Origin of the sequence: Campylobacter showae, assembly GCF_963515975.1 — a bacterium.
GTDB lineage: Bacteria > Campylobacterota > Campylobacteria > Campylobacterales > Campylobacteraceae > Campylobacter_A > Campylobacter_A showae_F.
In genome coordinates, this window is record NZ_CAUPZM010000006.1 from 1 (window position 1) to 55,738 (window position 55,738).

Genomic DNA, 55,738 nt, shown 5'->3' on the forward strand with positions numbered 1-55,738 from the left:
CGGACTTGGCAAGATATACGGCGTGAAAATTTCTAGCTCGCAAACGACCTGCCAGATGGCAAAGATCACTAGGATCAAAATACTCTTTTTAAAAACCTCCCTCACAGCCCATCTCCGTTGTGACAGCCGTTTTCGCAGTATAAAAGCTCGATGATCTGGTAGTTTTTAAGCTCGCTAAATTTATATGAAAGGGCGTTTTCTATCTTCTCTTTACTGCTAAGGCTTAGTGTTTTTACGCCCAAATTCGTAAAAAAGCCAGGCGGTATCGGACTTTGCTCGATACTACGCATCTTTAAATTTATAGCGTTTTGCTCCCTAAAGCTTTTCCACGTCAAAAATGTGGTTCTCGCTAAATTTAGCCTCCTGCCAAGCTCGGCCAACTCCTCACAGGGCGTCGTCACGTAAAGCCACTCGTCCTCTTTTAGCTTTGAGCTAAGCTCGATGGCGCTTTCTATTAAAATAGGGTTTAAATTTGATACAAGGCTGGCGTGCTCTTTGAAATTTGCCCTGATGAAATTTGCAGCCCTAGGACAGCGACTATCAAAGATGAGCTCGCTTTGTGTAAGGCTATTTTTGTATGCGTTTTTGACGCTATTAACGTGATCTTTTTCGCACTGGGCTACGCTAAAACCTTTGTCTTGCAAAATTTCTTTAAGCGCCGCAAAGTCGTAGATGTTTTTTACAACAGGATTTAACCAAACCAGTTTTTTCATAAGAGCTCCCGTCAAATTTAAAGACAAAATGTAATAATTGAAATCAGAATTGTATCATTTGAAAGCAAAAAGACGGCTTTGGAAGCCAAATTTATAAGAAAACGGCTAGACTTTTACGTCCGGCTTTTGCTTTTTCTGCGATTTACCACGAGTCTTAGTATGCTTTTTTAAGCCTCATTAGCTCTTTTAACACGCTTTCTCGCGTGTTTTCTTTAAATTTAAGCCCAAAGCTTGCCGATAAATCAGTCAAATTTGACTAATCTTGCGTCGTTAAATTTAAATTCAAAAAGCACTCGCGAGACAAGCCGCTTTTAAATTTTACGACGGGAGCTACCGCGCGGGTAATGACCGAGCTAAATTTAAAAGCAGCGAAATATAAACCAAAAAGACGAGCCGTAAATCCTCAAATCTAAACGGCTTGCCTTAAGCCTAACGCCCTCTCTGCAAACCCCTCTCCCACGATAAACTCCGTCGTATAAACCAGCGCGCGGCCTTCCTGCGCGTCCTTGATTCGGATGATCAGGCGTTTGTTGTTTTTATCGGCTGCGGCGCGGTGTTCGCCGATGGCGGCGCGGTAAATTTGCGTGATGAGATCCTTGCCCGTTTCGTCCAAATTTAGCTCTAACACGAGATCCTCAAGCTCTCTTTTGACTCTGCTTTCGCTAGATGCCGAGCCGTTTTGGTAGCTACCGCCGCTACTTTCTTTACGCTGCTTAAAGCTTCTGCTTTGGAAATTCATATCGCGCGCGTCCTCTAGGCTCACGACGTCGATTAGATTTATGCGAGCGCCCTGATCGTCGCGGCTGTAGCGCACCTTAAATGCTAACGGAGCGTCCTTTTGTTCGCCCGTTAGGCTCTCGATGAGCCCCTTTTCGGAATCAAACGCCGCAACCTTAAACGTACTAAAAAGATCCATAATGCTTAGCATCATAAACTCTTTGCCGCTCTTTTTGCTCGTGATGCTGGCGACCTCTCTGATCTTGCCGACGACTAGGATCTCGCTCGTTTTATCTATCTTGCCGAAGTCCTTGCTAGGCGTGTGTTTTATCTGCTCGATTTGCTCTTTGTATTTTTCGAGCGGATGCGAAAAGTCCATGCCCATAGCCTCGTCAAGAGTCAAAATTTTATCCAAATTTATGCGCATAAACTGCCCGTCTTTGGAGTAGCGCACCTTAAAAACGTGCGGCAGATCGCGCTCGTCGGGGCTCATACTCTCAACTGCGCCAAGCTGCCTGTCAAACACCGCGATCTCGACAGTGCCGTACAGATCGAGCATCTCTATAGTGCCCATTTTTTTGCCGTTTTTCTTGCTGATCCTGGTGGTGAGGTCCTCGATCTTGCCCACGAGCAGCATCTCGCCGTTTTCGGGTAGCTCGTCAAATTTATCGCTCAAGGTGTATCTTATTTTTGAAATTTGCTCGCGGTACTCGTCTAGCGGGTGACCCGAGAGGTAGATACCCACGCTTTCCAGCTCAAATTTGAGCTTGGTTTTTAGCTCTAGCTCGGAGTCGTCGCGCACGAGACTAGTTTTAACCGTCGCCATACTCTCGTCGTCGCCAAAGAGGCTCTCGGCCGCGTTTTTCTTGATAGTCGCGGCGTTTTTGCACGCCTCTACGATGTTATCGAGGTTATTTAGCATCATCTTGCGCGTTAGGCCGAAGCTATCAAACGAGCCCGATTTTATCAGGCTTTCAAAGACTTTTTTATTTACCTTAAAGTTATCCACGCGCGAGACGAAATCATCGATATCTTTAAACTCGCCCTTAGCCTGCTCCTCTAAGATATTTTCTATAGCCGCGCCTCCGACGCCCTTTATAGCGCCCAGACCGTAGATGATGGCGTCTTTGCCGCCTTCGCTAACGACTGAAAATTCTTTGGCCGATTTATTGACCGATGGCGGCAGGATAGCGATATCTAGGCGCTTACACTCGTCGATGTAGCGCGAAATCTTATCGGCGTTGGTCTCCTCGCTGGTGATGAGAGCCGCCATAAATTCGGCCGGATAATAAGTCTTCAAATACGCCGTTTGAAAGGTCACGTAAGTGTAGGCCGCGGCGTGGGATTTGTTAAATCCATACGAAGCAAAGTGTAAAATAAGCTCAAACAGCTCGCCTGATTTTTTACCGTCTAGCCCCTGCGCCTGGGCTCCTTCGATAAATTTACCCTTTAGCCTATCCATCTCCTCTTTTATCTTTTTACCCATAGCGCGGCGCACGAGATCGGCGCCTCCTAGCGAAAAGCCGCCGATGGTCTGCACGATTTGCATAACCTGCTCTTGATATACGATGACGCCGTATGTGGGCTCTAGGATCGGCTCAAGCTCGGGGAATATATACGTGATAGGCTCTAGGCCGTGCTTGCGCTTGATGAAATCAGGGATAAGATCCATCGGACCCGGGCGGTAAAGCGAGATCATCGCGATGATATCCTCGAAGCAGTCCGGGCGCATATCGGCTCCGACTTTTTGCATGCCTTCGCTCTCTATCTGAAACAGCCCCAGCGTCTGACCGCTGCTGATCGTCTCGTAAGTTTTAGGGTCGTTTTTATTGACCTGCTCCCAGATGATCTCTTTGCCGAATCTCTTTTTTACGAGCTTGACTGCATTATCGATCACGGTTAGCGTCTTTAATCCCAGGAAGTCGAATTTGATTAAGTCCACGTCCTCTAGATACTTTAGGCTATACTGCGTGACGAAGTGATCCTCCTCGGCGTTTGGCTGGCGGAAAAGCGGGGTTTTGTTCCACAGCTCCTCGTTTGAGATGACCACGCCTGCGGCATGCATGCCGGCGTTTCGGTTTAGGCCCTCTAGATCAAGGGCGAATTTCCAAATTCTATTTGCATTTGAGTTGGTCGCTATCAGCTCCCCGATCTTTGGCTCTTTTTCAAAGGCTTGTTCCAGCGTGATGCCTAGCTCGTCGGGTATGAGCTTAGCCATCGCGTCGGCCTCGGCGTACGGCATATCGCATACGCGCGCGACGTCTCGGATGACGCCCTTTGCCAGCAGCTTACCGAAGGTAATAACTTGCGCGACGTTAAATTTACCGTACTTTTCGATGACGTAGTCGATGATCTCGCCGCGGCGGTTTTGACAAAAGTCCACGTCGATATCGGGCATGCTCACGCGCTCGGGGTTCAAAAAACGCTCGAAAAGCAGGTTGTAGGGCAGCGGATCAAGGTCGGTGATCTTTAGGCAATATGCAACCAAGCTTCCCGCCGCAGAGCCGCGTCCCGGGCCTACCGGCACGCCGCGCTTTTTGGCTTCGTTGATAAAGTCCCAAACGATCATCATATAGCCGGGGAAGTTCATCTTATTTATGATATCTATCTCGCGCTGCAAACGGGTACGGTACTCCTCGTGGCGCTCTAATGGGACGAATTTAAGCCTATCCTCTAGTCCCTGCCTGCACTCGTGCTCAAATAGCACGCTGTCGTTTGGTATGCTGTAGCGTTTATCAGGCTCCGGCAAGCTCAAATTTCGCTCGGCGGCGTACTCGAGCGTAAATTTAAAATTTGGCGGCGTAGCGTCGCCTAGTTTTATCGTGAGGTCGCATTTATCTACGATTTCTTGCGTGTTTGCGACGGCTTCGGGGATATCGGCGAAAAGCTCGCTCATCTGCGCGGGCGTCTTGACGTAAAACTCGTGCACGCTGTGGCGCAGGCGGTTTGGATCGTCAAGCAGTTTGTTCATCGCGATACACATAAAAACCTCGTGAGCTCCCGCGCGTTGCTTAAACGTATAGTGCGTGTCGTTGGTTGCGATTACTTTGATATTTAGCTCTTTTGCTAGGCGCAGGATTTCGTCGTCGATCCTGCGCTGATCGCCGATACCGTGGCGCATGATCTCAAGGTAAAAATCATCGCCAAAGACATCTTTATACCACAGTGCGGCTTCTTTCGCAGCTTCGTATCCGCCCGCGCCGAAACGCAAATTTCGCTCGCTTTGGTTGAGGTTCCAGTTCACCTCGCCTTGCAGGCACGCCGATGAACAGATGATGCCCTCGCTGTGCTCTTTTAGCATCTTTTTGTTGATACGCGGATAATAATAAAACCCCTCGATATAGCTCATGGAGCTAAGATACATCAGGTTTTTGTAGCCGATTTCGTTTTTGGCGATGAGGCAGAGGTGAAAGCGCTGTTTGGTGCTTTTATCCCCTAGCTCCTCGCCGTTGTGGATGTAGGCTTCGATGCCGATTAGCGGCTTTATGCCTTCATTTTTCATCGTTTTATAAAAGTCTATCGCGCCGAACATATTGCCGTGGTCGGTGATGGCCGCGGCTTTGACGCCTTGACTTTTTAGCGTTTTGGCTAGCTCTTTGATACGGTTGGCTCCGTCTAGCAGCGAGTACTCCGTGTGCAGGTGCAGGTGCGTAAAATCTGTAAAATCGCTCATTTTTCGTCCTTTTTAATGCTTTTGATTTTACAGAAACTTTGCTTTTAGGCGGATAAATTCGGCCCGGCTAAAATTTAAGCAAGCGCTGAAAATAGGCTATTTGGGCGGATTTTTGGCAAAATTTGAGCCGGAAATTTTTATAAAATGTCGGCTAGGCTTTGCCGTCAAATTTTAACCCGAATTTGACGCTCGGATTTTTGGGCCGGCGGCGTAAAATTTGCAGTCGGCGACGCGTATTTGATCTAAATTTACGACTCAAAATTCGGCTTAAATTTGAGCGGCAAATTTGACGCAATCTCGCAACCGGACGCAAAATTTTGCTAAAATTCGGGTAAATTTAGCAGTCAACGGGAGTAAAATTTGAATACAGCAAACGAACAAGACTCAAATTTAAACGGCGACTTTCAAAACTCAAATTTGGCAAATTCGGACTCGGACAAATTTGCGAGGGATTACGATAAGGAGCCGATAATTCTCAAAAACTACGAGAGGTTTTTTGTTGCAAATTTACTTCCGTTTTGTATTTTCGCAACGGTCGTTATAATGCTCGGACTTGATTATTTCTGGCCTGAATTTGACAAAACGCCTCGTCAGATTTTAGTAAATAACATTATTTTGGGATACTTTATCGTGCAAGGGCTGCTATATATCATCATCTCGTATTACGTTTGCGTGATAAAAAATAGATTTGAGGTGAAATTTACCTCAAATTTTATTTGCTTTTACAAAAATGATAAAATCGAAAGAAAATTAGCGTCCTGCGATCTAAATTTATTTAAGAGTTTTTGGCTAATGCCCTCTTCGCGCATTATAGAGATTATTTTTATACTCATGTGTATTTTGATTTTGTGCATAGGCCTTTGGTATTTTATTGTTATTCCTATTGCGCTTAATATTTTATTTAAGCTATTTTTTCATATCGTTTTTTCTGGCAGATTAAAGGGGTTTTCAATATTTTCAGCAATTGTGATTAACGGCTTGCCCCAAAGCGATCAACAGCTTCAATATTCTGGTTACTTGACTGGGCTAGTAGCAAACAAAAACTATCTTTTATACATAATCGATAAGAAAGCTTATATAGAAGTAAAGGAGTATTTTGAACAAAAAAGCAATATCGAAATAGATGAAATCAAAAAATATTATTTCTAGTGGACCATTTTTAAGCCAGATGCTTCATATCGTCAAATTTATCGTTTCAAATTTTATCGGCTAAATTTCTCTTTAAACATCTCAAGTAAATTTGACAAAGTGTCACATTTTGACGCGTCAAGGCCGAGCTTAAGGGCGGCAAATTTATAGTGGATTTTGGCACCGTCCGTTACGCTCACCGCAGGTGCGCGCGAGCTTTTGGATAGCTTTTTGCCGCCCTGCACTAGCAAGCCGTGATGGATGAAATTTGCGTTTTCAAAACCGTAGCCCAAAATTTGCGCCGCGTATTTTTGCGCCGCCGAGCACGCGAGCAGATCCTCGCCTCGCACGAGCAAATTTACGCCCAGCATCTCGTCGTCCACGAGGCTAGCGAGATTATACGCTGGCGTGTCGTCCTTTTTCCAAACGACGAAATCGCCCAAAATTTGCGCCAAATTTACGCTTTGAGTTTGCGCGAATTTTTCCGTTTCAAACGCCGATTCGTCTATCAAATTTAAGCCGTCCGAATTTGCCGAATTTAAAATGCGTTCTTCTAAATTTTCTACCGCGTTTAGGTTAAATTTCTTATCGCCCGGTTTGCCTCCGCCAAAGCCGCGCAAGTTTGTCAAATTTTTTAAACCGTTTGCCGCGCCGTCTTGCGCTTTTTGCTCATTACTCCAAAGCCCGCCCGCCATGCTCGCCTCCGCGCCAAAGCCGCACCCCAAAGCGTCAAAATTTATCAAATTTTGACGGACGTTAATTTGCGCTCGGTCGATAGTACGTAGCCGCATAGCCGTTTCGTCTTTTTTAAATTTAAGATTTTTCTCCGCGCAAACCCGCGCGTAAATGCCGTTTTTAAACGAGCTTTTCATAGAGTGCGAGCACTCGCAAGCGTAGCAAACGCCTTTTTGCTCAAGCGTTTTTAAAGCGTTTTGGTAAGCGCCGAGCCGAAATTTTGAGCTAAATTTACTCTCAAATTCCCCCACTCCGCCGGGCCCGCCGTCAAAATCAATGCCCAGCATATCAAGCACGCGAAAGATGTTTTCCACGTATTGCCTGCGGTAGCGCGGCAAGTCGTAGTCGTCGATCCTTAAGTATAAAATCCCGTCAAACGCGCGAGTAAAAAGATAGGTCAGCAAGAAGTTATAAACGTTGCCCGCGTGTAAAAAGCCGCTTGGCGTCGGAGCGATACGAGATGTGATTTTTTGGTTCATTTGGAGCGAAATTTTGACTAAAAAGCTTAAATTTAAAAATTAGTTAGAAGCCGCCAGATTTGACGGCCAAGATTATTCTTTAGGTTTAGATTCGTTTACTCTTAGAGCTCTGCCGCCTACTTCCTTATTATTTAGCGCTTCGATCGCTTTTAGCGCATCTGCGTCGTTTTCTATCTCGACGAATCCAAATCCCTTTGAGCGATTCGTGTCGCGATCTTTGACGATTTTCGCGCGTTTTACTTCGCCAAACGGCGCAAATGTATCCTTAAGCTCTGCCTCAGTCATGCGATATGACAAGTTACCGACGTAAATATTCACAGTAACGTTTCCTTAAATCAAATTCCCGATAAATCGGTTAAGAGATGATACCTGAATTTAAATAAAAAAGCTAGATAAAAATTGATATTTTTATAATTTTTTGTAAATTTAAACCTCAAGAAACGCTTTTAAAAATTTATTTTTTATTCGGAAATTTTGTGCTAGGTAAAATTTGCCGTAAATTTAAGGCGTTTTGGTCGTGAAACGTAGGCCGATCGGCGCAAATAAATTTTAATTGAGCTAAGAAGCGCGATTTTATCGGAGTTTTATACAACTTCACAACCGCAAATTTAACGTTTGCACGCTTTGTTTCAATTTAAGCCGCGCCTTCGCCAAAAGCAAAGCGCGCGGCATTCGTTAAATTTGAACCATCAAATCGTTATTTGACAAATAAAAGTCCGCTTTTCACTTCGTTATAAACTTGCTCGCCGCTTAAAACCTTAACCAGATCCAAAGCAAACTCCATCGCGGTGGCAGGGCCTTTTGAGGTTATGATATTTCCGCTTTGCACGACGTTTTTATCGCTCACGTACGTTCCGCCCTCGACGCTAGCCTCGCAGCTAGGATAGCAGGTATACTCGCCCCTCATGATCTCCGCCACACCAAGAGCTATCGGCGCGGCGCAAATGGCGGCGACGAATTTGCCTTTTTTATCAAACTTTTTGATCGTCTCTCTCATTTTTAGGTTACCCGAGAGATTCGTGACGCCTGTATATCCGCCAGGCAAAACTAGCATATCGTAGTCGCCCTCCTCAAGGTCGTAAAGCGTCATATCGCAGACGAATTTCACTCCGTGAGCACCCGTGATAGGTAGCTTGTCAAGGCCTACTATATGGGCCTCCACGCCGCCTCGTCTAAGCACGTCCACGATGCTAACGCCCTCTATCTCCTCAAACCCGTCGGCAAAAATCACGGCAACTTTTTTCATAATTTTCTCCTTAAATTTTCCATAATTATACTGCTATTTGTTAAATTTACGCTATAATCGGCGTACTTTAAATTCGAAAGGAAGGAAAATGGAAGTAAAGATTACGTATTGCAATTCTTGAAACTATAGACCGGTAGCTTCTCGTGTAGAAGATGAATTTTTAAGTCAAATCCCAGGCGCTAATATTAGCAAAATCGTCGGTAGCGGCGGAAACTTCATAGTTGAAGTAAACGGAAAAGTAGTATTTTCCAAAAAAGATCTGATCGGCACGGAAGTAAATGCCCTGCCAAATCACGAAGAGATCGTTGCTTTGGTCGATAGCGTTAAAAAATCAGCCTAAAGTCTAAGCCGAGGCTTAGGCCTTGGCTTTTATTTATTCAAATTTTATCTCGTCTTTTTCATATTTTTTCAGCAAGCCATTTATACGCCTCTCAAAAATTTTCCATCTAGCTTCGCTTCCATGTTTTTCAAACAAACTTAACGCTTGACGGGTCAAAATTTCTTCTTCATGCTTTATGAGTAGATATTCAAAAAGTTGATCAATCACCGCTAGGCCGTTTCGCTCCAGCATCAAATCAATCAAATTTCGTTTGGTTTTTATCTCGTCAAAAAAACTAAATACCGCTCTTAAATCGATTATTAAATTTTTGCAAAGCGCTGCCGTGTCGGTATTTTCGTTGATTTCATAGTAAGGTGTTTTAGAGTCTATGATAGATGAAATCCTATCTCTAAAATGGCATTCGTATTCTTTGGGTTTTTAGACGGTTTCTTTGCCGGTTGCGGCGTCTATAAACGCGCCGTAAATGCCGCAGTTTACGTAAAATCTAGTTTCAAATGCGGTATTGCCGCTACTTTTTTGAAAATTTACGACATAGATAAATTCGGGAGTATTTTTGTAGAAATTTAGCCCGTTTTTGGTAAAGCCGTTATCTTTAAACAGCGGCTTTACTTGGGCTATGAGCTCGTCAAATTTTGCTTTCATCAAATTTGACGACTGCGATTATTTATTTGCGCGCTCGATGTATTCGCCGCGGACGGTATCTACGCGGATAACCTCGCCCTCAAGCACGTGGAAAGGTATCTGTACGACCGCGCCGCTCTCAAGCGTAGCAGGCTTTTTACCGCCCTGGGTGTCGCCTTTGAAATTTGGCGGAGTCTCGACGATCTTTAGCTCGACGACTTGCGGCACTTCTACGCCAATAGCCTTGCCGTTGTGAAACAAAATCTCAACCATCATGCCGTCTATCATCCATTTTTTAACATCGCCTACGTCCTCGTCGCTGATTGCCACTTGCTCGTAGGTCGCAGTGTCCATAAACTGGCAGAACTCGCCGTCGTCGTAAAGATACTGCATCTCTTTTTCTTCCAAATTCGGCTGATCGCATTTGTCGCCTGCATGGAACGTTTTTTCAAGCACTTTGCCGTCGATGAAAGATTTGATTTTCGCACGAACGAAAGCTGCGCCCTTGCCCGGTTTTACGTGCTGATACTCGACGACTTTATACGGAACGCCGTCTAGCTCGATCTTTAGTCCTTTTTTTAGGTCGCCCATAGAATAGGTTGCCATTTTCTCTCCTTGTAGTTTTAAAGGGTGATTATATCAAAAAAGCTTTTAGTTTAGTTTAAGAAGCGGCGAGGAGGCAAATTTGACCGCGCCCGCCGAAGTAAAACTCAAATTTAAGGCTTAAATTTGAACTCGCCTTTTTCCTTGCTTCGCTCGGACTGCGAGTGGATTTCTCTCTTCATCTGTTCGCTTACGCTAGGATCGTCTTTTTGTATCTTTTGAAATTTCTTTTTTTCGGTCAAAATTTTCTCGAAATTTTTCGTAGTTTGCTTTTGCACCTCGCTCTCGCAACCCGCAAGCAAAAGCAAAATCGGAATAAAAAGTAAAAATTTCATATTTAAGCCCTCCTTAAATTTAAGCCCGCATTAGGGCTTAAATTTAGACAACTGCGTATTTTGCCCATACGCAAACGTCAAGATCGTTTAGCTTAGCCAGCGTCTCTTTGGTTATCTTTTCATCGACCAACACGACCGCTAGCGCCATACCGTGATCGTCGCGTCCTAGGCGGAAATCGGCGATATTGATCTTTTCTTCGGCGAGGATAGACGAAATTTTAGCGATAACGCCCGGAACGTCGTTGTTTTTAAAGATAATCATCTTGCCTTTAGGCTTAAAGTCGGTCTTAAAGCCGTTTATCGTCACTATGCGTTGCTGATTTTCGCCAAATACCGTTCCGCCGATCGTCACGACGTCGTTTTCGGTCGTGATACGAACGGTGATTTTATTTTTGAAAATACTATTGCCGCCGACGCTGCTCTCCGTCGTTATACCCTTTTCGTCGCACAAAAATTTAGCGTTTACGTAGTTTATCGTATCGCCCAAGCTCTCTTTTAAAGCACCCACGATCGCAAAGGTAAGCATAGAGTTGGCGTACTCGCTGATAGGGCCGTGCGTCTCGATACGGATAGCTTTGATAGCTTTTTTGTTGATCTGCGCGGCAAGGAAAGCCATCTTGCTCGTAAGCTCGATATAAGGCTCCACAAAAGGCGGTAGGTCTTCTGTTTTTATCGGTAAATTTAGCGCACTAGGATAGCTGATGCCGCGAGCCGCCGAGATAGCCTGCTCGGCTGCGGCGATAGCGATATTGGCTTGAGACTCCAGCGTATTTGCGCCAAGATGCGGCGTGACGCTGACGTTATTTAGCTCAAGCAGCGGATGATCCGTCGCCGGCTCCTTCTCAAACACGTCGATACCGGCAAACGCTATCTTGCCGCTTTTTAGGCCGTTATACAGCGCCTCTTCGTTGTAAAGGCCGCCGCGAGCACAGTTTATTAGGCGCACGCCGTCCTTCATCTTTGCGATCTCCGCCTCGCCGATCATATTTACGGTTTCTTTATTTTTCGGAGTGTGTATGGTGATGAAATCGCATGCAAGGATATCGTCGAAATTTCGCGTATAAACGCCGCCCATATCGGTTACTTTCGACGGATCTATATACGGATCGTAAGCAACGATTTGCATACCGAAAGCCGCAGCCCTAGTAGCCACGCGAGAGCCGATGTTGCCAAAGCCGATGACGCCTAGAGTCTTGTTAAAAAGCTCGACGCCGTACCATTTCTCGCGTTTCCAAATTCGGTCGATTTTTAGATCGTTGTGAGCGTACGGAAACGAGCGGGCGGCGGCTAGCATGTGAGCCATCGTTAGCTCCACTGCGGCGATCGTGTTTGCCGTAGGGACGTTCATCGCGATGATGCCGCGTTTTGAGCAACCGTCTATATCCACGTTATCGACACCCACGCCCGCACGAACGAGAGCTTTTAAATTTTTAGCCGCATTTAAAAACGCCTCGCCGACCTCGGTCGAGCTTCGCGTGATGGCCACGTCAGCCTCGCCTAAGATCTCCAAAAGCTTGTCTTTAGGCATACTTACCGCATCGATTACTTTTATATCCTCTTCGCGATTTAAAATTTCAAAGCCGACTTTATGTATTGCGTCGCACACTATTATCGTTTTCATAGCTTGATCTCCTTAAAGGTTGAGCGTATATCATACGCTTTAAGTTCGTTTATAACGCGGTTTAAAACGCCGTTATCTTGCGTGTTGATGTAAATTAAATTTTGCGAATTTTCTTTTACTACGCTAAAATCTACGGGTATGTTTTTTAATGTTTGAGTAAGGCAAAACATCGAATAGATATCGTTTTTATCGACTATTAGCTGATAGGCTGTTTTTATGACGGCTTTTGACTCGTCTTTAAATTCTACAAATATCTCGTTGCTTGCCAAAGCATATTTTCTAGGGGCTAAATTTGCCATCTCGCCGACCCAAGAAGCTGGGCCGCTAGACAAATTTTGCTCCTCGTTATTTTGCGATATCTTTAGCTCCGCAGGCGCGGGCGCTTTTAAATTTACATCCGCATACTTATACAGCAAAGCGCCGCATATACAGACGAAAATCAGTATAAAAGCCATCGCGCCCCAGAGCAGATATCGCTTCATTTATTTACGATAGCTGCTCTTTGATAATGTCGCCCAAAGTAACTTTATCGTCGCTATTTATCTCGTTTAACACCTCGCGCTCTTTTTGTCTCGCAAGGCGTCTTACGCTTAGGCGAATTCTATTTTTCTTCTCATCGATAAAGGCTATCGCAGCTTCGATATTATCGTTTATGTTTAGACTTTCAGCACTTACGCTACCGAGGTCTTCTTTGCGGATGAGCGCATCAACGTTATCGCCAAGCTCTACAAATACGCCGAATTCTTTAATGTCGCGAATTTTACCCGTCACGATGTCGCCTACGTTAAATTTCTTTGCATAAGCTTGTACCGGGCTTTGTTTTAGATCTTTTTGGCTAAGCGAAATTTTTTGCTCGTTAGAGTCTATTTTGATGATTTTAACCTCAATCTCATCGCCTACTTTAAATAAATCTTTGCACTTGTCGTTTCTATCCCAAGAAGCATCTTCGTTGTGAAGCAAACCTTCTACTCCACCGATTCTAACAAATGCCCCAAAGTTCGTCACGCTAGTAACTACGCCTTTAGTAACGTCGCCTTCTTTAAATTTAGCCTTAAATTCGTCAAACGGTTTTTTGAGCAGATTTTTTAGGCTCACTCTTAGGCGGCGATCTTTCGCGTCTATCTCGATAACCTCGACGTCAAGCTCCTCGCCCTCGCTGATGTGATCTTTTGGATTTTTGATATTTTTATCCCATGAAATTTCAGAAATGTGCAAAAAGCCCTCTATATCATTGCCAAGATCGACAAATGCGCCGTAAGGCTCTATGTTGCTGACCGTTACTTTTATAGTGTCGCCCACTTCTAGACCGTCTTTTATCTCATCCCAAGGATCGGGAGTTGCAGCCTTGATAGATAGAGACAGGTGCTTCTTCTCATTATCGTATTTGATAACTTTTACTAAAACCTTATCGCCCTCTTTGTAGATAGAGCCAGGATTTACCGGTCCTTTATAGCTTATCTCGCTGTAGTGTACGAGTCCGTCTACTCCGCCCACATCTACAAACATGCCGTAGGTAGTGATTTTCTTAACTATACCCTCTATTACGTCCGTATTTTCAGCGACTGCGGATATCGCTTCTCTTTTTTTCTTTCTATCTTCGTCGAGTAGTTTTTTTCTCGACACGATGATGCTTTGCTCGTCTTTGTCTATCTTTATGACTTTTACTTTAAAAGACTTTCCGATTACAGCATTATCTTCTCTGAAGCCGCTTTGTGAGCGAGGCAAGAAAAACTCGATACCGTCATTATTTTGAGCAACAAAACCGCCTTTGTTTTTACCGATTATTTTTACGTCGAATACGTCTTGATTTTCTTCGTTATATGAGTCTATGTAAGCTTTTACTTTTTCTTTTCTAAGCACTTTTTTGTGAGAAACGATAGGCTTGCCGCCTCTTGAACCGGTTATTACGACTTTTATCGTGTCGCCAGCTTTAAATTTAAGCTCTCCGTTTTCGTCTTGGATCTCGGAAATATTTAAAATTCCCTCTGATTTTTTACCGACGTTTACAAAAACCTCGTCGCCTTTAATATCGACGATTATTCCGTCGCTATCTTCTTCCGTCTTTCTAAAAGACTCCTCTAACATCGCGGCAAAATCGTCGTCTTCGATACCGTCGTTTGCCTTACTAAGCTGAACTTTTTTGTTCACCGCAGCCATCTTGTTCCTTTTGTATATATTTTGCTTTTAACACAATTAGACTTAATTTTACTTAATATTAACTTATTTGTAGATTAACTTGCGAAATTTCAGGGTCAAATTTAAAATTTTGTTTAAAAAAGTAATGCTTGTTTATTAAATTTGAAAGCTCTCTAGTTTATCAACAACTTTTTGGATAATCCAATCGGGCGTAGACGCTCCGGCGCTCACTCCACAGAGTTTTTTCCCCTCAAACCACGCGCGCTCTAGCTCTAGTTCGTTTTCCACGAGATAGCTATCCTCGCAGGCGGTTTTTGAGATGAGATAGAGCTGTTTTGTATTTGAGCTGTTTTTGCCGCCGATTACGACCATTACGTCGGCTCTAACGGCTAAGTTTTTAACCGCTTCTTGGTTTTCAAAAGTAGCATTACAAATCGTGTTAAAAACGCGCACTTCTTTTACGCGTAGCATCAAATAATTTACGATTTGCATAAATTTTTCAACCTTGCGCGTCGTTTGGCTGATGACGGCTACCTTTTGCGCTAGTTTTACGCCCTCTAGCTCGCTTTCTTCTAGTACGACGAATACCTTACCGACGGCATATGATTTCACGCCCTTTATCTCAGGATGTTTTTCATCGCCGAAAATCACGATGTCGTAGCCCTCTTTGCTCATTTTCTCGCAAATTTGCTGAGGTTTGGTGACAAAAGGGCACGTCGCGTCGATCACCTTTATATCGCTTTTTTTTAGCTCGGCCAGGTCGCCCTTTGTGATACCGTGCGTACGTATGATCGCCTTTTTTTCGCCGTCGATTTCATTTATGCCTTCAAGCGTTTTAACGTTAAAATTTTTATTTAGGCGGTTTATCTCGTCGTTATTATGTATGATAGGACCGATAGTTACGGCATCTTTGGCGTTTTCGGCAATTTTTATAGCGCGCTTTACGCCAAAACAAAAGCCGTAACTGCTAGCAAGCTCAATCCTCAACGCTAGCTCCCAGTTGTCTTAAAATCCCGCTAAAATTCGGAAACGAAGTCGCGATAAATTCGCTCTTTTCTATAACCATTCCGCATTTTAACCCAAGTACCGCAAAGCTCATCGCGATACGGTGATCGCCGTTGCTATCGATGATGGCACAGTTTGCCTCGCCGCCTTTTACGCTAAAGCCGTCTTCAAATTCTTCGACTTCAAGCCCGCATTTTCGCAGCCCTTGCACCATGATAGCGATGCGGTCGCTCTCTTTTACGCGAAGTTCTTTTGCGTTTCTCACGCTACTAGTGCCCTGTGCATTTGCAAATGCGATGGCAAGTGCTGGCACCTCGTCGATTAGCCACGAGATATTTTCGCTCACGTCCACGGCCTTTAGCGGCGCATGCTTTATCTCGATCTCGCCGATACTTTCGTATGTGCCGGAAGTCTCTTTAAACGTTACTTGCGCGCCCATTTTGGCTAAAATTTTAAAAGCCTCCACACGCGTTTTATTTAGCAGCATATTTTTTAGCACGATGTGAGAATTTGGGATTATCGCTGCGGCTACGGCAAAGAAAAACGCCGAGCTAGGGTCGTTTGGGACGCAAATTTCAAGCGGTTTTAGCGGCGCATTCATCGGTTCAACCTTGACGCCATGCGGTAAAATTTGCAGGCTCGCTCCCATGCCTTTTAGCATGCGCTCGGTGTGATCGCGGCTAAGCTCGGGTTCGCTAAGCTCGCAGCCGTTTGACTTTAGTCCAGCCAAAATCAGCGCCGACTTTACCTGCGCGGAAGCGATTTTGCTATCAAATTTAAAATGCTCCAGCTTCTTGCCGCGGATCGCCAAAGGCGCGTGATCTCCGCCGTTTGCGCCGTCTATCTTTGCCCCGACGCTGATCAGCGGTTTAGCCACGCGCGCCATTGGACGACGATTTAAAAACTCGTCTCCGCTTAGCACGAAAAAACCCTCGCTAGCAGCCAAAAAGCCCATAAAAAGCCTCATAGCCGTGCCCGAGTTTCCGCACTCTAAAACAACGCTAGGCTCTTTTAAATTTGCGCTCGGAGTTATGATTAGCTCGCCCTCTTTTTCCTCGATACGAGCGCCTAAATTTTTTACGATTTCTAGCGTATTTAGCGTATCCTCGGCCTTTAGATAGTTTTTCACGCGGCTTGGTTTATCGCTCAAAAGCGAAAATATCGCGCATCTATGCGAGATAGATTTATCGGCCGCTATGTTCTCCAGGCTCGCGCTTATCGGCGTTCTTAATGCGTAAACTTTCATCTTAGTCCGATATTTAAATTTTGCTTTAAAGCGTCCAAAATTTTATCCATTATCGCCGCTACTTCCTCGTCCTCAAGCGTTTTTTGTATATCTTGGAAGTTAAATTTGACACTCAGACTCACGTCGTCTCCGAGCTTATCGTCCGAATATATATCAACCGGAGAAAATTCTTTTAGACACTCGATTTTTAGCGCGTTTATACACTCTTTTATCGCTTCAAATTTCATGGTTTTAGGCACGATCAGGCTTAGGTCTCTACTGATAGCCGGGAATTTCGAGTAAGCCTTGACGACCGCACCTTCAAATTTAAGCTTTTCAAACTCTATCTCGCAAAGATAGGTTCGCGGTAGATCGCGCGCGGCCTCAACTCGCACGTCTACGCGGCCGATATATCCCACGCAAACGCCGTTTTGATAGATTTTCGCTTGTTCAAATTCGCTTAGATATTTTACGTCGTCGCAGGCTTTTAGCTCAAATTCGCCGATCGCGTTTCTAACCGCCGTAGCAAAGCCCAAAAAGTCGATATCGGCAGGCTTTGCACCGTTTAGCAGGCTAGGCTCTCTCGTTAGTCCGCTAGCTACGAAGCCAAATCTCTCGCTTTGCTCGCCGCTCTGGCTAAATACGCTACCGAATTCAAAAATTTTGACCGATTTTCGCTGATTTTTGACGTTTCGCTCGGCCGATTTTAGCAAGTGGTTTGCAAGCGTCGGCCTTAGCGTGTTTAGTTCGCTATTTATCGGGTTGGCTATCTCGGCCTTACAAGGCGCAAAACCGAGTGCGGCTAGCTCGCCGGCATCGTCAAATACATAATGCACGCTCTCGAAAAACCCGGCTGCGGCGGCTTTTTTACGCAAATTTAGCGCGTTTTTGTAGTCGGTAAAAGTATCGTTTATGCGGTTTGCTTCGCTGAAATTTAGCGGCTTTGAGGCGATATTATCGATACCGACCATTCGCACGATCTCCTCGCATACGTCCTGCGCATTTACGATATCGTGGCGAAATAACGGCACTTTCACGTTCGCACCCTCTTTTTCGGCGTTAAAAGTTAGGCTAAATCCAAGCTTTTTAAGTATCCTCACGACGTCGTTTTGTGCGACTTCTTGACCGATCATTTTTTGCATTTCGCTCATCGTAAAGCTCACGACCTTTGGTTCGCGCGTCATCACGCTTTGCTGAGAGCCCGCATAAAGCGCAACCGATTTTAGCGCGGCTAGCTGTTTAAATAAAAAATCGGCTCCAGAACCTACGTTTGGCTCGCTACCTCTTAGCGAGCGGTAAGCTTGCGCTTGGCGCGGCATTTGCTTATCCTCGTAAACGGTTGTCGCGATGACTTGAGGATCGGTGTAGCTAGCCTCTACTATGATTAGTTTGCTGTTTTCGTCAAGTCTAGCCGCATCCGTCTGATACACGCCGCCAACGCCCAAAAGCTCGCCGCCGGCTAAAATTTCAGTCGCCAAATTTGCGCCCTTTTGCAGATCAAAAACAGCGCGCTCGTCGTCCTTTTTGAGCTTGGCGTAGTCATACGCGCTAAACAGCACGCCGGTTGAATGCGTAGCGTAGTCTAGCAGACGCTCGATGCGGTTTTGTTTATCACATTCGATCAGCGCCAAACGGATCTTCATCAGCAAATTTTCATCAAAATACTCTTTTATCTCAAAAGCGCGGTACTGAAAGCTACTTTGTAAATTTTCCTCGGCGTGGATAGCCAAGATGCGCCCGATACCGAGCAAATTTTCGCCCTCTTCGTATCTGGCGGCATCTTTTAGCGGCAGATCAAGCGCCGCCGACAGATCCCTCGCTACGCCGTAGACGCTTAGGCAGTCGCCGCGATTTGGCGTTAGCTCGATCTCGATGATGTCGTCGTTTAGTAGCGGATATTCGCAAATTTCTTTACCCAGTTTTAGTTCGCCGATACTTTCATCTAGCGGCATTATGCCGTCGTTTGTTTTTACGAGGCCTAGTTCAACGGATGAGCAGATCATGCCGTTTGACTCCACGCCGCGTAGTTTTGCCCTCTTTATCTCTAGGCCGCTTGGCATAACGGCGCCTGATAGCGCCACCGGCACGAACTGTCCGGCCTCAACGTTTTTCGCGCCGCAGACGATTTGTAGCGTCTCGCCGCCTACGTCCACTTGGCAAACGCTTAGTTTCTCGGCGTTTTCGTGTTTTATCTTGCTTTTTACGTAGCCTACGACGATGTTTTTAGGCACCCTGATCTCTTTAAAGCTATCGACCTCAAGCCCGATCGAATTTAACGTCTTTAGTAGAGTTTCGCTGGTCACGTTTGAGATATCTAGCCATTCGTTTAGCCAATTTCTTGAAATTATCATTTAAACTGCTCCAATAATCTTAAATCTCCCTCGAAAAGCGAGCGCAAATCAGGAATTTGATGAAGCAGCATCGCAAATCTCTCGACTCCGAGTCCAAATGCGTATCCGCTCACGTTTTTGTAGCCGACGGCCTTAAAGACGTTTGGATCGACCACGCCGCATCCTAGCACCTCGAGCCAACCCGTTTGCTTGCATACGCGGCATCCGTCGCCGTGGCAGAAAATACAGCTAATATCGACCTCTGCGCTAGGCTCCGTAAATGGGAAAAAGCTAGGGCGAAAGCGTACTTTAACGTCGCCAAACATGTATTTTAAGAAATTTTCAAGCATTGATTTTAAATTTGCAAAGCTCACCGCGCCGCCCTCCTCGACCACGAGGCCTTCTACCTGATGAAACATCGGCGTGTGCGTTAGATCCATATCGCGGCGAAACACCGTTCCCGGCGCTATCATGCGAATCGGCGGCTTTTTGCTCATCATCGTGCGCACCTGAACGGGGCTAGTATGCGTGCGAAGGAGTCTAAAATCCTTAAAATAAAACGTATCCTGCATATCGCGCGCAGGGTGATATTTAGGTAAATTTAGCGCCTCGAAGTTATGAAAATCATCCTCTATGAGCGGCCCAGTCTCGAGCGAGAAATTTTGCATCATAAAGTACTCGATGATCTTATCCATCGTAGCCATCACTGGGTGCAATGCGCCCGCACCGCTTGGCTCGTTAAATAGCGTAATATCGATGGCTTCGGCCTTCATTTTGGCTTTTATCTCGCCGCTTTCAAGCTCGGTTTTTTTAGCCGCTAAAAGCGCTTCAAATTCGTCTCTTAGCTTGTTTAAATTTGCCGCAAATTCCTTCTTGGCCGCTTCGTCCATATCCTTAAGCTTAGCAAACTCCGACGTGATCGCGCCCTTTTTGCCTAGTAGCGCGACGCGAATCTTGTCTAAATCCGCCAAATTTCCGCATTTTGCGATACTTTCTCTATACTCTTGCAAGTTTTTACCTTTACTGAATTTTAGGATAGATTGTAGTCAAAATTTGATAAAATCTGCCTAAAAGGCGGGAAATTTTAACTTTTACTTGTTATAATTAAGCCAAATTTTAACCAGGAGAAAATCATGACGATATTCGAAAAAATCGTAGCGGGCGAGATACCTTGCAACAAAGTACTAGAAAACGACAAATTCCTAGCCTTTAACGACATAAATCCAAAGGCTCCGATTCATATTTTGATTATCCCGAAAAAACACTTTGAAAATTTCCAGGAGATGGACGGGGTGCTGATGGGCGAGATGACGAAATTTATCCAAGAGGTCGCGGTGCTGATGGGCGTGGATAAGAGCGGATACCGCCTAGTGACGAACTGCGGCGAAAACGGCGGCCAAGAGGTCATGCACCTGCACTTTCACCTACTAGCCGGAGCAAAGCTGGGCTGGGTTGATACCGCAACCGATCCGCAAAGCACGTTTTAAATTTCAAATTTACGCCCAAATTTGAGTGTAAATTTTACTTAGCGAGCCGACTGCAAGCTCGGCAAGCTCGCTAAATCTCTAAAAAGACCGCCGCTTTTGCTAAGTCGAGCGGTCAAATTTGACTCCTTAAATTTACCCTTTCAGCCACCCGTTTAAAATTTCAATCTGCGCCGCGACGCTCTCATTTGCCGTACCTCCTTGCGACTTGCGCGCCTCTTTAGAAGCGTTTAGATCAAGAAATTTAACCGCGTCACCGCCCAAGCTTTCATCCACGCTTGCAAGCTGCTGCGCATTTAGCTCGCTTAAATCCAAGCCCAAATTTTCCGCATACGCCACGGCTTTGCCCGTGATGAAGTGCGCCCGGCGAAACGGCACGTTTTTCTCCCGCACGAGATAGTCCGCCAGATCGGTCGCCGTGAGATGCCCGCGGCGCGTCATCGCGAGCATATTTTGCTCGTTAAATTTAGCCGTTTTTAGCATCTGTTTTAAGATTTCAAGGCTCGCAAGCGCGGTGGCGACGCTATCAAAAACCCCCTCCTTATCCTCCTGCATGTCCTTGTTGTAAGCTAGCGGCAAGCCCTTCATCACCGTTAGTAGCGCGACGAGATTGCCGTTTACGCGCCCCGTTTTGCCGCGGATTAGCTCAGCGACGTCTGGATTTTTCTTTTGAGGCATGATGGAGCTGCCAGTGCTATAAGCATCGCTAATGCTTACAAAGCCAAATTCCTGCGAGCTCCAGAGTATGAGCTCCTCGCAAAGCCTAGAAGCGTGCGTCATGAAAACGCTAATGTTAAATAAAATCTCCAGCGCATAGTCGCGGTCGCTCACGCTATCCATCGCGTTTGGCGTCACTCCTGCAAAGCCTAGCTGCTGCGCGACCGACTCGCGGTTTATAGGGTGCGGCGTGCCCGCAAGAGCGGCGGAGCCCAGCGGACAGAGGTTATTTCGCTCGCGCGAGCTGGCAAAGCGCTCGTAGTCGCGACGAAACATAAACGCATAAGCTAGCAGATGGTACGCAAGGCTCACTGGCTGAGCGTGTTGAAGGTGCGTGTAGCCGGGCATCAGCGTGTCCGTGTGCCTGCTTGCGATATCTCGCAACGCAGCGACTAATTCGCGGATCTTTTCGGCAACCTGAGCGCCGCTTTTAAGCACGTAGAGGCGAAAATCGAGCGCGACCTGATCGTTTCTGCTGCGCGCCGTGTGTAGCCTGCCTCCAAGATCGCTTCCGATGAGCTCGCTTAGGCGCTTTTCGACCGCCATATGGATGTCCTCGTCGGCGGTTTTAAACTCAAATTTACCGCTTTTTATCTCCTCAAACACGGCATCAAGCCCCGCGACGATCTTTTCGCTCTCCTCAGGCTTTAAAATCCCGCAGGCGCCGAGCATCCGAGCGTGAGCTTTGCTGCCCGCGATATCCTCCTGCCAAAGCGCCCTATCAAAGCCGATCGAGGCGTTAAACTCCTCCAAAAGCGCCGAACTCGCCTCGCTAAAGCGCCCCTCCCACATTTTTTTCACGCTCGCTCCTTCGTTTAAATTTTCGGTGATTTTATAAAATTTAAGTCGCAACACATTAAATTTACTCTATTATAGCAGTTAAATCTTTAAACTGCGAGGTATAGACATGAGTGAAATTTCTTTCTATTTTGAGGAAGGTGATTTCGTGTTAAAAGCCAGTAGAGTTGTTAAAGCCGAAAAGAGCGGCACGCTTGTCTTTCGAAACAAAATGAACTCTGTGTTATTCCCGGTTAATTTCACGGCTAGGGATTATGATATTTTCTTTACGATCTGCTGGTATGCAAAGCAGATGGGCTATGTTGAAAATGCCAAATTTATTGAAATGCCTTACTCTGAAATTTGTAGATTTATGCCGTCCGGCCTGAATAAAACCAGATTTAACGATGAAGTAAAGAATTTTAGAGCCAAAGTTCTAGGGCAAGACGGCGCTGCCATCTATAGGAGTGTCGAAATTACCGAAGATGATGAAATAACTACCGTAGGCGTATTTTTTACGGATATTCGGATTTTTAGAAATAAGCAATCATTAAGTTTTAGATTAAACCCGGTTGCTCTTGAGATTTTATTCAGTACCCTTAAATTTATGAAAATAGATTTAAACGACTTTGTTGCGATTAAGGGCAAATTTGCCAAGACTTTATATCGACTCCTGCATCAATACGAAAACGTAAAAGCCGATAAAGACGGCTTTAAGTGTGTAAATTTTAATAGAGACGACTTTGAAAGATTTATGAGTGCACCGGCTAAATATAACGCTTCCGATTTGGATCGCTTTGTAATTAATCCGTCTATAAACGAATTAAATGAAAGCTATTTCAAAAAACTTCTTTTTGAGAAAAGAATAGCTGACGGCAATAAAAAAGCGGTGGTCGGCTACTCGTTCAAATTTATTTTGAATGAAAAATCAGAAAGAATAGGGGCTTAAAACTGCGCCTCTTGTCGCTTTAGGCGCATAACCCTATTGCTTTGATCCTTATCGTCGCTTACAGGGCTTCTAGGGACTTAAAATTATTTTAAAACAATGCATTCCCGGTACAAATAAATTGCCGGGTTCTGCGCTATCCTCTTATTCTCATAGCGATGTATTCGTCCGTATCTAGGTCGTAGTTGTTCGCTTCGGCTTTAAACTGCATCAGTTCGTCAAAGGTAAAAATATCCTTTAGCTCGTATGTGGCTAAAATTTTAACGTCTGAATACGTCAGGATGCTTACTTCTAGACTCTCTGCGATCTGCCTTATTTTCTCTTTCTTGGAATCACTTACGAATACGATATAATTTTTTATATGCTGCACGTCCTTTGGATCGTTTGGCTGCGGCGCCTCGATAAGCCCCATTTTAAACCGCACAAACTCGCTCATGCTGGTGTTGAACCATTTGGCCTGATCATAAATTGTTATCAGCACATCGTCTTTTATATGCGGTATCGGCGTCGTTAGGGCAAGCTCTATAAATTTGGCCAGCGTATACGTCGGATATTTTTTTCGTATTTTTACGGCCAGTTCCTTTGAGAATTTCGTCCCTATCGCCACTTTGCTCTTTTTTGCCGGCGCTTCTTTTTGTGTGTCCGCCCCAGCTATAAATTCCTCTAGCTTGTCCGTAGAGTTGCTTGCTCTTTTAAAGTCCATTTTCTTCCCTTTTATTTTTTAAAATTCTAATCTCTTAATCTTAATAAAAAATAAAATATTAAAAATTAAGATAGCATTATTTTTAATTTTTCGCAAAACTAAAAATAATAAATTTCCTAAATTTATACTAAAAAAACGATAAAATGCTTATTTTTTACCCTTTTAAAAATATCTCTTCGCATAAGTTTTTGATTTCTTGCTCCGCCTTGTTGCCGTCATTCATCTCGACTACGCCGTAGCCTAGTTGTGTGGCTATTTTGTAGCGCTCGCGCTCAAATATGATCGTGCCCGCTAGCCTTATGTAATCCTCTTGAAGCTCCTCGATAAATGCTTTCAGGCTGTCTATTTTCTTGTATAAAAACGGGTTGGTCGAGGCTCGGTTTATTACAATATAGGCTTGCAGCTTTTCGTTTTGCTCTTTGGCCATTTTTACGATATTGACCATTTTGTCTAGGACGCTTACGTCAAACTGGCTTGGAATGGTCGGGATTATCACGATGTCGCTTAGAGCGATGGCTATTCGCATCTCTCTGCTATCTCGGCCGCCCGTGTCTACGACTATGTCTTTGCCGCGATCTACGTTTTGCAGAAATTCCTTTAAATTTTCGCCGTATTTGTAAGCAAAATCAAATGCCTTTGGATGCCCCTCTTCGTTTCGTATATTTAAAAACGTGGCGATCGACTTTTGCGGGTCGGTATCCAGCAGCAAAAGCGACTCGCCTTTTACCATGCCTTGATTTATGGCTATGTTCGTGGCAAGCGTACTTTTTCCGCTACCGCCTTTTTCGTTGCAGATCGATACTATCATCATCTCTCCTTTGTTTGCGTAAAAATTTAAAATGATTATATCGCCTTAAACTTAATAAATAATAAAATATATATTGTTAAAATAATATCTTATAAAATATAATAAAAAATATAAGATATATTTTAAATAAAATTACATAAAAATAGCAATAAGATTTTATAAATTTCTACTCTTTTCTAGTCGATAGTAAGAAGTGCATTTTTATGATAAAATAAAGCATTGCGTTAAATGCGATGTAGCAGATTGCGGCTAGCGTTATAAAGAACGCGTCCGCGTTTAGGATTGTTTCCACCTTATTGGGTAGTTTTAAGAAATATAAAACTGCATTCGTGCCAAAGCCTAGCAAATTTATGGCTAAAAATACCCACATAAATCGCTTGGCGGGGCTGTTAAATAGTTCTGTTTTCTTTGACTTCTTCATGATTTTAATAAATTTGCTCCCTAAATTTGATTTATTAGCCTAGTTCTCGGTTTAAGGCCGTTGATTCGCTGAATTATTATCCTGGTAAATAGTTCTTGTCCGTTTAGGACGGCCGATTTCGTGTTGCTTTGGGCATAGTCTTGTTTGACTAGCTCGGGGTATTTTTCCTTGATCTCAAAATCGCAGCCTAATATATGAAACTGCGCAGGGTTGTGTCGTAAAAAGAACGTAAGGGGCACGCCGATTATGCCATCATAGTCGATTGGTATGTTTTTATAATTGGTCACTTCTATGATTTTGTAGTTATCGTATTCCGGATATTCGTGCTCATTGCCTTTATATTTCTTCATTAGTCTTACGCCGGTTTGATGCTTTGTGCTTTTTAAATTCGTAAACCACGATACGTTGCTAAATCGCTTTTTGCTGCCGTCCGGGCGAGTAAAAATATTTACTTGGTGATTTCCTAGCCAAATTTGGTTATTTTTGTATAGCTCAAATATCTTTTTATAGGTAATCGAATACGTTCCGCCTACGATTAAAAATTTCTTTTGACCGCTTTGGGCTATATCTATAAGCTCTCTAAAAAGGGAGAAGGGCGGATTGGTTACGACGATGTCGGCCTGCGCGATTATCTCCTTTACTTCGTCGCTGCGAAAGTCGCCCCGACCGCGCAACTGTGTTTCGCTCATGCCGTCACTCGTGATCTCTATTTTCGTGCCTTTCGAGTTTAGCTCGTTGATGTTAAACGTCGTCGTAATCAGCTTTTTTAGCTCCAAAGTTTTAAAATTTAAGGCGAAATACCTATAAAAGTTGCTATTTTTGCCGTCATTGCACGGGCAGATCACGATTTTGTCTTTAAAGTGCGCTTTGTAATCTTGCAGCTCTTCTCTGATCTCGTCAAAGCTAGTATAAAACTCGTCGTCGATCTCGTATTTGGCTTTCATAAAATATACATTGGCTCTCTTTTCTTTATCCGCCATCCAGCCTTGCCCGACCAGCTCGTTTTGGGTTGAAATTTGGCTCATTCTTTCCCTTTTTGTTCCGTTTTGCTTTTTGTATCGAAATACGATTTTAAAAAGCAAATTTCAAAACAATCAGCTTCTGGATCATTTAAATAAGGCTCTAAAAATGAAATGAGTTCTGAACGTACGCTACCAAACTCTTTAATAAATTTTTTCTTATTTTTCGTTGCAAAGCATATAAATTCATCTTTGCCGATAATACACTCATAACGACTTTCTAAGTTTCTCCTGTATTTTTTAAAAATATCAAAAAATACAGGGTTTAACGTATCCTTATATTTTTTACCGAAATAAATCCCGGCTATATCTTGCTCTTTATCGATTGTCGCTTTACGGCAAACACGAAAAAAGATTTCGGTGTTGTCCACAACCATGTTATTTCCTCTTCAATGCCTTTTCTATAAACGCCTTACAAATTTTCAGATCGGTGTCGTAACCTTTGGGTAGCTCCAGCTTTTTGTCTTTTGCTAGATCTTGCGCTAGTTTGATTTGTTTGTCGCTCGGCGGGCGGATGGCTTTATCTTTATTTTTATTTATAAAATCCGAGCAAATTTTCCAGTCTGCTTCTATGCCGTTCGGCAATGCTATTTTTAAATCCGAAGCTATACTTTTCGCAAAATTTAGCTGGGCTTCGCTCGGAGGTTTGGTCTCACCGCTATTTAGCTCTTTAAAGCCCATTTTCTCGTGCAGCGGCTTTATAAAATCGAGATAATTTACTTTGCCGTCGCTTATCTCGTCTAGCACGCCTTCCATTTGCTTTGTAAATTCGCTTTGCGTGATCCACTCGTCATCTGCCTTAACACTTTCGATGAAACTTATCCCTTTACCGGTGGCCACTATGTTTTGATTTTTGCCTTTGGTCTCGATAACTACGAATTCCCGCTTTAAAAGCGTAGGCAGAAACGTAGCATACGTGCTTGGCCTACCGATGCCCTCTTTTTCTAAAAGGGAGATAAAATTGCTTTCCTTGTAGTGCTGCGGAGCTTGCTTTTTAACCTCTTGCAGCTCGAAGCCCAACACCTCGACTTCGTCGCCTTGATTTAAATTTAGCTCTATTTGGGCTACGTCTTTATCTTGTTCGTCTTCATCGTCCGCTTGCTCTTTCAAAGCCCCCTTAAAGCCTTTATAAATGCATTTGCCGGTCTTGGCCTTAAAGCTTAGAGCCTTGACGTCTATGTCGTATGTTTTGTTCTCGTTTACGGCATTTTTGGCTTGGCTTAGGACTGAATTTAGAAAAATGAGCTCATAAAGCGATTTTTCGTCGTCGCTTAGGCTTTCGCGCCCGGCGATCTCATCTATCTCGCCGTAACCATGCACGTGGCTTATACGGATCGCTTCGTGGGCTTCGGCTTGACTTTGGCTGCCGGCTTTATATATTTTTTTCTCGTACCACTCCTCCCCTTTAAATTTAGCTTCTACTTCGTTTATAAACTCGTCCGATATAGTGTTGCTGTCGGTTCTATGATACGTTATAAGACCTTTTTCGAATAGCTTTTGAGCTAGGCTCATGGTTTTATCCGAGCTAAACCCCAGCCTCTTATTCGCCGCTTCTTGCATTTGGCTGGTTCTAAACGGAGCTTGCGGCTTTATTTGGCTTTGTTTCGTATCTATTTGATATACTTTCGCCATGCTACCGCCAAGTTCGGCGATTTTTGCGTTCGCTTCGTCCTTTGAGCTAAAAATATTATCGTTTACGGCCGTAAATTCTACGCCGCTCCTCGTTTTTAGCTTTGCTTTGATTTTGTAGTCGATCTGTTTTGATGCCGAGCTTGCTAAAAACTCTTTTATTTCAAGCTCTCTTTTTACGATCAGGGCGAGTGCCGGCGTTTGAACCCTGCCGACGGATAAATTTTTATCATTGAGCTTGTTGATGTAAGCGGGCGACATGATAAAGCCCACCAGCTTATCGCCTACCGCTCGTGCTTTAAAGCTATCGAATTCCTTTAAATTTGAGCTTGCAAACGGCACGGCTTTATCTAGCCCTTTTTTGATGCCGCTTTCGGTTATTTCGTGAAACTCGGCGCGCTTTACGCTTTTGGCGATATTTTTAATCGTCTCGTAAACCATGTAGCCGATGCCGTATCCCTCTCTGTCCGGGTCGGTAGCTATGATGACGTCCTTACCTTTGCAATCGTTAAAAATTTCGTTCATTCTATGCTTGCTTTGCTCTTTCATCTCAAATATCGGCTCATAGCCGGTATAATCGGCCACTATCTCCTTTGCAAGCTCTTTAAAATGTCCTTTGGTAGCATAAACCTTTGCGCCGGTTATATGTTCTATCTTGTCGCACTTGTTTGGGCTTTCAATGATGATTACGGCATTGCTCATTTTTCGCTCCTTAGTTAAATTTATTGCTCAAACGGCGCATCTTGCGCGTTATCGATATATTCATTGTCTATCTGCGACGCAGAATGGTTTTGCTCGTTTTGCCCGATTTCTTGCCTATCTTTGGTATCGAGCATTATCATCTTATCGACGACTACGCTATGCTTGCTTCTGTTTTGTCCGTTATTGTCCGTCCATCGGTCAAATTTCAACCGCCCTTCGATAAATATCCTTGAACCCTTAGCCAGGTACTGATTGGCTATTTCCGCGCTTTTACCCATAAAAGTTACGTCTATAAAGCACGTCTCTTCCCGCTTCTCGCCGTTTGCCGCATTAAATTTGTGTGTCGAGGCTATTGCGGTATTGCCTATGGCCATACCACTTGCCGTGTATCTGAGCTCTATATCTTTGGTTAAATTTCCTATGATCGTAGTTTGTGCGAACATTTTTACCCCTTTTAAAAGAATTTTCTAAATTTTAGCCTTATGGCACCGCGTATCCGCCGCGAAATACTTTATAAGCATCATATACGCCTTTTCCTAGCATTTTCGTGCCCTTGCCTATATCTTTTCCAAGATTTACGCTTGCACCTATTCCGGCTTTCGTGATTTGTCCTACCGCATTTCCGCCGGTGGCCTTGCCGAAGCTTTGCAACGCTCCGCCGATAAAGCTGCCGCCGGTCGCTTTTCTAGCTAGTCCGCCCAGCAAAGTCTTTCCGGCTATGCCGCCTGCTACCGCGCCTGCCACTACTCCGCCTGCTCCGCTTTCCATCTGTGTTCCTAGTACCGCATTTATCCAATTTGGTATTTTTCTGATTATGAAAAGCGCAGTTATGCAAGTGATCGCACCGGTTATCAAGTATTCAAACTGCTTTATAAATAATTCACCTATGACGTTTTGATATTTCTCAAGCTCTATGATCGGATTCATTGCTAAATTTAGGGCTATAAATGCCAAAGGAGCTATTATGGCGTATGATAGATATAACTTGTACCAGCTCCATAAATACGGCAAAAAGCGCGGCGTAATCAAAAACGGCAGCACCAATGGCAGCGTGCTTAATATCAAAAACGCTACGAATTTACTAAAAAATATAACGATCGTAATGCCGATTAGTAGAATAAAAAATACTAGGTAAAATATCCAAAATGGGATCATTAAAAATGCCGTTACGACGCTTGCCATTATGTAATCCGTCGGGCCATTAAAACTTAATCCCAACATAGACCATTCTTGCGATTTTAAATAGGTCTTGGTTCCATATTCCCACATTAAAGCCCTTAAATTATCCACTCTATTGGCCGATTCCGTCACGATTGTTCCGAAATCTTGACTCTGAAAAATCGAGCTTACAGTCGCGGTTATCATATTTTCAGGTATGGTTAGGATGTATAGGGCGCCGGTATATGCGCCAAATGAGCTAAGAACGGCAAAAATAAAGCAAAGCTTGATTATATATTTTATAGCGTTAAACGTCTCCTCTCGCGTCGGATAGCCGTTTTTTAGCTTATCCAACAGCCAAAATACGACTATTAAGATTACGATCGTCGTCGTGGCGGTCGAATAAACTAAATCGTGAGCTCCTTGATAAAATTTTTCAAATAAACTCATCACGTTTTCTTGCATAACTGCTTGAGTCTTGTTTATCCAATTGCTATCTGTTAAAAGCGTTTTTGCTACTTGCTGCTGTGCCATTTTATGCTCTCGTTATATCTTTTTTATAGGTTTTTATCGATATTAGTGCTTTATTGTTATCTAGCGGCTCTGAGATTTTTATCTTTTTGATTTCTATTTTTTTGCCGTCTTTCATTATCGTCTCTGTCGTGATCTCCTCTTGAAAATACGGGCTTTGCATCTCGATGATAAACTCTTCAGCTCCCTCTTTTATACTTACATCATCCGCGCTTATCGGTTGCTTTTTGGCGGTCATTCCGTCGCCGACTCCTAAAAAATTCAAAAATTCAAATAACATTTTAATTCCTTTAAATTCGGGGCTTTCGCCCCGTCTACCCTAAGCTTGGTTTAGCTTACCTGCCTTGTTCCATGCCCTTATCTTTTTGCCTAGTCAGCTTTTTAGCTTTCTCAGCTTCTTTGGACATATCAAGCCTTTGTGCCGGGTTATAGTAGTCTACGCCTTTGATTTGAGCCATAGTTAGGTTGTCTAGCTGCTTTGCTAAATTTCCGCCTATCCCCAATGTCTTGCTGTAGTCTATTCTGACTTCGTATGCTTGGTTCTTGGCCGCCTCTCGGTAGTTTTGGATGGCAGTTAGATCCCGCTCCTTGATTTTTTCTTCGTTTAGCCCGTCGAATTGACTTACGTGATAGAGCGTTTTCGTCTCCAATCGCGGCTTTATCGGGATTTTTTCCTTGACTACGTACGTGATCGCCTTGCCGGTATTTTCATCGAGTCTAACGTTGCCGTCTTTGTCTTTGACTGCTGCTATAACCTCTTTGCCGTCTTTGTCCAGTTTTGGCCTTAGCTCGTGATCTGCGATATAAAGCATTTTAACGCCATCCACTCTCGCTTGTAGGCCGTTTTTGGTTTTTAAAATTTCGCCGGTTTGCTCGTCGTGTTTGAGCTTTAGCACCCCGCCCATCGCGTTGCCTTGCTCCATCGTTACGAATTGAGCCTTGTCGTAGCCTTTTATGGCCATCTCCGCCCTTAAAAGCATGCTGGTCTCTCTTGAATACGTTTTGCCGGTTAAGGCGTTGTAAGGCATGGTGTTATCCACCTCTTCCTTGCTCATATCCCTTTGCCAATCCGCTTTTGCGGTCTTATGAGCTTCAAAAAGTTTATACTTCATATATTTATCGAAGCTCTCTTTTTTCTCGGCATTACTCATCTGCTCCCAACTCTTTTTCTCTTGTTCCGTTGCCATTTTTTATCCTTACGTCTGTCGTTTACTCATAGCTTTTGGGCTATGAGTCGGTATTGGGCTCGTCTTGATCGGCGACCTCCATGCTTTGGTGGGACTTATTTAAATATTCCCATTCCTTGCTCTCGCCGTCGCTGATTTCAAACTCACCGTCTTCGCTTGTCGCAAATCGCTCGGCAAGATTTTTCTCATACTCTTTGTATGCTTTTTCTTGCTCTTGCTTTTCTGCATAGGTCATTGCTTACTCCTTAGGGTAGATTTTAGAGCTTTGAGCTCTAATTTAAATCTTTGATAAAAATTTAGATTAGAGCTCTTAAAAAATAATAAAACATCTAAAAATAAAATTACATATAATTTAAATTTAGCAAAAATAAAAATATTATATTTTTAAATTTTTTGCTAAATTTATTATAAAAATTTATAAAATTTTACTCCCTATCCACTTTAATTTTTAGAGCTTTTAGCAGCTCGTCTCTTTGTTGTCTTTTATCATCCGCAGGCTTGATCTCGCTTGAGTCGTTTTGTGCCGTATTTACTTCGCCTTTTGCCTCTTTTTCGCCCCCTTTTTTGGCCGTATAGGCGTCTTGCTTGACGGCAGCTTCGCTTTGGTCGTCCTTTGCCTCAACTTCTAGCTTATCCGCCCCTTTCCACTGTGCCATCTTGAACCAATAAGGTACTTTTGCCTTGATGGGCATCTTGTAAAAGCCTTTAACGAGAATTAAAATATCGCTACTATCTTGATTTTTCAAATCTTGGGCAGTTACTAGCTTTTTGGCTTCTTTGCTCTTTGAGATATTGCTTTTAAACAGCTCCATATTACCTTGCGATTTGCTGATTTTGATATTTGTGTAGTCGCCGATTAACTTGCTCGTATCCTCTGCGTCTTTGTCACTATTCATGTTAAAAATTACGTGATATCCGCTGTTATTTTTTACGATATTCATATCGTCTTCACCGTAGTATTTTTTGATCTGCTCGTAGCTTTGCGTAACGAAAACCGGTAAAAGTCCATAGCTTCTGCAAAGTGCGGGGGCTTCTAATAAAAACGGCATCTTGCCGAAGCGCACGAACTCATCCCCGAAAAAGTATATAAATCTCTCGGGATCGCTGCACTCTTCTCCGCTCATTAATTTCTTAAATAATGTTTCTATAAAAATACGAATTAAAGGAGCTAAAATTTCGATATCTTCGGTTTGAACGACTACGTACATTGATATTCTTTTCGCTCTTAAATCCTCGAACGTAAAGCTCATCTTGCTGGTTGCGTTGGCTACTTGTGGATTGCTAAAAACCGTCATAAACGTATCGTATGTCGATTTTATGCTTGCAAATTCATTATCTGCGGCTCTTGCATACGCTCTAGCCTGATTTCTCGTGCTTTCGTCGATACCTTCGTCAAAGCTTGTCTGTTTTAGCCAAATTTTAAAAGTATCTACGTCATAGTCTCTCTCTCTTTCTTTGTCCGGGTCGTCCTCGTCTATCTCTTTCATTGCCTCTTCGCCGAATTTTTCGTCCAAATACTCGAAATAATCGGCTTTTGGAGCTTGTGCAAGTTGGGCTAGCGTAGCGTGTTTGTCTTTTTGCATAAAGTATTCGGCGAAAAATACAAACATCGTTCTTGCCGATTTTATCCAGTGATCGTTTTCACTGCCTTTTTCGCCTACGAAAATGGTAGAAGCTATCTGCTCGGCCAATTTTTTGATATGTATATACTCCATGTCTTTAACGATTGAACGATCGAACGGGTTAAAAAATAGCGTATTATCCCAGCTAAAAGGGGAGAATAGCTGAATTTCGTTGTTAAAATATTTTTGCCTATACCCGGCTGTTTTTTTATATAGTTCGCCTTTGATATCTAGCGTTACGCAAGAAGCCGGTACGCTTAGTAAATTTGGAATGATCATACCCGCCGTTTTACCGCTTCCAGGAGGCGCTACCACTAGCGTTGAGAGCGGCTGCGTAGCCCTTAAAAACTGCGGATTATCGCTATCTATATTGTGACATCCTAGCACCAAGCCGTTTTTATAGTTTATATTCATTTTAGGGAAGTCTTCGGGCGTCGCAAACCTTGCTGAGCCATAATCTTCGCCGTCTCTAAAATACGGCAATAGCCACCACGTAAAGACTACCAAAAACGGGGCGATCAGCGTAAATAATGCAACGTAAGCCTTTAATTTTAGCGTCGGCGCGCCTATATTTATTAAAATTTTATACGCCACTGCGGGTACTTTTATCAAATCCGGATTAAAAATAACCTTGACTACCGCCAAATATAGCACTACGCCCATTATGAGCGAAACGAAGAAAGCCCAAGCCCATCTTTTAGCGGTAAATTCTTTTGAACTATCCATTTTCCTCCCCTTTTGCCTCCTCATTGCTCGGCGTTTTAGTATGTTTGACATCTATTTTTATTTTTAAATCTTCCATTTTTGCGCTTAATTCTTTTATGACTATTGCGAAGCCCCGCATATTTTTTTCTAGGTCGTTTTTGGCTTCTTCTGGGCCGGTAATGTTTGCATTTAGATGATAGGCAATCTGATTTAAATTTACACCCAAGCGACCGAATTCTCGTAAGAATTCGCTTATTATTTCGTTGTTCGTTTCTATCTGTTCTAGCACATCAGCGTATTTTTCTACATGTATCAACTTTCGAACTACTGCCGATTTACTTTCATTGCGTCTTTGAGATATGCGTTTTAGTACCCTTGCGTCGGCTTCGGTAAAGTATATAAAATGTGCGGCTACTTTTCTCATGCTACGATCTTTGCAATGTCCAGTTCTTTTAAATTTAAGATATCCGTCACGACTCTTTGATTTTTAACCCTAGCTATTTGGATAATGTAATCGATCGCCGTAACGATAAGGCTATCTAGCATGCGATCGTCCACGCTTGATAGGCCACCTCCTAAAATAATATTGGTTTTAATGGCCTTTATGGCGTCTTTGGGATTATTTGCGTGCAAGGTACTTAAATTTCCGGCATGCCCGGTATTGTTTACCCTTAAAAACGAAAAGGTATTGCGGATGTCTATCTCGCCTAAAAATAGCCTATCGGGTCGTAAGCGCATCGCATTATCGATCGCTACCTGATAGCTGTAAATTTCGGTGGCGATTTTGGGTACGGCCAGCTGCGTTTTATTTACGTTTTCTACCCTAAGCTCTTGGCTGTCCTCTATGGTGACTACTCGCTCGCCCGGGTCTATTTCTCCCATTAACGAGTTTAAAAAGCTGGTCTTCCCGCTTCCCGTTCCGCCGCTTAAAAGTACGTTTTTCTTATCCCGGATCAGCTCTTTGATTTTTTCATAAGTCCAGCCCTCGTTTATCACGTTTTGACTTAAGGTAAAACTTTCTAATTTAAAGGCCTCTTTGCTGGGTATCCTTATACAAATTGCGATATCGCTATTAAACAGACTTGATTTATGCTGCGCTTGGACTCGGTAACGTAAAAACGGATCGGGCAGTTCGCATGAAAGGTGGCAATGCGTTTCATCGAAGCGCTGATTTCTTCTAGTGGCCAGCTCGATCAAAAAATTATTTAGAAATTTTATATCTAGCTTTGGGTCTTGCACTATTTCCCAGTGGTCGCCGTAGTCTATGTTTATTTCGCACGGCCGATTAAATATTAGTTCGTTTGCCCGCAGGGTCAAATACGGCTTTAAAACGCCTAAAATATTATTTAAAATTATGCTTTCACTCATTTTACTCTTCTTGGCTTGCTTCTGTTGTGCTCGTGCTTACCAAATCGTTTTTTTCTTGCACTAGCTTTTCTAGCTTCTGCCTTTCTTTTGCAGCGTTTGCCTCAGCCTTTTCGGTAATTTTTAGCTGATTTGCTATGCGTTTTAGTAGTCTATCGTTTGCTTTTTTATTTTGTAGCTCAGTCTTAACTTGGCTTTTGATTTGCTCGTATTGCATCGGCTTTCCCTTTAATCGTTAAAATATTGCATCATCACTTCGCCGTTTTTTGGTTTTGCAAACCACATATGATTTGTAGGCACTAAAAATATACGGCTTCCGCTTTTGATTTCTATGGTTGGCTTGATTTGGCTTTGCTGCTGGATTATGTCTTGCACTACGCTGCTTACGTCGCTTCTAGCATTTGAGTAAATTTCGGTGGCGTAAGAGTTGTTTGAATTTCCCATTTTTGAGGCTATACCTAAAAGCAAAGCGTTCGTAATCGTTGAAATTGAGTAGGCTATGCCGTAGCGTTCCCAATATTTATTATTTATCGCTCCTACGACTCCATTCATTCCCATATTATCGGCGGCCATTGCATCTGTTAGCATTATATTAATGCCTTGCGGCGTGATTATCTCGCGCCACCTGATTTCCAGCCTTTCATGCCCGATTTTGGTGTCGTTGGTGTAAAAGCCTATCACTTTACTTCCGCGAGGGATCAGCACCGCTCGCCCCATAGCAGCATATATGTCTTGCTCTATTTGAGCCGTTACTATTCCGCTCAAATCCGAACTTATCGCGCTCGTTAGAATTGCCGGGATCAGCCGCCCGGCTCTAATAGTGCGGTATAGTCTGTGTTCATTCGTGCTGACATCTAGGCTTTTTTGATTTGAGAAGCCATCGGCGCCGTATTTTAATGAGTTTTGATTTACGTTTTTTATCTCGTTGTTGCGATTGGCTAAAATTTGAGCTCTTATTAGCTCGCGCATTTTGTTTTCGTAGGCGGCCTGGTTGTCTCTTCTTATTTCTTGTTTTAGACTCTCTTGCTTGGCTTTTAGCTCTTCTTGTTTATCTCTAGCGCGCTGCGCCATCTGCTCTTGCTCTTTCGTCATATCTTCGGGCGTAGCGGCCGGCACTCCTGGCGCGATCTGCCCGGATTGCTTTTTATTAGCTTCGAGTTCTTCTAATTTCTTTAAAATTTCGCCTAAATTTTGCCCGTCCTCGCTCGGCATTTTCTTTCCGGCTTTATAAATGTAATCGTCGACCGGAAATTTTGAATTTTCAAAAAGATGATTCAGATTCTTTTGGTTTTGTAAATTTCTTATTTGCTCGTCTTGCTGCTCTTGCCCGGCCGCCTCGTTAAAAATTTCCTCCGCCAAAAGGGGAGAGGAAATTATACTAAGCGTCGCAAGGCTTAAAAGCAGCGTTTTCTTCCCCTTTTTCATTCTAAAATCCTCTTGCTTTCTTTGTGGATTCGTTATATTTTTCTTGGTTTTTCGTTATTGTTTTGCTATTCTCTTTTTGTCTTTGTTTTACGGCCTCTTCATCTGTGTTTAAATTTTTTCTTATCTCTTTTCTTAGTTTTTCGGCCTGCGTTTCTTTGCGTTCTACGCATACGTAGCTATCGCCGCTTTTAATCGTAAATTTCGGATTTATAGTCTCTGCGATTATGTAATCGCCTATTACCCTCGTTTCTACCGGGCTATCTTGTTTATCAATGACTGCGTAAATAGTAGGGATTTGCGGCATTTCGTCTTTGGAATACTTAAAATACGTAAATTTCTTATCGCTAAAAATTTCAGCCGATAGCAGCCACTCGTTTTCTTTTTTGGCTTTTTGCGTATATCCGCTGTAAATATCGCTCTTTTTGACTTTCAGCTCGGCTATGCCGTCTTTTATTGTTAAATACTCCTTGCCATCCTCTTCAAGCTTAGCAAGCTTAGCTTTTTGCGTTTCGCCGTCTTTTATACGAACTATGAAGCTTGGGTCGCTTGAATTTTTATAATCCGTCGAAAAAATATAAAAGGTATGGATTTTTCCATCACCCGTAAAAATCGTTAGGCTAGTATCGATGCCGATTAGTTGCGGGATTATTGCGATAGCATTAGGTTGGCTTGGGATTTGCTCTATTTTAAAGCCGGTCTGGTCGCCTAGCACGAAATTATCTATCTCGCTATCAAATATCAGCGTAGTGGCCATTGCGTGGCGCGTGCGAATTTTGATGGTTTTATCGGGCTGATATTTGACTACTTGCGTATTTTCGTATCCACTGTATTTCTTTGAGTGAAATTTTTGCTGCAATGCCTTTAAATCTTGATTGCGGATGGCGTTTTTCATAAGCTCCAGCTCGTCTTTGCCTATCTGCCTATCCGAACCATCGGGCTCACCGCCGAAGTCTATTACGTCTTGTTCGGGAATTTGCCCGCCGTTAGGGTCGTTAAATTTTGCCCCTTGCGGCTGCTGCCTTTGTTTGTATAGTCCGAGCGGATTTATTTTAAAATTCGATTGTATATTGTTGTTTACGTCTTTGTTTTTATCGTTAAATATATCTTCGCCCATAGAGCCGTTTTGCTGCTGCTCGTTTACCAGCTCTTGAGTTTGGCGCATAATGGCGCGGATTTGATTCATCTGTTCTTCGCTTAGTCCCTCTTGAGGCTCGGCCGCGCTTAAATTTAAAGCAAGTGCCGAGACGATCGAAAGTTTTATTAAATTTCTCATTTTGAGCCCTTTTCGTCCAAAATTTGCGTTATTTGATATTTACTTACGATAAAACCGGTAGGATTTTTCATCGTATCGGCGTATGTGCCGCTTTGGTTGCGAAAGTCGTACTCTATCGCGCTTCTGTATTTTTTATAGCTTACTTCGGTGCGCGTAGGATTCGTGATCTCGGCCTGGAAGTCGACCGTCGCTACGTTTTGACTTAAAACGGCTACGTTTAAAATTTGAATGTTGCGGAAGTAATTTTTAGTCGTATAAATCGAGTTGGGATCGCTTACTAAACTTTGAAACGCTTCCCATACCTGCCTGCTGCTTTGCGTGCGTATCTCGTTGTAGCGCTCGACATCGTCTATGCGATTTATCATCTCTCTGTTTTTAACGTATCCAGCTAAAATGCTTTTTAGCAGCTCTTCGTTGCTGCGGACATTTAGGCTCGTATCGTCTATAGTCACGAAGCGGGAGTCGCCGTCTGAAAATTTAAGTAAAACCGGCTTTGTTTCCTTTAACGGCGTTAAAAGCGCTATTGCTACCGCCAGACTTACGCTTACGACCGCGAGGGCTATGATCGTATAAAACATATACGCTTTAATGTTTCTTTCGGCTCTAAAAATAAAATTTGGGTCGATCTTTCTCTCTTCAAACGCCATTTAACCCACCTTTATAAAATCGTAACAAGCGCAGGGGCTTATTCTTTCTATTTTGCTAGGTTTATCCGCGCATCCGCTTAAAAGCGCCGCTAGTATCGACGCCGCCATGATGATTGCAATCTTTTTCATCTTTAACTCCTCTTCCCTTTAAATTCTATGTAATGTTTTCGCCAGTGAATCGGGCTATCGTTTTTAAGCTGCTTTAAAAGCATTACGTTGTCCGAGCTTGACGAGAATACTCGCAAGTAGCTTCCGAGCCTCGATAAATCTATATCTAGCTTTGCGCTCTCGTTTCTTAATTTCATATTTAGCAATATTTGCCTCGCATTCGAGTTTGTCTCTTTTAAAAATTTGGCTTCCGTCGGCGTTAATCCTATCATCGCGTTTAACTCCGCCAGCGTCTCTTCGCTATTGGTCGGAAATATGACAAAATTTGCGATATTGTCCAAAAAAGACGAGCCGCGCTCAATGTTGTTAAATAAGCTCATATTTTGAAAGCCCATACACATTACTCCGCCGATTTTTCTAACTTCCAGGATTGCTTCTAGGATTTTTTCTTGCATCGTCTCATCCTGCAAATAATCCTTTAACTCGTCTATAAAGCAAAAGAAGCCGCGCTTATCCGCGCTATTTTTGGCTTTATTTTTTAGTTTATGAAAAATATATATAGCCGTAAGTCCGGCGGTTTTTTTGTTTTGCAGTATGCCATCCATATTTAACACTGATAGCTGCTTGGTAAAATTTAGGGCGTCTTCTTTGTTGTCGAATATCGAACCCTTATAATTATCAAATCTGATTTTTAGTCTTGATTTCTCGTTATTGTCGCTTGGAAGCGATATAATAAAATCGCTTAGCGTTAGCGTTTGACCATCTTGCTTCATGTCGTATATACGGTCTATCGTATTGTTAATATCGTTTATGGCTTCATGCTCGTCGTTTTTAACTTCGGCCATAAAGCGCAGCCATGATTTTAAAAAGTCTCTATTTTCGTTTGTGTCAGCCAGACTGAACGGATTTAATTTAAAGCCGTCGCTCTCGCTATCGTGGTATTCGCCGTCTACGTAGTTCGTGAAGTTATACATACCGCGCAGCTTATCCATTGCAAATATATCTATGGGGTATTTAAATAAATTTGTCATTAAAAATTGCGCCAGCGTCGTCTTTCCGCTTCCGGTTCCGCCCACTATCATCGTATGCCCGGCTGGGCGATCGCCGTCTGGCTGCCAGTGAAAATTGAATAAATACGGCGTGCCGTTTAGGTGCTTAAATGTCGTTATCGCTTCGCCACCCCAGTCGTTTTGGTTAAATCCGGTTACTTCGTTTTCAAAATTTGCGATCGTGGCTAAGTTGCTGATATTTAGCGTTTTCTTTCTAGCGTTTAAATTTCCGCGACTAGGAAAGAAACTAAAATAAAGGGCTTTTTGATTTAGCGTTTCTCGGACAACATTTAATCCTTGATTTTCTAGGATATTTTTTAGCTCATTCGAGCGGTTTTCCAGCTCTTTGAGGCTATTGGCTAGGCAATATACCGAAAAGCTCGTTTCCACTAAATTTTCTCTGTCGGCTTGGATTAGCTCCATTAACTGATCTAGCTCTTGGCGGACTAGCTCTACCGCAAACGCTTTGGTGTCCTTTATCTTCTTGATCGCCTTGCGCTTTTCGTAGGCTTTTAGATAAATCATAGCCATAAATTCGTTATTGCTTTTGATTAAATTTGAGGTGATGATCGACTTGATTTGCTCAGTTTCGTAGGCTTTTACACTGATAAATCTAGCGTATTTGGTCGTGCCGTCGTTGCGGTAAAACTCTATGTAGTCTTTTTTAAATTCGACGTATGAGCTTATGTAACTATCTGTGATCAGCTCATTCGTATATGCAAGGTTCGTCTCTTTCGCGTTTGAATACGTGGCATAAAAATTTATGATCTCATCGCCGCTTAGTTGTCTTGGCTGATAAATCGAGAAGTAGTTTTTGATGTTCGAGAACGTATCGCTTAAAAGCTCGATTTTCTGCTTTAATTTTGCGCTTTCGTTGCTTTCGTCGCCCTCTTCGCTAGTCATTTTGGTTTTAAAGCTTTCCAGTAGTCCTGTGATATTTTTCGTCATCGTAGAAATTATTAAAAAGTATCTTATAGCGTATATATCTTGATCGGTTTCCCATTTTTTTATGATCTCGTTCGCATACGGATTTATATTTTTGTCTGTATATTCTTTGTCGTCTTGCTTTGTTTTTTTGATGATTAAATTTATTTCTACGTCATCTTTCAAAGTCGTAAAAAACATAACGCGGTTTAAAAGGTAGTCCGTCTCGTCGTCTAGGCTGATTCCGGCGTAGCTTACCCCTTTTAGCTCTACTGCTATACTTGCGTTGCCGTCTTTGGTGATTATTATATTCTCGCCGTATTTGCAGGCGATGTTGTTTTCCTTTGCCAGTGTATAAATCTGCGGTTCTGCTATCATTAAAATTTCATCCGCTTTTTTATTGATCTTATTGATTTTTGATAAAACGTCGTTTTCCGTTTTATTTTTAATGCTTGGTTTTTCTTGGCTTACGTCAATGCCAAGCTCTCTTTTTAGTTTTTCTTTCTTTTTGTTTTGATTCCACTCTTTGATTACGCCTATTATTCCGCGAGCCATTTTCTAACCTATGCATAAAATTTGTTTTGCGATATTTTCATTTTAGAACCGATGATATCGTATATGTCTTCATCAAAAAATTCTAAAATAAAGAAGAAGCAGTATAAAACAGCAACGACTGCTAGCGAATATAAAATCAAGATAAACCACGAGATAAATCCAGCGATTATAATCGTGAATAGACTCGTGGTTGTTAGACCTATGATTTTCGTTCTTTTGGTTAAGTCCATATAGCAGTCGGTCACTATCATTCGCTTTTACCTTTTACATTGCTGCGGCAGATAAGCCGTATGCAATACCAAGAATAATCGCGATACCAAGTAGCAATTTTATATTATTTTTTAAAGCCTCGATATTTACGAACATTATCGTTAAGAATACTACGACCCAAATAATACCGAATACGGTGATTACCGTATTGATAACGCTTGCGGCACTACTGCCGGCTTCAGTGATTTGTTCGTTTGCCTTTGTTTCCAAAGTTTTTAAAACGTTTTGGCCGCCCGCTCCGAATAAATGAAACGGCAAGAACATTAAAAAGTAAAAAATACTTTTCGCCTTTTTTGAGACTTCTCTCATTGTTTGCTCCTTTTTGATTAGAATATTTTCGATTTCTAGCACTATACTATTTTTCGAAAAGCGAGATTTTGTAAAAGTGATTTTGTGAATAGCGATTTAAAGGATATACAAGCAATTCTTTTAAAAATTTTATAAGTATTTATTTACTTTTTTACTTTTTCATATTGATTATTTTATAGGCTTTTTGCGATTATTTTTTTAAAAAAGTCTTTTTACAAAATTACGCTTTTCAAAAATTTTACAAATTCTTTTAAAAATTTTCTCTTCCGTTTCGTTTTGCTTATCTCTGAATACTTTTGCTAGATATTTTTAATTCTTTCTTATATTTTGTTCATAAGCTTATCCGAATAAAATTTTCTTGTTTTATTTTTACGCATTGCGAATATAGTTCTAACTTTTCAAATATTTTTGCGCTCTTTTTACGCTTTCCCCTTTAAAACCTACTTGCTTTTTCTCAAAAATAAAATGCTCTGCGTTTTATTTTATTTTCGGTAGTTGCAAAATTACCGAAAATCACAGCTTTTTTAAGTTTAGTTTCCCAATTTTTAGGCGTTTTATCGCCGTAAAATGGGCTAAACTTAAAAAAGTGATATATAAAGGCGGTTATCCTGCCTTACTTCTGGCATTATCTTTTCTTAAAGCTACTTACACTAACATCTTTTGCAAATATCTTTAAAAGCTATGAATACTTTTTAAGAATTTAAAAGGGAGAGAATTTGGCAAGACGCGATTGGGATGCGTTTTTCGAAGAACTAAAAGCTATCAGAGCCGGCTATACTCGTACGGCAAAATCGGAGCATAAATACGTTTCTTTTGGAAGCGGCGTAGGATTTTCTCGCTCGCATATTCCTTTTCCTAAAAATAACTTTGCCAAGCAATCAGTCGTAAAGATGATTTCAAATTTGCCTAAAACTTCCATCAAGCGTTGTATCGACTACGCTCTTAAAAACTCTCTCGACGGCGCGGCTATCAATGAAAAAGGGGAGAGAGTAGGCAGCGATGAAGTTTTAAAAGATTGGGGCAAGGATTTCGGCGATAATACAAACTCGAAGGACGCGTGGCATCTAATTTTTTCTATCAACGAGCCTTGCGACGATCAGCAAAAATTAAGAGCTTTGAGCGAGAGTGTACATAACGTATTAGGTCTAAATTTTAGCGGACACAAGTATGCTTTCGTGCTACACACCCATCAGAATAATCCGCACGTGCACGTGGTTTTAAATAAACGAAATAGCTTTACCAATAAAAAAATCCACTTTGATAGCAGAAGCGAAATCAGAGAGTTTTTTGACGACGTGCGGACGAATTTCGCTTACTCTCTCGGAGCTCGTGGGCTAAAATACGAGAATAAAAATTTCTTGCAAAAGGATTTAAAGCTCGAATTTAACAAAGTAAAATCCGCCGTGAAGCTGGAAGCGGACGACTATACGGCAAAAGATAAAATAAACGACTATTATTCAAAAATGCAGGATAAAAATAAGCAAAGCTATGACGCTACGGCAGGGCGAATTGAAGCTATGAATAACGAACTTGCCGCGCTTAAAAAAGATAATGAAGAGCTCTTACGGCTCTTTATGCTTTATACTAAAAAGCGAAATAAACGGGCGTATAAGCTCGCTCGTGAGTTAAAAGAAAGTAACCGAGTCATCAAAGAAAAGAGCAAGGCCGTGCTATCTGAAATCGACAAAATAAATAAAATTTCCAGTCAAGCTACGCAGCTTAACGAGATGCGATTGGCTCACTATAAAGACCACTCCGCAGGGCTAAATTTACTTGAAAATTTTAGCTACAACTACAATAAAATTTATCCGAAAAATAGGGGCGCGAGCAAGGCCGATGTCGAAAATTATAAAAAAGTGCGACGCGCTATCGCTATTCATCGCGGCCGCGAGGACGATGCGGCTAGGAAGTATTTCGAGGATAGCCTGCTAGTTACTCGCATGCTCGGGCGTAACGAAAGTCTTTTTAAATTAACCGCAAAGCTTGAAATTTTAGATAAAAACCTTTACGTCTTGCAGCACTCGGGCATAATCGGCGAAGAGGCTACCGCTTTTGAAAAAAGGCTAAAAAGCAATAAGGAATTTATCGCGGATATTTGTCAAAAACGCTTCGACTACGTCGGCAAAAAGCTTTTAAATAGCGATAAAATCGATAAGGACGGTTTTTTGTTCAAAGAATATTTTAAAGGCGTATCGGTGCTGGGCGTTAAGCCTGACGATCGTCTAGTAAAAATCAAAAACGAAAAGAGGCTTTATAAAGACGTCTTGGCTGAACGATCCGGTAAGACTAAAACTCAGGGTTCTCGCCCGGCGGATCAAAATAAATTTAATAATGAACTTGGCGGTCGAGAGTAGATTATATTTAAGAAATAATAAAATATTTAAAAATAAAATTATATTTCATTAAAATATAGTAAAATTAGAAATATCATATTTTTTAAATTTATGTAAAAAGAAGTATAAAAAAATTAAAATTTAGAAAGGGAAGGAAGCTTATTTTCCCCTTTTTAAAAATTCAAACGCAAAATTATTTTACGTTTTCGTTCGAGTTGCTTTTGATGATGCCCTTGAGCTTGTCTGCATATGATTTATCAAGCTCAAGTCCATTTTTTCGTAAGTCGTTGTAGCCTTTTTGAATATCTGCCCCAAGATCGCTCTTGGCTTGCGGGGTTAAAATATTCTGCTTCTTAACGAAGCGATCGATCTTTTTTTGTAAATCTTCGCACAGCTCTTGCTTCGTTTCTTTTATGACTTTCTGAAGATTTTCTTTGAGATTAGGAAGATCTGTGCGTATAACGTCTTCTATGATCTCGTTTTGTATATTGTCATAATTGTGAGAAGACCAATTTCTGATATCTCTTATCCCTTTTATATCTTCTTTTTTAAATTTATCTAATATATGGTATTCCTGCGCTTCTTCAAGCTTCTTAAATTGCTGGTATACGACGTCGATATGTTTCATTATCGCTGGCTTTGCAAGTAGCTCGTCTTCTAGTGCTGCTGTAACGCCTTTGGGCTTACAAATTTCAAATACTTGATCTATTTTTTCTACCGCCAGTTCTAATCGATATATAATTTTTTTATCAGACATAAATCGCTCCCCTCACTATCTTGTCGTCTTGCATTTTTTGTTCAGAATAGAAATCGCAAATATCTACCGATTTATGAAATTTGCCCGCGATCTGCTCTTTTAAATCATTTAAATACGCAAGCGCTTTAAACGCGTGCAGTCTATCCAAAAAGTCCTTTTTGTCGGCCAAAACGACTATATCTATATCCGAGTCTTCACCCGCATAACCTTTGGCATAGCTTCCGAAAAGTCCTATCTTTTGGATGCCGTCTTTTTCAAGACCCGGCTTGAGCTCGGATAGATATGCGAGTATCGATTCTTTGGTTAAATCGGGTAACGTCGTCTTCATTGGGGATTCTCCTTTTTCTATCTTTTTCCGTTTTCAAGAACCGTTATATATTCTGGATCGCACTCAAATTTGCCCCATTTTGTACATTCGACCTCGTATGCCGACCCTACTTTTTTATTATTTTTATCTACGACTACTACTACGAGTTTCTCATTGTTTATGAGGTCGTTTTGAGCTTTCCATCTTGTAAATTTGGCAAAGCCCTGCTCTGATGTATAATTTTTCCAATTTTCGCCATTAAATAAGGTCTGTGCATGATAAAATTCAAAATCTACATTTTTAACTCTCTCTTTTAGCTTATTGACCATTGCATCGTAATTTGCTTGTTTTATTGCCGGATTTGCATTCTCTAGCTTTACAAGCCCATCATCTTCACCGCATCCTGCCAACATAAGCCCGGCTATAACAGCCGCCGTCAGCAGTTTAATTTTCTTCATTTTTCATCCTTATTTTTACAAATTATAGCATATTTTGCTATTTACTTTTGCCGCCTCTCGAACTCCTCGTAAATCGGCATCAGGACTTCCTCTTTGTGGCCTCTGAAATCAAAGCCCAGCGAGTCCAAGTAGTCCGCCATCATCTCTACGCTACTCTTCAAAAAGCCAAGCTCCCTGTCGCTAATGTTGCCAAGCTCCACCGGCTCAAGAGGGAGTGGGGCTTTGATTAGCTCCGCCATTATATCGTGTGCCCTTTCAAATTTATTATAGTTCTTGTTCATTGACTCATGCTGCCCTTCGTCTATTTGACCCCTAAAGGTTTCGCGGCGCCCAACCATCGGTCTGTCTAAACGTTTGCGCCAGCTTATCTAAAATAAAAACTTTAAACGGATCGTGGCTAAAAAATACGCCATAGCTTTCAACGTTCGTCGCGTTGCCTATAAATTTAAGCTTTATCGCCTCCGTGTATTCACCATCCCTTTTTAAGGAGTATCGCCCCTCATCCATCGAAGAATTTAAACGGGCGTAGTCTATTTCCGTTAAATAAATTTTCATTGTAATCCTCTTGCTATGCCGTTGCCCGGATGTATCTATCCATGCAATCTTTAAGTCCTTTTAGCGTGTTATATGAATAAAAGTGCCTATCCCGCGTGTTTGTACCGCATTCACAATATAAAAATAGAACCTCTTGCTCGTTCCAATTCGTGCTAGCGCCGTAAGTCCAGCCGTCTATTTCAATTCTTGCTCCGGTTTCATCTTGTTTAACTTCGCCGTATTGGCTAAGTAGTTTAATCGCATTCGTTAATTTCATCTTTTTAAGTTCCTTTCTTCTTAATTTATAAAACGATTATACCACTTTTTAACTTAAAAAATAATAAAATAATAAATAATAAAATATCAAATAATTAAAATATATAAAAATATAAAATAGCAAAAAAGCAAAAATAACCTAAAAATAAATTAGAAACCTAAGCATTATTTAAGCCTAAATTTGATTTTCTTTCCCCTTTTTTAATTCCCGCTGCCGTCATTGGCGGCAGCTTCTGTATTTAGGAGGGGCGTTGCGGGGTGCCCCCCGCTTAAACCCATAGAAGCCGAGACCTTAGGCTCGGCTTCGGCGCGGCAGCACCTTAGTGCAGACCGCCAACAAGAACGGCATTTTGTAAAAATTTTACTCATCCCAAATCCGAGCAAACCCCCAAGAATAGGAATTAAAATGTAATTTTTAAAATCTTATTCAAACCTTAAACTTTAAAAAGCAAGCCAAATTTTCACCGCTCTGGCCGTGCTACCAATTCCAATCCGGACAGCCTAAAATTTGACCGCCCGAACATCTGAGAGCTACCGCTTTACTTAACCCGGCAGCGGGACGTTATGAGCGAGATTTTGTAAAAAATTCACTTGCCGTAATCTCTATCAAACCCCCAAATAAAGGGGATAAGATATAAATTCCAAAAGCTTATATAAACCTTAAACTTTAAAAACCAGCTTAAATCTTGATTGCCCGAATTAATCAATATTCTATAAATCATATAGCCCTAGAATACTCCCTGCCGATTTTTTTTTCGACGAGATTAAGTCGCTTAAAGCATTCTCTCATTCCGGGCAGACGCTGCACCTTTGGGGCTATCTCTTTAAATTTTGAAGGATTAAATCTTAAAAGCTCATTTACGCGCTCATTCTTTGCGCAAGGCTCTAAAAAATCATATTTCTTTGATAAATACTCTACTTTCTTGCCAAGCTCGCTCAAAGGCTTTAAAATGTTTTCTTTACTAATATTGCGCGCTGCTAGCCCCAATGCTTTGCCGACTACCAAATCATCGTTAAAGTCCTTTAATATAGGCATTTGCCTGTCAGTATTCGGCACTATTTGCTCTACGATCTTGCCAAACTCTTTGCCGCGATCGTCATTATCGAACGCTAGCGTAAATTTTGCATCCGGGGCGAGCTTGCGAAGCGCTTTAATCGCATCTTTTTGCGATGTCGATATTTGCCCGTTGGTCGAGCATAGCAGCGTCTCTTGCAAATTTATCCCTTTCATCTCGCAAAACGATAGCGTGTCGATCATGCTCTCGCTGATTATTATATTTTTAAATTCTTTGGGGCTTTTATGTGCGTTATCGGCTTTTAAAATTTCTAGCCCCTTATTTCCGTTGCAAAGCTGTTTGATAGGCTTATCGTATGCTTTTCCTTGCGGATCGTGTGTTAAGGGCTTTGAGAGATAGCTTATCGTTCCGCTTTGCTTTAAAAACTCTTTCGTGCCGGCGTCCGTTTGCACTGACGTTAACGTGTACGTCGGTACGACCGCGTTTTGGTATTTACTGTCTTGTTTTAGGCTGCTAAATTGTGCCAATAGTTCTCCGCTTAGCTTCCTACGGCTAATTAAAAATGAATTTTTATCCGTCTTATCTAATTTTTTAAATTTTTCTATTATTTCATTATCGATTTTTTTAGTAGTTGCTTTTGGTATAGTATTGTTTTGTAACTCCTTTATATCTTTTATTTTGTCTTCGTCTATTAAATCTTTTACTTCTACTCCGCGATTTTTAGCGAAGCTGTAAATATTGCCCCGATCGGTACTGTCATTTGGATTAAAATATAAGTAGTGGCCGTTTGATTGGCGCGATACGACTATCGTATCTCCGTAGTCGTTCGTAAGCGTTTTGTAGTTACGGCTACTTTTGTCTCTTTTTTCAAAGTAGCCGTTATTTTTTAAAATTTCATCGAGCGCGAGCTCGACTAGATTTTCTTTCATCTTGGACACAGATCTAAAAATGCTTGTCTTTTTTGAGCCTGCTTATGCGCCTTTTTAGCCGTAATCGAATAGTACTTTTTAAGGCTTGCGGCGCACTCCGGCGGGCGAGTAGCGCTTGCGAGGCATAGCACCGCTTCGCATGCCAGTTTCTTATCGCCGGTAAATACGTCGCCGAGCTCTTTTGGAGCAGACGTCTTTGTCGCCGTATCCTTTGCGCTCGTCTCTTTTGCGGTCGCGCCGCTTGCCGCAAAAATTGCACCTACGATCAAACTAAAAACTAGTTTTTTCATTCTTTCCCCTTTATTTGAAATATACGAATTTTGGTAGTCCCAGCTCATCTTTCGGGAGCTGCTTGGTTTCTGGCTCAAATATGGCGTCGTTGCGCTTATATTCTACGACCGACTGATTAAAGCTCTCTTCGGTTAAATTTTTATTGCTGCCGCTTTCGTTTAGCTGCTTGCTAGTAGCCATCGTGCTGGTATAGTTGATATTCAGCTCGTATTGATGCTGCAAATTTTCTAAAATTTTAAGCAGTATCGAGTTCGTGAGGGCTTGAGCTTGCTTTTGGTTGTTTGGTTTGCTCAGCTGCTTTGAAAGCTGCTTTAAATCGTCGTTCATTTTCGCTTTTGAGTAAGGATTGGTCTTATCGTCGCTATGAAAGGTATCTTCAAAGGCTAACAAGGCGTTTGTTTTCTCGATATTATCCCTTTCTTGCAGGAATTTCTCGGCATTTTTTATGTTGTTGATTTGCGCTTGATAGTTCGCTCTTTGGATAGGATCGACGGCTTTATTCATCTGCTCGGTCAGCTCGTCTATGCTTTTGCTCAAATTTGCGCCGTCTCGCAATGCGTAAGTGCAGCGATTAACCTTGCTTTTGATTGAGCTCTTGGTTTTTCCTAGCGTCATTCCGAAAAATTGGCTATTATTTTCCAAAAACGAGCACGCGTTTTGCACTCTCGCTATATCGCCCATTATGTCATTGGGGATATTTTTGACGTTATCGTAGATACTTTGCATTTGACTGATCATGCTTTGCGCATCGCCTAGTATATCGTAGATGCTGTTCATATCTATGCCGAGCTCGGCCATCTGTTTTTCAAAATTTAGCGTATCTTTGACCATTTGCTCGTACTGCTTGATTTGCTCAGCATAGTCTTTTAGCGTTTGAGTATAGCCCATTACCGCTTGAGCTATCGCGGCCACGTCTATAACCGGAACGCCTCCTGCGTTTGCGCTGCTAAAAAATAGCGCCGTTGCCGCACCAATAGATATTAATGTTTTCTTCATATCTCTCTTCCTTTCTGCTCGGTATTTTCTTTTTTAGTTTCCTTTTCTGCCCATTTTTCGATGGTTTGTTCTAGCGTTTTGGTAGCGTTTGGATAGCTATACCTAAATCTATCGGTATCTATCGGCTTGCCCACCTCGTCTCCGTGTTTTCTTTTTACATCGATTTGCCCCTCTTGCAACTCTACGTAAAGCGGCGTTAATTTATCTATGCCTTTGTCTTTGTTGTCTTTAATTTTTTCGTATAACCTTGCTTCGTTATTCATGAGCTCTAGCTCGTTTTGTAGCTGCCTGAAAAGGAGCGGGTTTTCCTTTTCGAATTTGGTTTGAAATTTTTCGTCGTCCTTGTGCGGGGTCATCACTTTTTTGTTGTTATCCTCGTTTATTTCCCACTTTCCCCTCTTGTCCTGCTTATCTTCGAGTCCTTGTATCTCTCTGGCTGCATCTAGGTACTTTTTTGCCCTTTGTTCGTCGTGCTCGCACGCTAGGGCTAGGCTAAAATTTAAGTCTATAAAGCTCTTTCTTAGGCTCAAAAAATCGTTTTCGCTTTTGACATAATTTTCCAAGTCACCCTCAATCACGTTTCTTCTTTGTTTTGGCGTTATATTGCTCATTATAGGCTCCTGCCTCTGTCATTTTCATTTTCTTGCCCTTTGGCCTTGTTTAAAATTTTGTCTTTGGTCTGCACTAGCGTATCGTTTACCTTTTGATAAAATTTAGGGTAGCTGTCTTTAAAATTCGGCGTTTCTTTTTCGATGTCACCCATCATCTTTTTTAGCTTTTCGTATCCTTTGACGTCAAGCCCTTTTTTGGTTTCTTTTTCATAGGTCGTTTGTAATTTAGCGTAATTAGCCCGCTCGTTCTCCATCTCTTTAAAACCGCCTTTGACTTTTTTGCGTTGCGTATAGACCTCTTTTACCAAATCGCCGACAGCCTCTTTAAATTTAGGACTGTCAAAGGCTAGATCAAGCTTTTCTTGGCGCTGGCGATCTTTGGCGATGCTTTCTTCTTTACCCTGTTTTAGCATCATCTCAAGGCTTCTGTCCATCTCTTGCAGCGCGGTTATAATGCCGTTTATCCCATCGCTATTCATTAGGTTGTCGATCGATTTTTGAAAATTCGCTTCAAGCTTCGATTGCTTATCTTTGAGGTCTTCGAGCTCCTTTTCGTGCTGCATTTCTAGCTCGTCGGCTCTCTTATTCCAGTCTTCTTGCTCTGCGCCGTTTTCTCTGCCCGGCTGTGGTTCGTTTTGCTCGGGGCTTGGCTCTTTTTCTTCCCCTTTTTCCTTTTTGGCGATTTGCTCTTCTTTTGCCTTGATTTGCTCTTCTATTTTTTCTTTCTCTTTTAAAATTTGCAGACTCTCTTTTAAGGACTCATTTTTTTCTACGCCGTCCAATCTGTCTTTTACGAATTCTCTTTTTGCTTTCGGGCTTTTAAATTCGTCCAGCTCCGCCTGTCTTTCCCTGATTCTCGTATCTAACAGCTCTTTTTCGCCTAGTATTTCTACGGCTTGCTGCGCGTCTTTGCTTAAATTTGCAGCTCCCGTTACTTCGTAGGCAAATTTTTTGTTAATGTCTCGTATGGTGTATTCTTTGCCGTTGTCGAAGTCCTCTTTTAAGTCCATATTCATTTCTCTTAGGGTGAGCTCTTTTATTTCGGTCACATCCCTTAGACTCATATTGGTTTTATAAATATCGTTGATCGCTTCTTGAACCTTGCTATCGTCGTCCGTTCCGTATGCGGTATAAAATTCTCTTACGCAAGCTACTGCGCTTGTTTCGCTGCTTTTAAACAACCCGGTGTTTTCTATGGCTTCTCGACAATCTAAAATTTTGTCTCTCGTGTCGTCTATATCTTTATTTTGCGTTTGCGGCTCGTTTTCTTCCCCTTTATGTATACTTGAAGCTGTAAGCGTCTGTTCGTCCTCGCTTAAATATGCCCATTCAGCCATTTGCTCTTGCGTCAGCTCTTCTGCCACCTTAAATCCTTTTGCTAGATTATTTTTCATCAGTCTATCATTTGTTAAATTTAAAAAACTTTTAAAAAGTGATATATAAAAAATCGAAAAATGCTAAAATTCAAAAACGCTCACAAATGCCTTTTAAATGCTCTACAATCAAAAATAAGCTTTTTCCCCTATTTCTTTCTTATTTTTTATCTATGCGGCTTTAATAGCCTTTAAAATCGTTTTAAATACCTAACTGATTTAAATTTAAAAATCCGGCTTCTAATTTAAAATTTTCTCATCGCATTAAGTAATAATTCTTTAAAATTTCCTCTCTGCATATATAAATATATTTTTAAGAAAAATTTAAGTTATCTAAAATTTAATTAAAATTCTAAAAATTTAAATTTTCAGCAACACAGACTCTATCTAAATTTTATTTTTTCCCTTTTTTAAATTTGTTTTTTACACTATGGTAAGGGCGGGCGAGATTTTGTAAAAGCTTAAACTTTTTATGTAACTTTTACTTAATTGAATTAATGGCGATAACGATTTTGTTTTATGAGTATTTTATTATATAAAACTTAAAAATAAAAATTAATTATTAGCGAGATTTTGTAAAAAATCGCTTTTCTTAATTGATTTTTTGCTTGTTTTGAGAATTTCAATCTCCGTAAAATCGCACTTTAAGCAAAAAATTTTTATTTCAAAAAATTTTAACCTTAAAGGCGGCGACTTTTCGCTTACTTTTAATTAAATTTTGATAAAGTTACTCGTATGAAAAATTTAGAAAAAAATAAAAATATCTACGTGCAACACGGACGTTTTTATATCGATTGTCAAAGGGACGGCGTTAGAATTCGCCGTGCTACGGGTCTTAAAAAGTCACCTTTGGCGTTTGATTTCGTTCGTAAAAATTACGATTTATTTCTCGGCTCTAAATCCGATATCGCGGAGGCTAAACGCCGGTATCGCGAACTCGAGGACTTACAAACCGACAGGCTCCTTAGAAAAGGGGAGAAAGACGCCGGCGCTATTAAAAATTCTAGTGAGTTTAGCTTTGATAGCGTGATCGATCGTCTCCTTGCCGAGAAGTCGTTTTTAAAGGATAAAACTAGGCGGCTTTACGTGATTATGAGCCATACGATCACGGAATTTTTAAACACTAATGGTATCTTCTACCTAGCCGATTTTGAGAGGTATCACAGCGTAGAATTCGTTAAATTTTGTAAGAATAAAGGATTAAAGGATAGCTCTATTAGCGGCTATTGCTCCTTTTTTAAGATGATTTTTCGATATGCCGTAAGTAATGACATAATCTCCAAAAATCCGTTTTTTATCCCTAGATTTAAGCAACACCTCGATGAATTGGAGGATGAAAAATTTCCGCCGTTTAGCCTTGATGAAATTTTGAAACTCATTAAAAACGCTGACGACGAGCTGCGGCTGTTTTTGGTCGTGGCGTTCTTTACTGGCGCTCGAACCGGTGAAATTTTAGCTCTTACTTTCGGCGATCTAGACTTTGAAAATAGGCAAATCCGGATAAATAAAACGCTTTCGGACGTCGGCATCGTGGATTCGCCGAAAACTAAATCCAGCAACCGCACGATCGATATGCTGCAAATCGTCTATAATGAACTCATAAAGCTTGATAGCGGCGACAAAAGCCAGCGGATTTTTAGGCTTTCTCGGTCTATGATGCGGCTTAAATTTAATGATTTGCAAGTAAAACTTGGTTACAATACTCGCAGGCTTTATGATACTAGACACTCCTTTGCTTCCGTCATGCTGAGCCGCGGCGAGGAACCTATGTGGGTGGGCTGTAAAATGATGGGGCATAAGGACTTGAACGAGACTTATCGCTCCTATGCGAAGTATCTGCCGAAAGAAGTTAAACAAAGGGCGGTTTTTTTAAATGATATCGTCATTTAAAATTTAATATTAGACATCTTATTTTAAAAAATATGTTATAATAAGATTAAATTTTACTAAAAATAGATTAAAATTTTACTTCTTTTAATGGGTAAAAACGCCGTTTTTACGGCACTGCGACTTATAAAATTTAAGCTAAAATAGCGCAAAATTTCGGCCTTTTGAAAGGAAAAACGATGATAGAGATGTTTTTATGCTCCTATTTTGCGGGTGCGGCGACGCTTTTTGAGGACTATGCGAGGCAAAATATCCGCGCTAAAGAGGTGCTTTTTATCCCGACCGCCGCAAACGTAGAGGAGTACCGAGACTACGTGGACGAGGCGAAAGAGGCGTTTGCCAAAATGGGCTTTGAGGTTCAAATTTTAGACGTTTCCAAAGCGAGCGAGGCCGAAGCGAAGGCAAAGATCGGCGCAGCGCAGATGCTTTACGTAAGCGGCGGCAACACATTTTATCTTTTGCGCGAGCTTAAAAAGAAAGGTCTAGCAACCCTCATCGCCGGTCGCGTCCGAAGCGGCGAGCTCGTGTACGTGGGCGAGTCAGCGGGTGCGATGATAGCGGCGCCTAGCATGGAGTACGCGAGCGTGATGGACGATGCGGGCGACTACGGGGCCGCGGCGCAAACGGGACTTGATCTGGTTAAATTTTACCCCGTGCCACACTACGGCGAGAAGCCGTTCGTGCAAAGCGCGGCTGAAATTTTAAAAATCTACGGCGGCAAGCTAAATTTGGTACCGATAAATAACGCCGAATCGATCGCGGTGCACGGCGATAAATTTGAAATTTTAGGACGTTAAATTTAGACGCACAGCATTCTAAGAGCATGCCTAAATTTAGAAAAACGGCGTCTGAAATTTTACGCGCTAAAGCCTGCGTAAAATTTAAAATTTAAAAACGGCGGCGGCTGAAGCGAGCTAAATTTGGCGTCAAATTTAAGCAACTTTCGCCCGCCCTTTCGCCGTCAAATTTAGATCAAATTTAAATTTATGCCACCCCAGAGCGTAAAATTTCGCTGTGAATTTTGGGAGGCATGCCAAACATCCTTGCGTATTCGCGGCTAAACTGCGATGCGCTCTCGTATCCCACGTCAAAAGCAGCCTGCGCAACGCCGATATTTTTGGTCGCGAGCAGGTTTTTGGCCTCTTCCAGGCGGATCTTTTTTTGAAAAGCTATGGGACTTAGCGAGGTTACGATTTTGAAGTTATGATATAGCGAAGACTCGCTCATATCGCATTCGCGTGCGACATCTTTCATATTTAGCTTTTGCGAAAAGTCGTTTTTTATCTTTGCTACGGCTTTTGAAATTTTATTTGAAACGCTGCCTTGCATCGCAAATTTACTTAAAAAATAGCCACTTTTGTCGTTTGTTGCGAGCATGTAAAGTATCTCTTTTTTAGCAAGGTCTGAGAGAAATTTAACCTTCTCTTTCGGCTTTTCTAGCAGCCAGACAAACCTCAAAACAGGCTCTAAAATTTCATCCGTTAGCTCGCCAAAGAATATGCCTTTTTCGCTTTTTTGCAGACTCTGCTCTTTTACGTCCACGCCTTTTAGCACTTCATAGACCTCGTCTAGGCTAAATTTAATGCGAAGCGAGATGTAGGGTTTCTCTTTTGAGGCGTCTGTTAGGCTTACATTTAACGGCACATGAGTAGAAGCTAGCGCATAGGTCTGCTCGTCGTATCCGTGCATATCATCGCCAAAGCCGATCGCCTTTGCTCCTTGCAGCATTATGCACAATGACGGCTCATAAACCGCGCTGATAAAATCATGCGTTTTGTCGCTGATATAAAAGTCAAGCGAGCCAATGTCGCTGCGTTCTAGGCAGTTTACGCCGCATCTATCTAATAAAAACTCTTTTGTCTGCTCTTTTAGTAAATTTACATCAGCCATTTCACTCTCCGAGTCAAATTTTGTGAAGTTATACAACTTTTTAGAAATTTTGCAGAATTAGGCATGAAATTTAGAGGATCGTTCTAACATAAAATTTAAAATACAGATATAATACGCCCAACAAAACGATATGCTGGACAAGGAAAATCCAAAGCTCGCCAAAACATCAAAAAATTTTAAGGAGAAGAGGTGAATCTTAAGAAATTTGCGGCGACGCTTGTAGCGTCAAGTTTTATTTTAGGAGGCAATGCAATGGCAGGTACGAATGTAGTAAAATCACCGCTAGAGGCGGTATCGATGGTAAGCGAGTGGGACAAAGTTTTCGCTAAAAGCGATAAGGTAGATCACAAGAAAGTTAAATTTAAAAATCGTTACGGCGTGGAGATCGTCGGCGATCTTTATACGCCTAAAAATTTGCACGGCAAAGCTGCTGCGATCGCAGTTAGCGGACCTTTTGGCGCAGTCAAAGAGCAATCAAGCGGTCTTTACGCTCAAACTTTAGCCGAGCGCGGCTTTATCACGCTTGCCTTTGATCCAAGCTACACCGGAGAGAGCGGCGGCGAGCCAAGAAATTTAGCAAGTCCGGAGATAAACACTGAGGATTTTAGCGCTGCGGTGGATTTTCTAGGCACCCAGGGCAATATAGATCGAGATAAGATCGGCATTTTAGGCGTATGCGGCTGGGGCGGTTTTGCTCTAAACGCAGCTCTTGCAGACCCTCGCATAAAGGCGGTTGCGACCAGCACGATGTATGATATGACGCGAGTGATGGCAAAAGGCTACAACGATAGCATAGGCGCCGATGAGAGATATGAAACTAAAAAGAAGCTAGCCGAGCA

The 55,738-nt window shown here is 42.2% G+C and carries 59 protein-coding genes (1 of these 59 cut by a window edge); 8 read left to right on the forward strand and 51 right to left on the reverse strand.

Annotation, left to right across the window (positions count from 1 at the left end; translation table 11 throughout):
- Positions 1–101: 101 nt before the first annotated feature.
- Positions 102–713 (reverse strand): hypothetical protein, encoded by a 612-nt coding sequence (locus tag RWM02_RS03105; RefSeq protein WP_314069061.1) that lies wholly within the window; start codon positions 711–713, stop codon positions 102–104.
- A 409-nt stretch (positions 714–1,122) separates the two neighbouring features.
- Positions 1,123–5,103, reverse strand: a complete 3,981-nt coding sequence (dnaE, locus tag RWM02_RS03110; protein ID WP_314069063.1) for a DNA polymerase III subunit alpha — start codon at positions 5,101–5,103, stop codon at positions 1,123–1,125.
- A 360-nt stretch (positions 5,104–5,463) separates the two neighbouring features.
- Here dnaE and RWM02_RS03115 point away from each other — a divergent pair, with 360 nt between their 5' ends.
- Complete coding sequence (locus RWM02_RS03115) at positions 5,464–6,252, forward strand: hypothetical protein (protein ID WP_314069064.1); 789 nt, start codon at positions 5,464–5,466, stop codon at positions 6,250–6,252.
- Positions 6,253–6,305: 53 nt separating this feature from the next.
- Here RWM02_RS03115 and RWM02_RS03120 read toward each other — a convergent pair whose 3' ends face one another.
- From RWM02_RS03120 to RWM02_RS03130, 3 genes are all read right to left on the reverse strand, one after another.
- Positions 6,306–7,445 (reverse strand): glutamate--tRNA ligase family protein, encoded by a 1,140-nt coding sequence (locus tag RWM02_RS03120; protein WP_314069065.1) that lies wholly within the window; start codon positions 7,443–7,445, stop codon positions 6,306–6,308.
- 72 nt (positions 7,446–7,517) lie between these two features.
- Positions 7,518–7,763 carry an RNA recognition motif domain-containing protein gene (locus RWM02_RS03125; protein WP_002948394.1) on the reverse strand — a complete coding sequence of 82 codons (246 nt, stop codon included), beginning with the start codon at positions 7,761–7,763 and terminating at the stop codon, positions 7,518–7,520.
- Between the two features lie 379 nt (positions 7,764–8,142).
- Positions 8,143–8,691, reverse strand: a complete 549-nt coding sequence (locus RWM02_RS03130) for a DJ-1 family glyoxalase III (RefSeq protein WP_314069067.1) — start codon at positions 8,689–8,691, stop codon at positions 8,143–8,145.
- Positions 8,692–8,779: 88 nt separating this feature from the next.
- Here RWM02_RS03130 and RWM02_RS03135 point away from each other — a divergent pair, with 88 nt between their 5' ends.
- Complete coding sequence (locus RWM02_RS03135) at positions 8,780–9,031, forward strand: SelT/SelW/SelH family (seleno)protein (RefSeq protein WP_277418917.1); 252 nt, start codon at positions 8,780–8,782, stop codon at positions 9,029–9,031.
- A 33-nt stretch (positions 9,032–9,064) separates the two neighbouring features.
- On the opposite strand, the gene RWM02_RS03140 is transcribed toward RWM02_RS03135, so the two are convergent.
- The 11 genes from RWM02_RS03140 to pheS form a co-directional block, all read right to left on the reverse strand.
- Positions 9,065–9,262 (reverse strand): hypothetical protein, encoded by a 198-nt coding sequence (locus tag RWM02_RS03140; protein ID WP_314069071.1) that lies wholly within the window; start codon positions 9,260–9,262, stop codon positions 9,065–9,067.
- A 186-nt stretch (positions 9,263–9,448) separates the two neighbouring features.
- The gene (locus RWM02_RS03145) at positions 9,449–9,673 is read right to left on the reverse strand and encodes a DUF4304 domain-containing protein (protein WP_314069073.1); all 225 of its coding nucleotides are present in this window, start codon (positions 9,671–9,673) and stop codon (positions 9,449–9,451) included.
- 18 nt (positions 9,674–9,691) lie between these two features.
- Positions 9,692–10,258 carry an elongation factor P gene (efp, locus tag RWM02_RS03150; protein ID WP_002948377.1) on the reverse strand — a complete coding sequence of 189 codons (567 nt, stop codon included), beginning with the start codon at positions 10,256–10,258 and terminating at the stop codon, positions 9,692–9,694.
- Between the two features lie 110 nt (positions 10,259–10,368).
- Entirely contained in the window at positions 10,369–10,590 is a 222-nt protein-coding gene (locus RWM02_RS03155; protein ID WP_314069075.1) for a hypothetical protein, read from the reverse strand.
- A gap of 43 nt (positions 10,591–10,633) precedes the next feature.
- Entirely contained in the window at positions 10,634–12,211 is a 1,578-nt protein-coding gene (gene serA, locus RWM02_RS03160) for a phosphoglycerate dehydrogenase (protein ID WP_314069077.1), read from the reverse strand.
- Entirely contained in the window at positions 12,208–12,693 is a 486-nt protein-coding gene (locus RWM02_RS03165; protein ID WP_314069079.1) for a hypothetical protein, read from the reverse strand. The genes serA and RWM02_RS03165 overlap by 4 nt, the downstream gene beginning before the upstream one ends.
- 4 nt (positions 12,694–12,697) lie before the next feature.
- The gene (locus RWM02_RS03170) at positions 12,698–14,368 is read right to left on the reverse strand and encodes a 30S ribosomal protein S1 (protein ID WP_314069081.1); all 1,671 of its coding nucleotides are present in this window, start codon (positions 14,366–14,368) and stop codon (positions 12,698–12,700) included.
- Between the two features lie 135 nt (positions 14,369–14,503).
- Positions 14,504–15,334, reverse strand: a complete 831-nt coding sequence (locus RWM02_RS03175; protein WP_122862656.1) for a 4-hydroxy-3-methylbut-2-enyl diphosphate reductase — start codon at positions 15,332–15,334, stop codon at positions 14,504–14,506.
- The gene (gene aroA, locus RWM02_RS03180) at positions 15,324–16,598 is read right to left on the reverse strand and encodes a 3-phosphoshikimate 1-carboxyvinyltransferase (protein WP_122862655.1); all 1,275 of its coding nucleotides are present in this window, start codon (positions 16,596–16,598) and stop codon (positions 15,324–15,326) included. Before aroA ends, RWM02_RS03175 begins: the two co-directional genes overlap by 11 nt.
- Positions 16,595–18,928 carry a phenylalanine--tRNA ligase subunit beta gene (gene pheT, locus RWM02_RS03185; protein WP_314069084.1) on the reverse strand — a complete coding sequence of 778 codons (2,334 nt, stop codon included), beginning with the start codon at positions 18,926–18,928 and terminating at the stop codon, positions 16,595–16,597. Before pheT ends, aroA begins: the two co-directional genes overlap by 4 nt.
- Positions 18,925–19,917: a phenylalanine--tRNA ligase subunit alpha gene (gene pheS / locus RWM02_RS03190; protein WP_314069085.1), complete on the reverse strand. Its 993-nt coding sequence runs from the start codon at positions 19,915–19,917 to the stop codon at positions 18,925–18,927. The genes pheT and pheS overlap by 4 nt, the downstream gene beginning before the upstream one ends.
- 123 nt (positions 19,918–20,040) lie before the next feature.
- On the opposite strand from pheS, the gene RWM02_RS03195 reads away from it, so the two are divergent.
- The gene (locus RWM02_RS03195; protein WP_122862652.1) at positions 20,041–20,394 is read left to right on the forward strand and encodes a histidine triad nucleotide-binding protein; all 354 of its coding nucleotides are present in this window, start codon (positions 20,041–20,043) and stop codon (positions 20,392–20,394) included.
- A 132-nt stretch (positions 20,395–20,526) separates the two neighbouring features.
- Here the strand turns inward: RWM02_RS03195 and argH are convergent, their stop codons facing one another.
- Positions 20,527–21,900 (reverse strand): argininosuccinate lyase, encoded by a 1,374-nt coding sequence (gene argH, locus RWM02_RS03200; RefSeq protein ID WP_314069182.1) that lies wholly within the window; start codon positions 21,898–21,900, stop codon positions 20,527–20,529.
- A gap of 115 nt (positions 21,901–22,015) precedes the next feature.
- On the opposite strand from argH, the gene RWM02_RS03205 reads away from it, so the two are divergent.
- Positions 22,016–22,834, forward strand: a complete 819-nt coding sequence (locus RWM02_RS03205; RefSeq protein ID WP_002950347.1) for a replication initiation protein — start codon at positions 22,016–22,018, stop codon at positions 22,832–22,834.
- A gap of 133 nt (positions 22,835–22,967) precedes the next feature.
- Here the strand turns inward: RWM02_RS03205 and RWM02_RS03210 are convergent, their stop codons facing one another.
- The 22 genes from RWM02_RS03210 to RWM02_RS03315 all read right to left on the reverse strand — a co-directional run bounded on the left by RWM02_RS03210 (position 22,968) and on the right by RWM02_RS03315 (position 41,241).
- Positions 22,968–23,534: a hypothetical protein gene (locus RWM02_RS03210; protein ID WP_002950346.1), complete on the reverse strand. Its 567-nt coding sequence runs from the start codon at positions 23,532–23,534 to the stop codon at positions 22,968–22,970.
- A gap of 154 nt (positions 23,535–23,688) precedes the next feature.
- Positions 23,689–24,342: an AAA family ATPase gene (locus RWM02_RS03215; RefSeq protein ID WP_002950345.1), complete on the reverse strand. Its 654-nt coding sequence runs from the start codon at positions 24,340–24,342 to the stop codon at positions 23,689–23,691.
- 166 nt (positions 24,343–24,508) lie between these two features.
- A complete protein-coding gene (locus RWM02_RS03220) occupies positions 24,509–24,712 on the reverse strand; it encodes a hypothetical protein (RefSeq protein WP_021091930.1) in 204 nt (67 codons plus the stop codon).
- A gap of 71 nt (positions 24,713–24,783) precedes the next feature.
- Positions 24,784–25,788 carry an adenine-specific methyltransferase EcoRI family protein gene (locus RWM02_RS03225; RefSeq protein ID WP_314069086.1) on the reverse strand — a complete coding sequence of 335 codons (1,005 nt, stop codon included), beginning with the start codon at positions 25,786–25,788 and terminating at the stop codon, positions 24,784–24,786.
- The gene (locus RWM02_RS03230) at positions 25,785–26,159 is read right to left on the reverse strand and encodes a hypothetical protein (protein WP_122868565.1); all 375 of its coding nucleotides are present in this window, start codon (positions 26,157–26,159) and stop codon (positions 25,785–25,787) included. Before RWM02_RS03230 ends, RWM02_RS03225 begins: the two co-directional genes overlap by 4 nt.
- Before the next feature lies 1 nt (position 26,160).
- Positions 26,161–28,113, reverse strand: coding sequence for a type IA DNA topoisomerase (locus RWM02_RS03235; RefSeq protein ID WP_314069087.1), 1,953 nt, complete (start codon positions 28,111–28,113; stop codon positions 26,161–26,163).
- A gap of 20 nt (positions 28,114–28,133) precedes the next feature.
- Complete coding sequence (ssb, locus tag RWM02_RS03240; RefSeq protein WP_314069088.1) at positions 28,134–28,556, reverse strand: single-stranded DNA-binding protein; 423 nt, start codon at positions 28,554–28,556, stop codon at positions 28,134–28,136.
- A gap of 37 nt (positions 28,557–28,593) precedes the next feature.
- The gene (locus RWM02_RS03245) at positions 28,594–29,805 is read right to left on the reverse strand and encodes a type IV secretion system protein (RefSeq protein ID WP_314069089.1); all 1,212 of its coding nucleotides are present in this window, start codon (positions 29,803–29,805) and stop codon (positions 28,594–28,596) included.
- Between the two features lies 1 nt (position 29,806).
- Entirely contained in the window at positions 29,807–30,082 is a 276-nt protein-coding gene (locus RWM02_RS03250; RefSeq protein ID WP_009495768.1) for a hypothetical protein, read from the reverse strand.
- A 55-nt stretch (positions 30,083–30,137) separates the two neighbouring features.
- The gene (locus RWM02_RS03255) at positions 30,138–30,989 is read right to left on the reverse strand and encodes an ArdC-like ssDNA-binding domain-containing protein (protein WP_021091913.1); all 852 of its coding nucleotides are present in this window, start codon (positions 30,987–30,989) and stop codon (positions 30,138–30,140) included.
- 40 nt (positions 30,990–31,029) lie between these two features.
- On the reverse strand, positions 31,030–31,224 hold the full coding sequence (locus RWM02_RS03260; RefSeq protein ID WP_002952535.1) for a hypothetical protein: 195 nt from the start codon (positions 31,222–31,224) through the stop codon (positions 31,030–31,032).
- Positions 31,225–31,414: 190 nt separating this feature from the next.
- Positions 31,415–33,337: a type IV secretory system conjugative DNA transfer family protein gene (locus tag RWM02_RS03265; RefSeq protein ID WP_314069092.1), complete on the reverse strand. Its 1,923-nt coding sequence runs from the start codon at positions 33,335–33,337 to the stop codon at positions 31,415–31,417.
- Positions 33,330–33,740, reverse strand: coding sequence for a plasmid mobilization relaxosome protein MobC (locus RWM02_RS03270; RefSeq protein ID WP_035167680.1), 411 nt, complete (start codon positions 33,738–33,740; stop codon positions 33,330–33,332). The genes RWM02_RS03265 and RWM02_RS03270 overlap by 8 nt, the downstream gene beginning before the upstream one ends.
- Complete coding sequence (locus RWM02_RS03275; RefSeq protein WP_002952532.1) at positions 33,737–34,684, reverse strand: ATPase, T2SS/T4P/T4SS family; 948 nt, start codon at positions 34,682–34,684, stop codon at positions 33,737–33,739. Before RWM02_RS03275 ends, RWM02_RS03270 begins: the two co-directional genes overlap by 4 nt.
- A 1-nt stretch (position 34,685) precedes the next feature.
- Entirely contained in the window at positions 34,686–34,898 is a 213-nt protein-coding gene (locus RWM02_RS03280; RefSeq protein ID WP_002952528.1) for a hypothetical protein, read from the reverse strand.
- Positions 34,899–34,909: 11 nt separating this feature from the next.
- Positions 34,910–36,106: a DNA type IV secretion system protein ComB10 gene (locus RWM02_RS03285; RefSeq protein WP_021091934.1), complete on the reverse strand. Its 1,197-nt coding sequence runs from the start codon at positions 36,104–36,106 to the stop codon at positions 34,910–34,912.
- 1 nt (position 36,107) lies between these two features.
- Positions 36,108–37,379, reverse strand: coding sequence for a TrbG/VirB9 family P-type conjugative transfer protein (locus tag RWM02_RS03290; protein ID WP_021091927.1), 1,272 nt, complete (start codon positions 37,377–37,379; stop codon positions 36,108–36,110).
- Complete coding sequence (locus RWM02_RS03295) at positions 37,376–38,026, reverse strand: VirB8 family type IV secretion system protein (RefSeq protein ID WP_009495756.1); 651 nt, start codon at positions 38,024–38,026, stop codon at positions 37,376–37,378. Before RWM02_RS03295 ends, RWM02_RS03290 begins: the two co-directional genes overlap by 4 nt.
- Complete coding sequence (locus RWM02_RS03300) at positions 38,027–38,155, reverse strand: hypothetical protein (RefSeq protein ID WP_009495754.1); 129 nt, start codon at positions 38,153–38,155, stop codon at positions 38,027–38,029. It lies immediately after the preceding gene.
- A 2-nt stretch (positions 38,156–38,157) separates the two neighbouring features.
- The gene (locus RWM02_RS03305) at positions 38,158–40,662 is read right to left on the reverse strand and encodes a VirB4 family type IV secretion/conjugal transfer ATPase (protein ID WP_314069102.1); all 2,505 of its coding nucleotides are present in this window, start codon (positions 40,660–40,662) and stop codon (positions 38,158–38,160) included.
- A gap of 8 nt (positions 40,663–40,670) precedes the next feature.
- Positions 40,671–40,913 carry a hypothetical protein gene (locus RWM02_RS03310; protein WP_314069104.1) on the reverse strand — a complete coding sequence of 81 codons (243 nt, stop codon included), beginning with the start codon at positions 40,911–40,913 and terminating at the stop codon, positions 40,671–40,673.
- Positions 40,914–40,926: 13 nt separating this feature from the next.
- Positions 40,927–41,241, reverse strand: coding sequence for a hypothetical protein (locus RWM02_RS03315; RefSeq protein ID WP_002952520.1), 315 nt, complete (start codon positions 41,239–41,241; stop codon positions 40,927–40,929).
- A 716-nt stretch (positions 41,242–41,957) separates the two neighbouring features.
- On the opposite strand from RWM02_RS03315, the gene RWM02_RS03320 reads away from it, so the two are divergent.
- On the forward strand, positions 41,958–43,595 hold the full coding sequence (locus RWM02_RS03320) for a relaxase/mobilization nuclease domain-containing protein (RefSeq protein WP_122868559.1): 1,638 nt from the start codon (positions 41,958–41,960) through the stop codon (positions 43,593–43,595).
- A 172-nt stretch (positions 43,596–43,767) separates the two neighbouring features.
- Here the strand turns inward: RWM02_RS03320 and RWM02_RS03325 are convergent, their stop codons facing one another.
- The 11 genes from RWM02_RS03325 to RWM02_RS03375 form a co-directional block, all read right to left on the reverse strand.
- The gene (locus RWM02_RS03325) at positions 43,768–44,331 is read right to left on the reverse strand and encodes a HepT-like ribonuclease domain-containing protein (RefSeq protein WP_002952515.1); all 564 of its coding nucleotides are present in this window, start codon (positions 44,329–44,331) and stop codon (positions 43,768–43,770) included.
- Complete coding sequence (locus RWM02_RS03330) at positions 44,324–44,659, reverse strand: nucleotidyltransferase family protein (protein ID WP_002952513.1); 336 nt, start codon at positions 44,657–44,659, stop codon at positions 44,324–44,326. The genes RWM02_RS03325 and RWM02_RS03330 overlap by 8 nt, the downstream gene beginning before the upstream one ends.
- A gap of 17 nt (positions 44,660–44,676) precedes the next feature.
- Positions 44,677–45,096, reverse strand: a complete 420-nt coding sequence (locus tag RWM02_RS03335; RefSeq protein ID WP_009495746.1) for a hypothetical protein — start codon at positions 45,094–45,096, stop codon at positions 44,677–44,679.
- Between the two features lie 41 nt (positions 45,097–45,137).
- Positions 45,138–45,377: a hypothetical protein gene (locus tag RWM02_RS03340; protein ID WP_009495744.1), complete on the reverse strand. Its 240-nt coding sequence runs from the start codon at positions 45,375–45,377 to the stop codon at positions 45,138–45,140.
- Between the two features lie 31 nt (positions 45,378–45,408).
- Positions 45,409–45,651, reverse strand: a complete 243-nt coding sequence (locus tag RWM02_RS03345; protein ID WP_002952508.1) for a hypothetical protein — start codon at positions 45,649–45,651, stop codon at positions 45,409–45,411.
- Positions 45,652–45,664: 13 nt separating this feature from the next.
- Positions 45,665–45,907 carry a hypothetical protein gene (locus tag RWM02_RS03350; RefSeq protein ID WP_002952507.1) on the reverse strand — a complete coding sequence of 81 codons (243 nt, stop codon included), beginning with the start codon at positions 45,905–45,907 and terminating at the stop codon, positions 45,665–45,667.
- Between the two features lie 717 nt (positions 45,908–46,624).
- Positions 46,625–47,851 carry a toprim domain-containing protein gene (locus RWM02_RS03355; RefSeq protein ID WP_314069112.1) on the reverse strand — a complete coding sequence of 409 codons (1,227 nt, stop codon included), beginning with the start codon at positions 47,849–47,851 and terminating at the stop codon, positions 46,625–46,627.
- A complete protein-coding gene (locus tag RWM02_RS03360) occupies positions 47,848–48,141 on the reverse strand; it encodes a TrbM/KikA/MpfK family conjugal transfer protein (RefSeq protein ID WP_002952049.1) in 294 nt (97 codons plus the stop codon). The genes RWM02_RS03355 and RWM02_RS03360 overlap by 4 nt, the downstream gene beginning before the upstream one ends.
- 10 nt (positions 48,142–48,151) lie before the next feature.
- The gene (locus RWM02_RS03365) at positions 48,152–49,138 is read right to left on the reverse strand and encodes a type IV secretion system protein (protein WP_002952050.1); all 987 of its coding nucleotides are present in this window, start codon (positions 49,136–49,138) and stop codon (positions 48,152–48,154) included.
- Complete coding sequence (locus tag RWM02_RS03370) at positions 49,135–49,749, reverse strand: hypothetical protein (RefSeq protein WP_009494165.1); 615 nt, start codon at positions 49,747–49,749, stop codon at positions 49,135–49,137. Before RWM02_RS03370 ends, RWM02_RS03365 begins: the two co-directional genes overlap by 4 nt.
- Positions 49,749–51,113 carry a hypothetical protein gene (locus RWM02_RS03375; protein ID WP_235044170.1) on the reverse strand — a complete coding sequence of 455 codons (1,365 nt, stop codon included), beginning with the start codon at positions 51,111–51,113 and terminating at the stop codon, positions 49,749–49,751. Before RWM02_RS03375 ends, RWM02_RS03370 begins: the two co-directional genes overlap by 1 nt.
- A gap of 744 nt (positions 51,114–51,857) precedes the next feature.
- Between RWM02_RS03375 and RWM02_RS03380 the strand changes: the two genes are divergently transcribed.
- Both RWM02_RS03380 and RWM02_RS03385 read left to right on the forward strand, forming a co-directional pair.
- Positions 51,858–53,012: a tyrosine-type recombinase/integrase gene (locus RWM02_RS03380; protein WP_002953805.1), complete on the forward strand. Its 1,155-nt coding sequence runs from the start codon at positions 51,858–51,860 to the stop codon at positions 53,010–53,012.
- 176 nt (positions 53,013–53,188) lie between these two features.
- Positions 53,189–53,806 carry a Type 1 glutamine amidotransferase-like domain-containing protein gene (locus RWM02_RS03385; protein ID WP_314069119.1) on the forward strand — a complete coding sequence of 206 codons (618 nt, stop codon included), beginning with the start codon at positions 53,189–53,191 and terminating at the stop codon, positions 53,804–53,806.
- A gap of 187 nt (positions 53,807–53,993) precedes the next feature.
- Here RWM02_RS03385 and RWM02_RS03390 read toward each other — a convergent pair whose 3' ends face one another.
- On the reverse strand, positions 53,994–54,899 hold the full coding sequence (locus tag RWM02_RS03390; protein ID WP_314069121.1) for an AraC family transcriptional regulator: 906 nt from the start codon (positions 54,897–54,899) through the stop codon (positions 53,994–53,996).
- 252 nt (positions 54,900–55,151) lie between these two features.
- Between RWM02_RS03390 and RWM02_RS03395 the strand changes: the two genes are divergently transcribed.
- On the forward strand, positions 55,152–55,738 hold the 5' portion of the coding sequence (locus RWM02_RS03395; protein WP_314069123.1) for an alpha/beta hydrolase. 433 nt of this gene lie beyond the right edge of the window; the window shows 587 of its 1,020 coding nt (coding positions 1–587); its start codon is at positions 55,152–55,154; the stop codon falls past the right edge of the window.

What these genes read in the sequence shown, in the direction of transcription:
- RWM02_RS03105 (WP_314069061.1), bottom strand. Translation starts at nt 713, where the DNA reads ATGAAAAAACTGGTTTGGTTAAATCCTGTTGTAAAAAACATCTACGAC.
- dnaE (WP_314069063.1), bottom strand. Translation starts at nt 5,103, where the DNA reads ATGAGCGATTTTACAGATTTTACGCACCTGCACCTGCACACGGAGTAC.
- RWM02_RS03120 (WP_314069065.1), bottom strand. Translation starts at nt 7,445, where the DNA reads ATGAACCAAAAAATCACATCTCGTATCGCTCCGACGCCAAGCGGCTTT.
- RWM02_RS03130 (WP_314069067.1), bottom strand. Translation starts at nt 8,691, where the DNA reads ATGAAAAAAGTTGCCGTGATTTTTGCCGACGGGTTTGAGGAGATAGAG.
- RWM02_RS03140 (WP_314069071.1), bottom strand. Translation starts at nt 9,262, where the DNA reads ATGCTGGAGCGAAACGGCCTAGCGGTGATTGATCAACTTTTTGAATAT.
- RWM02_RS03145 (WP_314069073.1), bottom strand. Translation starts at nt 9,673, where the DNA reads ATGAAAGCAAAATTTGACGAGCTCATAGCCCAAGTAAAGCCGCTGTTT.
- efp (WP_002948377.1), bottom strand. Translation starts at nt 10,258, where the DNA reads ATGGCAACCTATTCTATGGGCGACCTAAAAAAAGGACTAAAGATCGAG.
- RWM02_RS03155 (WP_314069075.1), bottom strand. Translation starts at nt 10,590, where the DNA reads ATGAAATTTTTACTTTTTATTCCGATTTTGCTTTTGCTTGCGGGTTGC.
- serA (WP_314069077.1), bottom strand. Translation starts at nt 12,211, where the DNA reads ATGAAAACGATAATAGTGTGCGACGCAATACATAAAGTCGGCTTTGAA.
- RWM02_RS03165 (WP_314069079.1), bottom strand. Translation starts at nt 12,693, where the DNA reads ATGAAGCGATATCTGCTCTGGGGCGCGATGGCTTTTATACTGATTTTC.
- RWM02_RS03170 (WP_314069081.1), bottom strand. Translation starts at nt 14,368, where the DNA reads ATGGCTGCGGTGAACAAAAAAGTTCAGCTTAGTAAGGCAAACGACGGT.
- aroA (WP_122862655.1), bottom strand. Translation starts at nt 16,598, where the DNA reads ATGAAAGTTTACGCATTAAGAACGCCGATAAGCGCGAGCCTGGAGAAC.
- pheT (WP_314069084.1), bottom strand. Translation starts at nt 18,928, where the DNA reads ATGATAATTTCAAGAAATTGGCTAAACGAATGGCTAGATATCTCAAAC.
- RWM02_RS03195 (WP_122862652.1), top strand. Translation starts at nt 20,041, where the DNA reads ATGACGATATTCGAAAAAATCGTAGCGGGCGAGATACCTTGCAACAAA.
- argH (WP_314069182.1), bottom strand. Translation starts at nt 21,900, where the DNA reads ATGTGGGAGGGGCGCTTTAGCGAGGCGAGTTCGGCGCTTTTGGAGGAG.
- RWM02_RS03205 (WP_002950347.1), top strand. Translation starts at nt 22,016, where the DNA reads ATGAGTGAAATTTCTTTCTATTTTGAGGAAGGTGATTTCGTGTTAAAA.
- RWM02_RS03210 (WP_002950346.1), bottom strand. Translation starts at nt 23,534, where the DNA reads ATGGACTTTAAAAGAGCAAGCAACTCTACGGACAAGCTAGAGGAATTT.
- RWM02_RS03215 (WP_002950345.1), bottom strand. Translation starts at nt 24,342, where the DNA reads ATGATAGTATCGATCTGCAACGAAAAAGGCGGTAGCGGAAAAAGTACG.
- RWM02_RS03220 (WP_021091930.1), bottom strand. Translation starts at nt 24,712, where the DNA reads ATGTGGGTATTTTTAGCCATAAATTTGCTAGGCTTTGGCACGAATGCA.
- RWM02_RS03225 (WP_314069086.1), bottom strand. Translation starts at nt 25,788, where the DNA reads ATGAGCCAAATTTCAACCCAAAACGAGCTGGTCGGGCAAGGCTGGATG.
- RWM02_RS03230 (WP_122868565.1), bottom strand. Translation starts at nt 26,159, where the DNA reads ATGGTTGTGGACAACACCGAAATCTTTTTTCGTGTTTGCCGTAAAGCG.
- RWM02_RS03235 (WP_314069087.1), bottom strand. Translation starts at nt 28,113, where the DNA reads ATGAGCAATGCCGTAATCATCATTGAAAGCCCAAACAAGTGCGACAAG.
- ssb (WP_314069088.1), bottom strand. Translation starts at nt 28,556, where the DNA reads ATGTTCGCACAAACTACGATCATAGGAAATTTAACCAAAGATATAGAG.
- RWM02_RS03245 (WP_314069089.1), bottom strand. Translation starts at nt 29,805, where the DNA reads ATGGCACAGCAGCAAGTAGCAAAAACGCTTTTAACAGATAGCAATTGG.
- RWM02_RS03250 (WP_009495768.1), bottom strand. Translation starts at nt 30,082, where the DNA reads ATGTTATTTGAATTTTTGAATTTTTTAGGAGTCGGCGACGGAATGACC.
- RWM02_RS03255 (WP_021091913.1), bottom strand. Translation starts at nt 30,989, where the DNA reads ATGGCAACGGAACAAGAGAAAAAGAGTTGGGAGCAGATGAGTAATGCC.
- RWM02_RS03260 (WP_002952535.1), bottom strand. Translation starts at nt 31,224, where the DNA reads ATGACCTATGCAGAAAAGCAAGAGCAAGAAAAAGCATACAAAGAGTAT.
- RWM02_RS03265 (WP_314069092.1), bottom strand. Translation starts at nt 33,337, where the DNA reads ATGGATAGTTCAAAAGAATTTACCGCTAAAAGATGGGCTTGGGCTTTC.
- RWM02_RS03270 (WP_035167680.1), bottom strand. Translation starts at nt 33,740, where the DNA reads ATGAGAAAAGTAGCCGCACATTTTATATACTTTACCGAAGCCGACGCA.
- RWM02_RS03275 (WP_002952532.1), bottom strand. Translation starts at nt 34,684, where the DNA reads ATGAGTGAAAGCATAATTTTAAATAATATTTTAGGCGTTTTAAAGCCG.
- RWM02_RS03280 (WP_002952528.1), bottom strand. Translation starts at nt 34,898, where the DNA reads ATGCAATACGAGCAAATCAAAAGCCAAGTTAAGACTGAGCTACAAAAT.
- RWM02_RS03285 (WP_021091934.1), bottom strand. Translation starts at nt 36,106, where the DNA reads ATGAAAAAGGGGAAGAAAACGCTGCTTTTAAGCCTTGCGACGCTTAGT.
- RWM02_RS03290 (WP_021091927.1), bottom strand. Translation starts at nt 37,379, where the DNA reads ATGAGAAATTTAATAAAACTTTCGATCGTCTCGGCACTTGCTTTAAAT.
- RWM02_RS03295 (WP_009495756.1), bottom strand. Translation starts at nt 38,026, where the DNA reads ATGGCGTTTGAAGAGAGAAAGATCGACCCAAATTTTATTTTTAGAGCC.
- RWM02_RS03300 (WP_009495754.1), bottom strand. Translation starts at nt 38,155, where the DNA reads ATGAAAAAGATTGCAATCATCATGGCGGCGTCGATACTAGCGGCGCTT.
- RWM02_RS03305 (WP_314069102.1), bottom strand. Translation starts at nt 40,662, where the DNA reads ATGGCTCGCGGAATAATAGGCGTAATCAAAGAGTGGAATCAAAACAAA.
- RWM02_RS03310 (WP_314069104.1), bottom strand. Translation starts at nt 40,913, where the DNA reads ATGATAGTGACCGACTGCTATATGGACTTAACCAAAAGAACGAAAATC.
- RWM02_RS03315 (WP_002952520.1), bottom strand. Translation starts at nt 41,241, where the DNA reads ATGAGAGAAGTCTCAAAAAAGGCGAAAAGTATTTTTTACTTTTTAATG.
- RWM02_RS03325 (WP_002952515.1), bottom strand. Translation starts at nt 44,331, where the DNA reads ATGTCTGATAAAAAAATTATATATCGATTAGAACTGGCGGTAGAAAAA.
- RWM02_RS03330 (WP_002952513.1), bottom strand. Translation starts at nt 44,659, where the DNA reads ATGAAGACGACGTTACCCGATTTAACCAAAGAATCGATACTCGCATAT.
- RWM02_RS03335 (WP_009495746.1), bottom strand. Translation starts at nt 45,096, where the DNA reads ATGAAGAAAATTAAACTGCTGACGGCGGCTGTTATAGCCGGGCTTATG.
- RWM02_RS03340 (WP_009495744.1), bottom strand. Translation starts at nt 45,377, where the DNA reads ATGAACAAGAACTATAATAAATTTGAAAGGGCACACGATATAATGGCG.
- RWM02_RS03345 (WP_002952508.1), bottom strand. Translation starts at nt 45,651, where the DNA reads ATGAAAATTTATTTAACGGAAATAGACTACGCCCGTTTAAATTCTTCG.
- RWM02_RS03350 (WP_002952507.1), bottom strand. Translation starts at nt 45,907, where the DNA reads ATGAAATTAACGAATGCGATTAAACTACTTAGCCAATACGGCGAAGTT.
- RWM02_RS03355 (WP_314069112.1), bottom strand. Translation starts at nt 47,851, where the DNA reads ATGAAAGAAAATCTAGTCGAGCTCGCGCTCGATGAAATTTTAAAAAAT.
- RWM02_RS03360 (WP_002952049.1), bottom strand. Translation starts at nt 48,141, where the DNA reads ATGAAAAAACTAGTTTTTAGTTTGATCGTAGGTGCAATTTTTGCGGCA.
- RWM02_RS03365 (WP_002952050.1), bottom strand. Translation starts at nt 49,138, where the DNA reads ATGAAGAAAACATTAATATCTATTGGTGCGGCAACGGCGCTATTTTTT.
- RWM02_RS03370 (WP_009494165.1), bottom strand. Translation starts at nt 49,749, where the DNA reads ATGAGCAATATAACGCCAAAACAAAGAAGAAACGTGATTGAGGGTGAC.
- RWM02_RS03380 (WP_002953805.1), top strand. Translation starts at nt 51,858, where the DNA reads ATGAAAAATTTAGAAAAAAATAAAAATATCTACGTGCAACACGGACGT.
- RWM02_RS03385 (WP_314069119.1), top strand. Translation starts at nt 53,189, where the DNA reads ATGATAGAGATGTTTTTATGCTCCTATTTTGCGGGTGCGGCGACGCTT.
- RWM02_RS03390 (WP_314069121.1), bottom strand. Translation starts at nt 54,899, where the DNA reads ATGGCTGATGTAAATTTACTAAAAGAGCAGACAAAAGAGTTTTTATTA.